This is a genomic window from Vibrio sp. 10N.247.310.24 (assembly GCF_041467175.1).
Taxonomy (GTDB): Bacteria; Pseudomonadota; Gammaproteobacteria; order Enterobacterales; family Vibrionaceae; genus Vibrio; species Vibrio tasmaniensis_A.
The window spans coordinates 1-57,671 of sequence record NZ_JBFSUD010000020.1 but is presented as its reverse complement, the minus strand read 5'-3'; the positions used below and the strand labels follow the sequence as shown (position 1 = coordinate 57,671).

Here is a 57,671-nt window from a genome sequence, read left to right as displayed (position 1 = left end):
CGGGCATATGAGTACGAATGGTTGCTCAATCTCTAGCGCCCTTTCATTGGCCTCAGTAGGAAGCCTGATCGCAGGTAATCCTAGCTGTTCGACAAACCGCTTCGTATTCCCTGAAGCGCTAGAATAATAAACAATCATTAACCCAACGCGCTGATCATGTCAGGTCTAAAACCGGACCAATGGCGGTCATTGGCGACAACCACGGGAGCTTGTCGATAACCCATTGATTGAACTCTTTCCATTGCGATTTCGTCGCACGTTAAATCAACAACTGTATGCTCAATACCTTTGCTCTGTAACGCCTTAACCGTTGCTGTGCATTGCACACACTGTGGCTTGGAATAAACGATGACATCCATATTATACAACCTCAACTAAACCTTAATGATAATCATTATTAATATATATTGGCACATATAGTATTTGGGATTTATGTTTTGTCAACATATTGATCCTCGACCTAAAGATCATAGACAATACATGGTTGATATGCAAATGATAATCAATATCACCTATTATCACCAGTCAAATATGGAGCAGTAAGGTGAGTATTTCGAGTTCCGGTTCTAATGACATATCCATACATGATATGGAGTGGCAAGGCGTCACGTTAAGTGAAAGTGCCGCAAACAGAATTTCCCAGTTATCACATGGACAAAAGCACTTCCACCTCACGGTTAAGTCCTCTGGCTGTACAGGGTTTGCATATGAAGTGGCGCTGATCGATTCGCCATCCGATGACGACATCAAGTACGAATCACATGACGTCATTTTCTATATTGCACTCAAAGCCCTACCTATGATCGATGGCACAGAGATCGACTTTGTGCGTCAGGGTTTAAACAGTAATTTTGTATACAATAATCCCAAAGTGAAGAACCTTTGTGGATGTGGCGAGAGTTTTGGAGTTTAACCATGTGCGCATTAGAAACGCAGCCTGAAGTTACAGAGTTACTGCATAGCAGTCACTATCGTGAAGGTTTCTACACTGAGTTATCTTCAGATACTTTGTCGAAGGGAATCAACGAACAAGTCGTTCGAGCAATCTCCGCAAAACGTAACGAACCCGAATGGATGTTGGAGTTTCGTCTCAAAGCATTCCGTAAATGGCGAACGATGGAGGAACCGCATTGGTTAAAAGCCGATTATCCAGACCTAAATTACCAAGATTACAGTTACTACTCCGCCCCAAGTTGTTCTGGCTGCGACAAAGATAGTTGTGACAAAGATAGTGATGATGGCTCGAATGAATTTTTAACCGAAGAAGTCGAGACAGCCTTTGAAACACTGGGGATTCCAGTTAGAGAAGGTTCAGAAATTGCTGTCGATGCAATCTTCGATTCAGTTTCCGTCACCACTACCTATCAAAACGAACTGAAAGAACTCGGGATCATCTTCTGTTCATTCAGCGAAGCTATACAAGAATACCCTGAACTTGTGCAGCAATACTTAGGCACCGTTGTTCCTCCTGAAGATAACTTCTTTGCGGCTTTGAATGCCTCTGTTGCCTCTGACGGCACTTTTGTTTACATCCCGAAAGGTTTGAGATGCCCAAGAGAACTCTCTACCTACTTTCGAATAAACCAAGCAAAAACAGGCCAGTTTGAAAGAACAATTTTAGTGGCTGATGAGGACTCATACGTCAGCTACATCGAAGGTTGCTCTGCCCCGATGAGAGATACCTATCAACTTCACGCCGCCGTCGTAGAAGTCATCATTCACAAGCGTGCTGAAGTTAAATATTCCACGGTGCAAAACTGGTTCTCGGGAGCAGAGGATTCACAAGGCGGCATACTCAATTTCGTAACCAAACGTGCGGTTTGCGAAGGCGAGTACAGCAAAATGTCTTGGACTCAATCAGAAACAGGTTCTGCGATAACGTGGAAGTACCCAAGCGTAATTCTCAAAGGAGACTACTCTGTTGGTGAGTTTTTCTCCGTCGCTTTAACGAATGGCGTTCAACAAGCCGATACCGGCACTAAGATGGTTCATATAGGAAAACACTCTCGCTCTACCATCATTTCAAAAGGGATTTCAGCAGGCAAAAGCCAGAACAGTTACCGAGGGCTGGTTAAAGTCACCCCCAACGCAGAAGGTGCGAGAAACTTCACTCAGTGCGATTCAATGTTAATCGGCGCTGAATGTGGGGCTCACACTTTTCCTTATATCGAAGTCAAAAACCCGTCTGCTCACGTTGAACACGAAGCAACGACCTCTCGAATTGGCCAAGATCAACTGTTTTACTGCACCCAAAGAGGGATCAGTGAAGACAACGCCATATCCATGATCGTCAATGGTTTTTGTAAAGACGTATTTTCAGAATTACCACTCGAATTCGCTGTTGAAGCGCAAAAACTTCTATCAATCAGCCTCGAGCATAGTGTGGGATAAAATGTTAGAAATTAAAAATTTACATGTCAGCGTTGAAGAAAATACTATCCTAAAAGGTATTAACCTAACTGTTAAACCTGGTGAAGTTCACGCAATTATGGGACCGAATGGGTCGGGAAAAAGTACCCTATCCGCCACACTGGCAGGCAAGGATGATTACGAGGTCGTCAGTGGTGAGATTGTTTTCAAAGGTCAAGATCTTACAGAGCTAGATCCAGAACAAAGAGCCGGTGAAGGGGTATTTTTAGCCTTTCAGTACCCTGTCGAAATTCCAGGTGTCAGTAACAAACTCTTTCTAAATACAGCTCTCAACGAGGTTCGTGAATATCGAGGATTAGAACCGATCGATCGTTTTGACTTTGAAGATCTATTGGAAGAAAAAGCGCAATTGTTGAAGATGCCAGCAAATTTACTCCAACGCTCTGTCAATGAGGGATTCTCTGGTGGAGAGAAAAAGCGCAATGACATTCTACAAATGGCGGTGCTCTCACCTGATCTTTGTATACTAGACGAGACCGACTCAGGTCTAGATATTGATGCCCTTAAAGCCGTCTCTGAAGGTGTAAACGCGCTACAGAATGAACAACGAGCTTTCATTTTAGTCACGCACTATCAACGTATCCTCAATTACATCAAGCCAGATTTCGTGCACGTGTTGTACCAAGGAAAGATTGTAAAATCTGGTGACCACACGTTAGCTCAAGAATTAGAAGAGAAAGGCTATGGGTGGATCATTGATGAACAATAAACATTCATTGCTTGATTCATTTGAAACCCTTGTTCGACCGCATGAGTGGCAAAAAAAACAATGGTCTAAATTGCTTGGGGTTGAGCTACCGTCCCCTCAGCATGAGGACTGGAAATACACGCCTCTTGACCGATTAAACGAACTAGAGCTAAGCAGCGCACCACAGCAGTCGACAGCTAACACGCCATACAATAAATTCAGTTTAGACATTGATGCTTATCGATTAGTCTTCGTCGACGGCTTCTTTTTAGCTCGATACTCCGACTGGATTCCAAAAGTTCGAGTGACTCCCATCTGCGCGCTCTCTCCAATTGAAATCGATGAGCTATCTCGTTCAATAAAGCCAGACGCTTTTACCTATATTACTGATGCTACCGCTTCAAGTGGCATATTAATCGAAGTCGAAGCGAATACGCAGATATCGAAACCTATTTATCTTCTGCATATCAATTCCGAAAAACAAGGTGATGTATCAAGCTACAGAAGCCATATTGAAGTCGCAGATCATGCGGAAGTCACCGTCATCGAACACCATGTTTCACAAGGTAGTGGTAGAGGCGTAACATTATCTCGCTTAACACAACACGTTGGTTGTGGTGCTCACTATCATCACACTAAAATTGTCGAAGAGGCCTTAAGTCAACATCACTTCGGTCACAACGATTTGATAGTTAATGCGCATGCTAGCGCCTACTCTTGTTGCTTGCTCTACTCCGGCCAATTGATACGACACCAAGTAAGTTCAGAACTAACTGGCGAACAAGGTTTTGTCGCTATGGACAGTATTTCCCTACCTCAAGGTGAGGCAATTTTCGATACTCGCACGTATTTGAAGCACAATGCAGCTCACTGCCAAAGTGAACAAAATCATAAAACCATCGCTCGAAACCAATCTAAGTCTGTTTTCGACGGCATGATCTATGTTGACCCTACCGCGCAAAAAACAGACGGGCAAATGGACACCCACAGTCTGATTCTAGGCGATGACGCCCAAGTTAACTCTAAACCTCAATTAGAGATTTATGCCGATGATGTTAAATGCAGCCATGGTGCAACAACAGGGCAAATCGACCCAAACCAAATCAACTACTTACGCTCTAGAGGTATACCAAAAGAACGAGCCGAACACATGATTACCTCTGCGTTTGTCATTGGCGTTACCGAGAGAATTAAACACCCCGCCCTAAGACAATCTGCGATAGATAAAATCAATGCGTCACTCAATAAAGGATGTCCTAATGATTGATTCGAGCGAAAAGACAAGCCCTTGGTTTAACGACTTCCCAGCTCTAAGAACTCAAGTTTACGACAAGCCTTTGGTCTATTTAGACAGTGCTGCAACGGCCCAAACCCCTCAAATCGTTATCGACCGCATGACTCAGTTTTATCAACATGATTATGCGAGTGTTCATCGCGGTGTCCATTACCTAAGCTCTAAAGCAACCGAAGAAATGGAACAAGTAAGAGAAAAACTTGCTCAGTTCATTTCAGCTAAATCCCGAGAAAGTATTGTGTTCACCAAAGGGACGACAGAGGCCATCAATCTCGTTGCGAATAGCTATTTGCGCCCTAGGTTAAAAGCGGGTGACGAAATCATCGTGACGGAAATGGAGCATCACGCCAACCTTGTTCCTTGGCAGATGCTTTCTGAAATTTATAATGTCAACATTCGTGTTTGGCCAATGGCAAAAAATGGCTATTTGAATCTCAACGACCTTGTGTCGTTAATGAATACAAAGACAAAACTGCTGGCAATTAGCCACGTATCGAATGTTCTAGGCCGCGTAAACCCAATTAAAACGATAGTCAAAGCAACACATAAAGCAAAAGTCCCCGTGTTAGTCGACGGTGCTCAAGCTGTCATGCACGATGAAGTCAATGTGACGGACCTCGATTGTGATTTCTACGCCTTCTCTGGGCACAAATTGTATGGCCCGACAGGCATCGGCGTGCTTTATGCAAAAAAAACACACCTCGACAACATGGTGCCATGGGAAGGCGGCGGAGCCATGATCGATCAAGTGACCCTGCCTTTGGGAACCTCGTTTGGCCAAGCGCCATGGAAGTTCGAAGCAGGTACTCCGAATATTGCCGGCATTTTAGGTTTAGGCGCCGCTCTAGACTACATTGAAGCTATCGGCTTCAAAGAGATCTCTGGCTATGAAAAAAATATAATGAATTATTTGGTGGAGAGCATTAGACAGGTACCAGCAATAGAGCTCTATGGCGACGATGATAACCGCACCGGCGTTTTGGCCTTTAATATGAAAAACCAACACTCTTTTGATGTCGGTTCATTCTTAGATAGGTATGGTATTGCGATTCGTACCGGGCATCTCTGCGCAATGCCCCTTTTAAAACGACTCGGTCAAAACTCGCTGTGTCGCGCATCGATTGGCATGTATACAAGGCCCAAAGACATAGACGCCTTGTGCCAGTCACTAAAACGAATCCACCAACTATTAAGGTAATTTATGTCCCCTGAAAAGCTCCAGAGAAACTTCGAGCGATGCGTTGATTGGGAAGAACGTTATATGTATTTGATAGAATTGGGAGACCGGTTAGAGCCCTTCCCTATGGAAAAGATGAATAAAACACATCTTATCGCAGGCTGCCAAAGTAACGTATGGCTAGATCTTTACATCGGTCAACAGAATAAAATGTCGATACAAGCGACCAGCGATTCTTCATTAGTTAAAGGTTTGCTGGCGTTGGTGTTGATCGCCTATAACAACCAACAACCCGCGAGCGTTCTAGAATTCGATATTAAAGACTGGTTCCGCCAGTTAGATTTAAAATCTCAGCTTAGCGCCAGTCGGAGTCAAGGTTTAGAAGCCATAATAAAACATATTCGGTGTCACGCTCGGGCTGTTTAACCTTCAATAAACAATAGCCCAGCATGATTAGATCACGACATTTTGCTTCTTCTAAAAAGCGAACATAAAAAAGCCCCAACCTAAGTTGGGGCTTCGTTCTATCTATCTATCTATCTATCTATCTATCTATCTATCTATCTATAATTACAGCTTAAAACGGCTGATTTCATTTTCTAGTTCATTAGACAGTTCAGAAAGCTGAGCAGCTTGTTCTGCAGCTTGGTGCGCTTCACCTGCTAGCTCGTTAGATACGTCACGGATTCCTTCAGTGTTACGAGTAATCTCAGACGTTACTGACGCTTGCTCTTCTGCAGCAGAAGCGATTTGAGTCGCCATATCACTGATACGTTCAACAGCAGCATGAATTTGCGTTAAGCTAGCGGCCGCTGAGTTTGAGTCATCAACACTGGTTTCAGCAAGCGTTCGGCTATCGTTCATGATACTTACCGCTTTGCCCGTTGTACCTTGCAGTAATTCAATCGTTTGTTGAATTTCTTGAGTTGAACCGTGTGTACGTTGGCTCAAAACTCTCACTTCATCAGCAACAACCGCAAAACCGCGACCTTGTTCGCCAGCACGGGCAGCTTCAATCGCTGCGTTAAGTGCAAGTAAGTTAGTTTGTTCAGCAATGCCTTGGATATTGGACAAGATAGCGTTGATGCTATTGCCGTGCTCTTCAAGCTCAAGAATCACGTTCGTTGCAACTTGAACTTCTTGTGCAAGGTTTTGGATTGAGCTTTGAGTCTGTGTAACTTGACCCGTACCGTGCTCACACGCGCCAACAGCTTCAGATGAATTCTGTGCAGTTTGATCAGCATTACCCGCAATCTCTTGTGTTGCTGCAGCCATTTCGTTCACGGCTGTTGCTACCATATTGATTTCGTCTTGTTGCATCTGAATGCGAGCACTACGCTCTTCAGCTTGAGAAGCCGTTTGACGTGCTTGGTTACCTAGCGCAGCAGATACTTCGCTTAGCTTGATCACCATGGTGTGCATGTTGCCTACAAAACGGTTGAAGTTTTCAGCAAGCTTACCAATTTCGTCATCGCTCTTAGGCTCAAGACGTTGTGTAAGGTCGCCCTCACCTGAAGCAATTTCTTCAAGTGCCGCTGAAACACGGTTCAAATCACGGAATAGGAAGCTCACTAACCAGGACACTAATACGATTACGATTAACGTAATAATGACCGCCGTTGTGATCAACTGAGTAAGTAGTGTTGAGTGATTCGCTTCTTCTGTTGCTTTGTCCATCTGAACTGCAAAAATCCAGTTCGTATTAGGCACATTAGTGAAGTAAAGAAGCTTCTCAGCACCGCGCTCTTTGATGATCTCGATGCTACCCGTACGCACTGCGTTTTCGATGATAGGCATAGAAATGTCGTTTGAAAGCTGGCTTACAGGCTTAAGGCTCAGTGCTGAGTCTGGGTGTGCTAGGAATGTGCCGTCAGAGGCATCAATGAGCATTGCGTAAGCGTTGTCACCAACATCTAAGCTGATAACATCGTTGACTAGTTGATCAATAAGTACATCCGCACCAACAACACCAACAAGCTTACCGTTATGACGAACAGGTTCAGCAATCGTAACTAGAAGCGCTTGGGTAATCGCATCTTGATAAGCGGTTGTAATAATTTGCTTACCGGCTGCGTTTGCTTCCTGGTACCAAGGGCGTTGACGAGGATCGTAACCGGCGCGATTACGTTCAGGATGTGAACGGTACATTCCGCCTTCTGGAGTACCTAAAAAGATATCGTCAAAGCCACCCGCTACACGAGCTTGCTTAAGGAAAGGAACAACATCATCCTCTCGTGAAAAGTCATTAAATGCTGATGCGATATCGGTGCGGATATCAATCCAGTTTTTAATACCTTCAGATGCTGCTTCTGATACGCTTTCAGCTCGCAGGTATACGCCGTTACGAGTCTGTTCAAATAATTGGTTTGCTGATAACCAAGTTAACGCTGTTGCCATAACGACAACAGCAGATAGGCTAGCACCTATTAACTTCTGCTTAAGTGTTAGTTTCATGTCAAAGTTTCACGAGTAGTGGATAATCTAGCGAATACTACCCAATTTAAGCAAACGATTCGAGCTATTTCACAGTTTTACATCACATTATATTTGCAATAAAACCAAAAACTTAGCTTTCGCCAATTACTTGGCTTTTCGCCAAATTCAAGGCGCCATTTCAACGACGATTTCTACGATATATACAGTTTTACAGGCTGTAAAATGGATAAAAAAAGGCAGGAGAGTTTCCTCTTCTGCCTTTTGTTTTACTTTGTATTCGACATCAAAAAGATGAAAAATCGAATAGTAGGTAGTCTATCTTTTCTCTGTTCGCATACCCATTAGTAGGCTCACACACATCAACAATAGAATGATGGTGAATGGCAATGCTGTTGAGATTGCACCCGCTTGCAGAGCTTGAACGGCTTCAGTACCGCCAACCCACAATAGAGCTACTGCAATCGCACCTTCAAGGAACGCCCAGAATACGCGTTGAGGCACTGGCGTATCAACTTTACCACCAGCGGTAATACTGTCGATGACTAAAGAGCCCGAGTCAGACGATGTAATAAAGAATACGAGAACCAATACAACCGCAATGATTGAAAGCAGAGTACCAAACGGCAATACATCAAACATTTGGAACATTGCCAGTGATACATCAGTTAAGCCATTTTGACCTAGGGTACCAACCTTATTCACGATTTGATCAATTGCCATACCACCGAACACTGACATCCAAATGATAGTCACTGTCGTTGGAACAATCAGTACCGCTGTAATGAACTCACGAACAGTACGACCTTTAGAAACACGCGCGATAAACATACCGACAAATGGAGACCATGAGATCCACCAGGCCCAGTAGAATACAGTCCAACCATGTAACCAAGCTTCATCTTCACGACCGTGAGGGTTGCTCAACGGAATGATGTTCTCGATGTATGCCATCAATGTTGTAGGGATTGAACCTAGAGTCACTGCGTAGCCGATTAGAGCTACTAGGATAAGCAGTAGGAAAGCAACCAACATGTTGATGTTACTGATAACTTTAACGCCACCATCAATACCACGAAGTACGGATACGACCGCTAGCAAAGTTACTACGGTAATAACAATGACTTGTAACCCTAAGCCTGCCTCAATGCCGAATACATGCTGAATACCACTTGCCGCTTGTTGCGCACCAAGGCCAAGCGACGTCGCCAAACCAAACAGCGTTGCAAGAACCGCGAGAATATCAACAATGTGACCAGCCCAGCCCCACGCTCTATCACCTAAAATTGGGTAGAAGATAGAACGAATTGAAAGCGGTAATCCCTTGTTGTAAGAGAAGAAAGCCAGTGAAAGCGCCACAACACCATAAATAGCCCAAGGGTGAAGCCCCCAGTGATACATGGTTGCACCGAGTGCTAATTTTGCAGCTTCTGGTGTATTTGCCTCTACACCAAGTGGCGTTTCATACCAACCTGTGTAGTAAGCCGCTGGTTCTGCAACACTCCAGAACATCAAGCCAATACCCATACCTGCAGCAAACAGCATCGATAACCAAGACATGAATGAGTAATCTGCCGTTGCATCAACACCACCAAGGCGGATTTTACCAAACGGAGAAACAATCAAGCCTAAGCAAAAAATAACGAAAATATTACCGGACCAAATGAACAACCAATCAAATGAATTGATAATTTGCCATTTAACACCATCCAATGCTGACTTCGCTGAAGCGGTATCTGTAAGCAGCACACCGATCAAGAACAAAGTGATGAGTCCCGCACTGATACCAAACACTGGGTTATGAACGTCAAAACCCCATTTTTGGACGTTATCTTGACCAACAGTGTAATCCGTACTGTCGATACTGTATTTATCTATACCTTTAGTCATTATTCCTCTCTACGGAATACTTATAAGGTCTGTTGACCTCATATCCCTTACTTTCCTGTGACTGAATCACAAACTCGAACATACGATCCAAGTAGTACAAGCTGTTGTCACGATAATTCAAATACTTGGATGTCTGAAGTTTAGCAGGTTAACTTATTGTTTTCAGTAAACTAGAATCAGTTCGATGGATTTTCAAACAAAATATAGGTAATCACTTATATTTGCGGCGAAAAAAAGGCCGACTAAGTCGGCCTCTATTTGAAAAAATACTTTTAGCTCAAAGCACTTTGCTGCTTAACCAATTGATTCTCTGTACGTAAACCAAGAAACAAACTTAGGCACATAAGCAATAATATGAAGGCAAATGGTAGTGCCATTGAGACTGTTCCAGCTTGTAATGCCTGAATAGATTCAGTACCACCAACCCACAGTAGAACCGCCGCAATCGCACCGCCCATCAATGCCCAAAATACACGCTGTGGAACAGGTGCATCGACTTTACCGCCAGAAGTAATGCTATCAATAACCAATGAACCTGAGTCTGATGAGGTGATGAAGAACACCATAATCAAACCAATCGATACCACTGAAAGCACTGAGCTCATTGGTAACGCATCGTAAGTATGGAATAGAGAAAGTGTAATATCTTGCAGACCATTTATACCAATCTCACCCACTTTATTCGCCACCTGGTCAATCGCAATACCACCGAAAATAGCCATCCAAATGATAATGACAGACGTCGGGATAAATAAGACTGCAACGATGAATTCACGAATTGTACGACCTTTAGAGATACGAGCGATGAACATGCCTACGAATGGTGACCATGAAATCCACCAAGCCCAGTAAAATACCGTCCAACCTTGCATCCATGTTTCATCATCACGACCATGAGGGTTGCTAAGAGGAATAAAGTTCTCAATGTAGCCCATTAGCGCGGTTGGTATCGCCTTAATACCCGCCATGCCACCCGCGATAGTTACGAAGATCAGCAAGCCTAATGCAACAACCATGTTGACGTTGCTGAGAACCTTAACACCACCGTTAATACCGCGAATCACCGACATTGTTGCCAACAGTGTTACCACTGCAATAACAATAAGCTGCATACCAATACCGCCATCGGTACCAAATACATGGTTAATACCGCTTGCGGCTTGCTGTGCACCTAGGCCAAGTGATGTTGCAAGGCCAAACAATGTTGCAAGTACTGCGACAATATCAACGATATGACCAAACCACCCCCAAGTTCTGTCACCGAGCAGCGGGTAAAAGATTGAGCGAATAGAAAGCGGTAAGCCTTTATTGAAAGTAAAGAAGGCAAGAGACAAAGCAACAACGGCGTAGATTGCCCAACCGTGCAAGCCCCAGTTGTAGATGGTTGCACCTAGTGCCAACTTAGCCGCTTCAGGAGAATACGCTTCAACACCGAGCGGTGTTTCATACCAACCGGTAAAATAAGCTACTGGCTCTGCCACACCCCAGAACATCAAACCAATACCCATTCCCGCGGCGAATAACATCGACATCCAAGATAGGTTAGAGTGCTCTGCTTTAGCATCATCGCCACCTATACGTATCTTTCCATACGGGGAGATAATGAGGACAAAACAGAAAAATACGAAAAGGTTCGCAGCCCACATAAAGAAACCATCAAAGTTACCGATGACTTTCCACTTAACGCCATCAAGTGCCGCTTTTGCGGTTTCAGGTTCTGCAACCAAAAGCGCAATCAGGAAAGCAATTATCGCCCCAGCGCTGATTCCAAATACAGGGTTATGAACATCAAAACCCCATTTCTGAACATTATCTTGTCCTACGGTATAATCAGTATTATCAATACTATACCTATCCTTTACAGGCTCCATGCATCCTCTCTAATTGGTAGCGCACAATTTGCAACATTGCATTTGGCACTTAAATTTCAGAAGGAAGAGTAACAATTCGTCGCAAAAATACTAAAAAACCATCAGAAAGCGGGTGTAAACAGCACATTTGGTAATTAAATTACACATTCACTGTGATTTAGCGTAACATCACTCCACAAGCCCCGAGTTAACAGCATACTTAGCAAGCTCTGCCGTAGAGTGAATGTCGAGCTTATGCTTGATATTTTGTCTATGGGTTTCAACCGTTCGGTAACTGATATTTAATCCCTTCGCGATCTCTTTACTGCTCTCCCCTTTAGCCACTAATTTCAACACAGCTTCCTCACGCCTACTCAATGGGTTCTTCACAGATTGTGTGGGAGTAATAGGCTGAGTAAACAAGTTCTGAGTCACTTTTTCACAGAAATAGGTCGAGCCTTGATTGACCGTCTTGATTGCCTGCACCATTTTTTCAGCCGAAATTTCTTTCAACATATAGCCGACAGCACCCGATTGCATCACTTTCATGATGTATTCACGGTTGTTATGCATGGTCAGCATCAGCACCTTAGCTTGAGGATCTTCCTCTTTAATCAGGTGAGTGGCATCAATACCATTCATGATAGGCATGCTGATATCCATCAACACTACATCAGGGCGCAGGTCTTTAACCATTTCAACGGCTTCTAATCCATTGCTGGCTGTACCTATCACGCTAATATCAGGCTCGAGTTCTAATCTCGCCATAAAGCCATCCAGTACCACTTGGTGATCATCTGCAATCACAACTCGAATAACTTCACTCATTCACTAATCCCTCTAGTGTCAGTAACACTGTAATTTCCGTTCCAAAGCCAACCTCACTCATCAATTCAAAGTCACCACCGATGAACTCCACCCGTTCTCTCATGTTACGTAACCCAATACCTCGCTTTTCCATTGCTTTATAGGTATTGAAACCGACTCCATCGTCTTGGATGAGCAACTGCAACACATTGCCAATTTGCTGTGCGATAACCGTTACTTTGGTCGCTTGTGCGTGTTTCTCTATATTATTCAGTGACTCTTGCACCACTCGATATAAAGTCGTCGCAGCTTCTGATTTCAACTTTCCCGGCTGCGTATTAAACAAGGTTTCCACTTCAATGCTCGAGTGCGCCTGAAAGTCTAATAACAGCGAAGACAACGCCGCTTCTAAGCCGATATCATCCAATGAACTTGGTCGAAGTTGATGCGAAATATGCCTCACCTCTTCGATTGCCCGCATCAGTGAATGCTGAGACTTATTCAAATGCACTTTAAGGTCTTCGCTTTGTAGCTTATTACCGAGCAGTTCTAAGTGACAGCGACTCGACACTAATAACTGGTTAATACCATCATGCAACTCACGCGCTAGATGCTTCTTTTCGTCCTCTTGAAACATCACCGTCTTATGAGCTAGTTCCTTCAAGTTGTTATCCGCTATCCGATGTTCATGCATGTTAATGGCCAACGTCAGTACAATGATGACCGCGACCGTCACACTCAGAATCACCACAATCGAAAAGAACGTGGTTTCAATATTCTTGTTAATTGCGGCCTGCATCGAGGCCACTTCTTGATGCACATCCTCAATATACAAGCCGGTGCCAATCATCCAGTCCCAGCGCTCTAACCAAGCGGCGTAACTCAGCTTCGATACCACCTCACCTGTCGAAGGTTTTTGCCACAAATATTGGTGAAATCCTCCGCCTGTTTGTGCTTCTCTTAACAAGGCTTCTATCAGAAAGTCGCCATCTTCATCTTGCAGTTGAAGTAAGTTTTGCCCTATCAACTCTGGCTGGATTGGATGAACCAAATTGGTTCCGTGGCGATCATACGCAAAGAAGTAACCGTCAGAGCCATACCTTAGTTTAGACAATATGGTTCGAACTTCTCTTTTGGCTTGTGCTTCTTGGATATCGGGATCATTGTAGATATGTTCGATGGCATCAAATGCGAGATCAACAGTGTCTTTGAGGGCGTTTTCACGCGACTTAATTAAGCTGTCTCGGAAGATTTCGACCTCTTTCTCACCCAACGTCTTAGTTTGGTGTAACGAGATCCAACTAATGCTCGCCGTTACAATCAGCAACGGGAGTAGCGTCAGCAAAATCAGCTTAACTTTTAGAGGCATTCCTTTTCCTCACAAAAAACGGCTTATTGAACATCAATAAGCCGTTTTACTTTATCAATTTATGGATAGCCGTTGAAACATATCATTCACATTCTAGGCTTCACTCACATTCCATAGAAAGATGGGAAAGCGAGAAGTGATCCAAGTACGAGGATTTGAATCAAAATGAAAGGCATCACGCCTCGGTAGATATCCTTGGTAGTCACACCTTTTGGTGCCACCCCTTTTAGATAGAACAAACTGAAGCCAAACGGTGGCGTCAAGAATGAGGTTTGAAGGTTCATCGCGATAAGGATTGCGAACCAAGTCATGTTGATTCCCATCAGTTCAGCAACAGGCGCAATAATCGGCACAATGATGAAACAGATTTCTACGAAGTCGATGAAGAAACCCAGAATCAAAATCACCAACATGGTAATGATCAAGAAACCCCACTTCTCACCCGGCAACTGCAGCATCCATTCTTCAACCAGATAATCACCGCCAGTATAAGTAAACGCCATTGAGAATGCCGTTGCACCCAACAAGATAGCAAATACCATTGCCGTTACTTTGACCGTCTCTTTAGAGGCGTCATACACCATCGACCAACTAAACTGACCGTAGAGCAAAGCGAGTACCATCGCACCCGCACCACCCAGAGCAGCAGACTCTGTCGGCGTAGCAACACCCGCAAAGATAGAGCCCAATACGACAATAATCAGCGCGAGTGGCGGTATGATTGCTTTCAATGCGTTGATGACTTCTTGTTTACGGCTGATGGAATCATCACGCTCAATTGGTTGAGCGGCTTCAGGGTTAAGCTTCGCGTATATTAAGATATAAACGATATAAGCCCCCACTAACATCACGCCCGGCCAAATCGCGGCTTGGAACAAGTCGCCTACCGGAACACCCAATACGTCCCCCAATAGAATCAAGACGATGGATGGCGGAATGATTTGCCCTAACGTACCAGACGCACAGATGGTGCCGCAGGCTAAGCCTTTGTCGTAGTTGTACTTGAGCATGACGGGCAACGAGATAAGCCCCATTGCAACCACAGAAGCGCCTACCACACCGGTTGAAGCTGCAAGCAGTGAACCTACGAGAACTGTCGAGATTGCGATACCACCTCGTACACCACCAAACAGTCGTCCCATAGACTCAAGTAACTGCTCAGCAAGCTTAGTCTTTTGTAAAACAAGTCCCATGAAAACAAACAATGGAACGGCCATCAGCACCGTATTTTCCATGATTGATTGAATTCGATATGGCATGAAGGCAAACATTTCGATGCCTTCCGCCCAAACACCAAAGATTAGCGCGATACCACCAAAGGTAAACGCTACCGGGAAGCCAAGTAAAAGTGCGAACAAGGCTACGAAAAACATTACTATTCCAATCATGTTCAGCCTCTACTTATTCTTTGTATGAGTATTGTTTGCATGCGTGTTATTTGCATGGATAAGGTGCGGATTAAAAATCTTGTTCAATGAGTGCAGGATCAAACCGACTCCGCTGAGTGCCATCAAGAAAAATGACAGCGGGATCATGGCTTTAATGATCCATCGATATGGCAGGCCACCCGGGTCACCTGAGGTTTCGCCGAGGTTATAACTCTCTTTGGCAACATCAATACCAAACCAAGCAACCAGCAAACAGAAAGGCATCAGAAAGATCAGTGTGCCTAGCAGGTCAATAATGGCTTGCGCTTTAAAGCTCAATTGTTCGTAGAACACATCTACTCGAACGTGGCCACCTGCCTTTATGGCATAAGGGACACCTAATAGGAAAACGGCTGAGAAAAGGTGCCATTCCATCTCTTGGAAAGCGATTGAGACATCATTGAAGGCATATCTCATGACAACGTCATACACAACGTTAGCGATAAGTAGAATAAACAACATACTGGAAAGCCATCCCAGTGCATCACCGATACGATTAAACAGGCGTTCAATATAAATTAGACTTCGCATTCCCGACTCCATGGAATTTGAAAAGACATCGCGCAGCACAACTAACCCAAACTAAAAACGATTCAGTTTATAGCTAGCAATAGGCACGACGTAGAAAGGGTTCTTGGGCGTATTACAGGATTTATCCTGCTTAATTATTATGGTTAAAATGAACCCGCCGCTTAGTCACTCTTAGTTACCTAACAAGAATAGCTTTGGGTTCATTTAGCTTCAGTTCAAAAACTGTCGATTATTTCGCTTGGCTATTTAAATAAGCTCTATGTGAAATATCTGTCCATGAACGTACTTGCTCTAGGTAGCTTGCTTGTGAAGCTTGAATCTCTTTTGCCAATGCATCTTTCTCAGCGTGCTTAGCAAGTAGGCGATCGTTCGCTTCTTTCAGTGCAGACATAACCTCTGGTGGGAAATCTTTAACTTGTACGTCTGGGTATTCTGTTTTCATTGAAACCCAGTTCTTTCCACTTTCGTGCGTTGCTTGTGTGTACATGTCGTAAGCCGCTGTACGCATTGCAACACGCAAGATTTCTTGTAGGTCTTCAGGAAGCTTGTTCCATGTACGCTTGTTCACTAGGAATTGAAGCTCTGAACCCGGCTCATGCCAACCTGTGTAGTAGTAAGGCGCGATCTTGTGGAAGCCCATACGCAGATCAAGTGATGGGCCTACCCACTCTAGTGCATCGATTGTGCGACGCTCTAGAGACGTGTAAAGCTCACCTGGGGCAATATTGGTAGGTTTAGCGCCTAGCTCCGCTAGAATCTCACCAGCAAAGCCAGGGATACGCATTTTCAGACCTTGTAGGTCTTCCACACTGTTGATCTCTTTTTGAAACCAACCGCCCATCTGGATATCCGTATTACCACCTGGGAACGACATCAAATTATGTGGAGAGTAAACCTGCTCCATCAACTCCATACCACCACCGTGATAGAACCACGCGTATTGTTCAGCTGGCGTCATACCGAAAGGCATAGAAGTGAAGTAAAGCGTGTTTGGAACTTTACCTTTCCAGTAGTAAGAGCCTGAGTGCCCCATGTCGTATTGACCAGACTTAACCATGTCAAAAACGCCAAGCGGTGCTTTGTGTTTGTTCGCAGAATCGATTCTGATTTGCAGTCGACCGTTCGACATTTTCTCAGCCATCGCAGCCATGTTCTTCGTCGCGTCACCGAACACAGGGAAGTTTGGTCCCCATGTTTCAGCAAGCTTCAAGCGATAAACCTTATCAGCAGCAGTTGCACCAGTAGCGACCAAAGCTAAACAAGCCGCTGCAGTAACTGCAACGTTTTTAAAAACTCGTGTGAGGGAGTTAGAAATGAGACTCATATTCACGTCCTTTGTTAGGTTAACACTCTTTCTATGAGCATTTTTTATGATTCAACATAAGAGTGCACCGTGATGTAGCAACAAGATATCAGGGAGAGCACGCACGACGGACTCACATAAACTGCGTATTAGACCAAAGGATTACGTAGAACTACGTAGGAGATAATTTAGCGATGTCGATTTTAAAGGCTCTGGGAGATTCATTAGGGTAATTAGTATTGATAAATACCTAAGTAGTTATAGTGAAACTGCATTAACAATTGATTTCCATTTCGTGAGGAAGCTCTATTCTCGCCACACATCAAATACGCACTTAAATGCATTTATCCATATAAATCAAAGTTTCAGAGAATTAGACGTCCTACTTTGGTACCTACTGATTCGAAACATGGGACACGCGAAAGACAGGTGAATAACGTAAGGGGCCAGCCGATTGGAAGTAAGGCTTCTGGGGCTAGGTTCGAATGCTAGGTTTGAATATGAGTATGGGTTTAGGGGGTTGGATTTAGAGATTGAGATTAACATGATCCGTCAGATACAAAAAAGCCTCGATAATCGAGGCTTAAAAACTTTAACGAAGCGAATGTAATCCCGCGGGATTACATAGCTTTGTAGATAACCTTGTTACCTGCAAGCTGCTCTTTCGCTACTAGGTTTTCTTCAAGAAGTTTTTTCAATGCGCCTGTTGCCCATGAAGCTGCTTTCGCGTCTTCTTGACCAGCTGCTAGGCCGATACCTTTAGGGTTAATGCCTTCAGCATTGCTAACAACGATGTCTAGAACTTGTTGTTGCTTAGGAGTCAGTGCTACTGCAACTTCTTTAGTTGCTGCTACTGCTTTCTCTACCGCTGGTTTTGCTGCTACAGTTTTTTCTGCTACAACTTTCTCTGCGACAGGCTTCGCTTTTTTCGGCGTTGCCACTGCTTTAACTACAGCCGCTTTAGTGCGTTTCTGCAGTTTAGCCTGCACCTTACGCTTATGAGCAAGTCTCATTGAATATTTCTCCAGTTCACTGCTCTTTTCGCAGTGGTGAAAATTTGAAGCGCGATTTATACCAAAAAACCGGAGCTATTTGTAGAGTGAAGCGTCGAAAGTCGACGAAAAATACCGATATTGTCTACTAGCGTCTATTATTTAATCATCGACTTATCAATTCAGGGTCATATACACTGGTTATCCATCCAGACAAAAATATGAAAATTTGGTGTTGCCTATGGACACTCGTCACCTTACAAATTTCTCTTTGCCTTCATTCAAACGTTCGTATCGTATTCTCGCCATCATTTTAGGCTTCGTTTGCTTGATCGTTGCGCTCTACAGTGACAACCCAAAGTTACTGATCGTGGGTGCTTTTTGCATTATTGCCCTACTAGGAACTGGCTATTATTTAATGTTGCGCAGCAGAGTGATGTTCACGCTCACCCCCACTCACTTTCAACAGCATTTTTATAAAGGTGGATGGGTTTTAAAGTGGAGCAATATTGAAAAGATTGGCATGTGTACCTACGAACAAGAGGGTTGGCATCAACCTCTCCCTTGGGTCGGCATTAAAATGAAAGATTACTCGCCCTACCTTGACTCTATTTGCCCAAAAATAACCTGCGAATTATTGCTCAGCCAACGAGCACTTTTGTACTTGGGAGCGAAGCAAGCGGGTAAAGAATCGAACTTTGAAGATATGGTTTTAGACTCATCGCACTACCACACTCGTTGTACCGAAAACGGGTGTGTGGAATTAAGCCAATATAAAGAATCAAAGAATACCGACGAAGTGAGTTTCAGCGCTCAACAAACGCAAATGGATGCGGATTCATCCGATAAAGCAAATAATCACAACGCGGTGATTAAAGACTATTCTGGATTACAGGCGATGCTTGCCAACAGAATGAAATATCAAAGAGGCTTCCACGGGTATGACATTTTCATATCAACCCATGATCTGAATATCAGTGGGGAGGAGTTTGTTGGACTGGCTCGACGCTACTTGGCGGCAGCCGAACGTCTTTCTGATTAAAATTAACTGGTTTAAAAGTAAAACCGCACGCAATAAAAAAGCTTAGCTTCCATAACAAAAGCTAAGCTTCATTTTCAATCGTTCTTATATTAAATCAAAGATTTAATTAATAAATAGGCATCTCGTCGGCAACGAATGGATTTGATGCGCGCTCACGGCCAAATGTTGACTCAGGACCATGACCCGGTACGAATGTTACATCACTGCCTAGCGGCCAAAGCTTAGTCTTGATTGAAGCAATTAGCGTGTTGAAGTCGCCTTGCGGGAAATCCGTGCGACCAATAGCACCGTTAAATAAAACATCACCAACAAACGCCATACGCGCTTGCTCACTGAATAGCACGACGTGACCCGGAGTATGACCCGGCGTGTGAATCACATCGATAACTTGGTTACCAAAAGTCACTTTGTCGCCCTCTTCCAACCATGTGTTTGGTTCAAAGGCTTTACACAGTGGGAAACCAAACATCTGGCTTTGATTCTCTAGACCTTGAAGCCAAAAGTTATCGGCTTTATGCGGGCCAACAATGTTCACGTTCAAGATCTCAGCAAGCGGTACAGTGCCGCCCACATGGTCTAGGTGACCGTGCGTCAGTACCAAGTTCACCACTTTAACACCTAGCTCTTCAATGATCGCAGCCAACTGTTGAACGTCACCGCCCGGATCGACAACGATGCCTTCCATTGTCTCATCACACCACACAATTGAGCAGTTTTGAGAGAAAGAGGTAACAGGGACAACTTGATACTTGAGAGACATATACAAACCTTAAAGGGCAAACTGAAATTTGGGCAAACTATGACATTGGATGTCTACTTTGACAAGTCCCTACCGTTTCGCTCGCAATCTAAGCCTAGCGCTACCAGCTGCGAACTGGGCCAGTATCGATATGGATAAAGTTGCTACGTGCATAATAACCGACACCACCCGCGTTCAGGCTTTTGGCTACGTCTCTTAATTCTTTTAGGTTGACGCCATCAATACGGAAATCAATCGCTTTACCCAACATGTGGTAGCTCTTCTTAGCTACGCCACTCGACTTAGAGCGCAATGCTTCATTGGTCGCAGGAGAGCGGTAACCAGAGATGATTTGAACTTCTTTTTGAATACCTAAGACATTTTGAATCTGAGTGATCTGATCAAACAGGTTCTTATCCATTGGGTGAATTTCATTACGGCGGAAATCGCGACATAATTTGCTGAGGCGTGCCATCTCGTCACCAACATAGTTAGTGCCATCGAAATAACAGGTCTCTAATCGTTCACCAGTGTGAAGATTGTTCATGCTAATCGTTCTTGGTTGATCAGGGTATGAAGCAAAAGCGATAGAAGGAGTAATTGAGGCGACAACAGCGGTACCACCAGCGTAAGTCAGAAACTGACGGCGTGAAAATAAACTTTGAGACATACAGCAAAAAAACCAATTAGATCGAACGAAAAATGCACGATACATAATGGTAATTGCTGCGTCAACGTACAAAAACCGCCCAAAAGGTTAGTATTTGTAACCTTTGCACGGTTAGTTATTGATCCACATTATAATTTTATCAATAGAAGCTTGGTTGTCATTTTTTGGTCAAGATCACCCTTATTGGCTTCACTGATAATTAACCACCCTCTTTATCATATTGATAGATGTCACCACGATACTGTATGCCCCCTTCTTCAAACAATACGGTTTGATAAATGATATGTACGGGGATTCGCTTCTTGAGTCGCACCTTAGTATTAGGAGCAAGGTCATCACTTTGGTTAGGTACTTTCCTTACCTGGGTAGCAAACAACAACTCAGCCAACTCCTCTGCATGTTCAACACGTATGCAGCCGGAGCTATAAGCACGGAAGTCGTCATTAAACAGACCTTTACTTGGCGTATCGTGCAGATAGATCGCTCGCTTGTTAGGTGTGTTGAACTTATACAAACCTAATGCATTGCGCGAGCCTGCCTGCTGACGCATGCGATATGGGAAAGAATTGAAATTGATGGTCTGCCAATCGATCTCAGTGGTATCGACCGTCTCCATAGTGCGCCAACCATCAATCACTTGGAAGTTGTGTGTATCTAGATAGCTTTCGTCCGCTTTCACCTTAGGCAAGATGTCTTTGACCATGATTTTCCATGGCACATTCCAAGTCGGGTTTAGGATGACCGAATCGAGATTTATCTCTAAAAGTGGTGTTTTTCGCGACTTTCTGCCCACCACGACTTTGGACTCAAAGACCTCTTCGCCATCTTCCCAATACTTCATATCAAAACTAGGGACATTGACGACGATGAGAGAGTCTCTGTCTCTAGGCCACAAACGAACACGTTCGGCATTCAGAGCCAATGAAGTCAATCGATCATCAAAGCTCATGTTGATCCATTTGATCGTATCTGGCCCGACGATCCCATCGTCTGTAAGGCCGTGCATGCGCTGGAAAGATTTAATCGCCGTTTGCAGATCTCGATCGAACTCAGGAAAATCGACCGCGATCATCGAAGTATCAACACCGACCAAAGCAATACGCTCAACAAGAACCGTTTTGTCTGAAAGCTCGTCACCCAAGCGCTTCAAACCTTTCTGTCTATATCGTTCAATATTGAGTTCAGAGGCGGTTTCTAACACCGAATAGGTTGCTTTGAATTGGTCAAAATCCCCAACAGGCGGCGCGTAAGACAACACCATCTCCAATAAGTAATCATTGGCGACGCTGCTTTTTAATCTCATCAGGATATGCGGAGAAGGCGCTGGTAATTTGGAATGCAGCTTGCCCGAGAAGTACCACTCTTTACCTGCAAGCGGCGCATTTTCAACGTAGCTCAGGTAGTAGATAAAAGTATCGGTGAGTAATATGTCCAACTCTTGCCATTGAGCATGGGATTGATAGTGACGAATTTGCTTGAGTTGTCGATCGAAGAGTGGTGCCATTTGAGCTTGTTCGAGAAGCGACAATTGAAATTCAAACGCCTTAACAAGTTCAGGCGAATCCCACAAAATTGGAAGAGATGAGTCTTGATAAATACTTTGGGTAAGCTCTGGATAAATCAGCATAAAAGAGAGCTCTGAATCAGCCGGAATAAATCGGCTCTCGTCAGAACTCGTATAGCTCCATGCATGCACAGAAACTAACACCAATAATCCACAGAAGTATTTTGCTAACATGCTTAACCCCATCACCAATCATCTCATAAGTATGGCAAAGAAATAGGAGTAAGCATGTTATTTTTTAAGGAGTTTTATGAACTAGATTGCACTCCAATGGTTATCCCACTGGACGGATGATTGCTGACTGGATTTTTTATAAGGCTTGCGTTGGCTCACCACACTGCCCGCTCCAGAGCTGAGTCGAAACTCACCATCAAGTAGCACTGCGCCAGAAGCATCAGACAACGCAGAGAGTTCCACTAACTCTTTAGTCTCTTTGGACCAAATACCATAACAGTTGCCTCTTGGCGAAGTCGCAATAATCCAATCATCTGACGCCGCAATACTGGCGATATAGTGATTGAACCTTGCCCATTGCTCTGGTTCCGCGTTCAGTGATTCAAACTGTCCGCCTTTGGTATGCATCGCCAACAGCGAAGGATACTCATCTGGTTCACCACGATATTGCTGGCCACATAGTACGGTTTCAGCACCATCATGGGCTAAGTGTCGAATGCTCAGCTTCTTGTCTAGCAATTCAACCTGATCAAGCAGCGCACCTTCAGGTGAAACATAACTTAAACTCGGTTGCATTGAATTCAAGTTTTTCGGTGTTCTACCGTCAGTATGAACGCCGCCAACACCAATCGCGAGATTACCATCCGGCATGATGATCACTTCATGAGGGCCGATACCAAAGCCCGTGAACTCCTCGACCTTACGATAGCCTTGTGAGACATCGTAAACACCAATCACACCTTGGCTACTGTCGGTTTTCCCTTCCGTGGCATACAGTAACTTGCCATCTAATGAGTAAACGCCATGACCATAGAAGTGGCGATTGTTACCTTTCACAACCATCTTGATCTGCTGACCATTTTTATAGTCAAACACCATAAAATAGTCACCAGGACGACGAGCAAAAACCACCGCATGTGATGATGTTGGGCAAATTGCGACGCCATGCCCACGATCTGGGATCGGCAGTTGACTCAACGGCATACCATATTCGTCAGCCACAACCGCTGAATATTGGCCACGACCATTAAGCGCACAGCCGATCAGTTGAGGATCATTAGATGTGCTTGCGGCGCCAGAGCGACTAGCGCAGCCAAACGGAAGTACAGGTACAGCAGCACAACCCAGTGCAGCCTTGAGTAGCGTTCTTCGTGTAGTATCAGTCACCATCGGTAGCATTAAATCCTATTACCACGCCAAGCTCTATTGCCACTTCTTCATGAATCAGGTACTTCAAACGTTCTAGTTTGTTGTATTGAGTCAGCACATTTCGATAGCCCTCTTTGCTCTGCAGCAACTCGAACAAACTTGAGTCTGTAGGCCAAGTATCTAACGTTAGCGTGAACTGGTCAGCAACACGGTCAGCAAGGTCATTTAAGCCCTTCTCTCTCAACAAGCCGTCTAGGCCATTGCCATCGGCTAGGTACAAATTCTGAAGTGCTGCTACATTCGCTTTTAGTTGAGTCATCGAAGTTTGTGCACGCCATGATTCTGAGAAGTAAGGACGCGGATGACCGATTTTAGCCATCGGACGACTCAGCTTTTTCATGCTGTAATCAAGTTGGTTGGTCAATAAAGCGATGTATTCGGACTCCCAACGAGTCTCGTCTAACGCTAGCCAAGGGTTAACCTGCCATGCCTGTGCAATCGAAGATGACTTAATCGCTAAGTTTTCAGTAATCGCTTGTGATGATTGGCAGCCTAGTGCTTTGTCTTGAAGCAGTGACGATTGCTCGTCATAAAGCGACCATTCCAACGCACCCAGCCCTTGAACGGTCACGCTCTGCTGTGCGATTTCGTCTTGAGACCATGCTTTATCCTGCTGAGTCAATTGACGCATTTTAAGACCGGTGGTGTTCTTCTTATCAGGCCAAAATTGAATATTCCAGCTCTCTTCAAGTGCCGCAGTTGGGCCTCTTTCTTGTCCTTGCAGTGCCATCCAACTGTTCATGGTGAGCTGCCACTGACTTTTCAAAGCATCTAACTCAACATCATTAGTTTGGCAGTAACCCTGCATCAAGACTTCTAGCTCATTGGCTTGCTTGGCGAATAGGACGGCAGAATCAAACTCTTGTTGATAGACACTGCGACTGATGTGATCGGTCGTATCTGCTTGATAAGAAACACCATTAACCTCAGATGAAGCAGCTTGCTCACCCGATGATTGGCAGCCTGCCATGATTAATACCGACAAAGGCATTAACAAAAATTTATGCGTCATGCTGTTACCTTACTTCCTAATTTTTCTTTTAATTATATGAGTTCATTAAATACCAAACGACCGCTGAACTCGTATTCCTACACGTTCAGCGGTTGTGTTCTTTGGGTTAACTCGATCTTTGAATGTCTGAATCTCAGACCGACTATAGCGAATTCAAAAACGCCAGTAGTGCTTCACGCTCAGTGGCATTCAAAGACAGAACGTTTTGTTTCGCCATTTCTGCTTCACCACCGTGCCAAAGTACCGCTTCCATAACGTTTCTTGCGCGACCGTCATGAAGCAGGAACGTATGACCATTCACTTCTTTGGTATAGCCTAATCCCCATAATGGCGTCGTACGCCACTCTTGGCCATTGGCAAGATATTCAGGGCGATTGTCGGCTAAGCCTTCCCCCATATCGTGCAACAACATATCGGTATACGGACTGATTAATTGCTTAGACAACGCAGGTAACCCTTCACGCTCTGCTGTGCGAATTTCAGCTTGGTGGCAACTCTGACAACCAACGTCTTTGAATAATTTTTTACCTTGCACGACGGCTGGGTTGTCGACGTTGCGACGAATAGGGACCGCTAAATGCTGCGAATAGAACTCAACAAAATCTAGAATATTGTCGCTGACTTCTGGCTCGCCACCATTTGGGAAATCATCACAGGTTGATTGCGCTGATGTGCAGTTTTCATTCGGGAATAAGCGACTCGTTAAGCCCAAATCACCGTTAAACGCCGCCGCATTTTGCTGCATTAGGTTTGGCTGGCCAGCTTTCCAACCGAATCGACCCAACGCCATTTCGTTAGTTTGAACATCAAGAACGTAGTTCGCTTTGCCTGAAACACCTTGCTTGTCGGCCAACTGCTGTTTAGCAAATCCGAGAATCGTTTCTTGCGGGATGCTTTCAAGTAAACCAAGGCCAATCATTGGCGGCGCAACACGAGCTGAAAACTCAGTTTTAGGATGCATCTCGCCAAAGGCAAGATCAGTAATCTTTAAAATTGGTTTACGCAAAGTAACGACTGTACCGTCTTTGAATTCAACAGGAACATCGGTGTAGCTGATGTTCACTTTGCCCTCGGGTTTTACACCTTGAAGCGCGAAATCTTGTAACTGGCCGCCGTAAGTTGGTTCAGGAATACCACCATCACGAATGAAGGCTTGTCTCTGCTCTGGCGTTTCAGCAGGGATACTTAAGCGGACCAACAATGAAACCGCGTTCTGGTCACCTTTTTCAGGCGCATGACCACGACCATCTTTGATGTGACAGTTTTGACAACCGTTGGTATTGAACAATGGACCTAATCCATCACGCGCATCGGTTGATGACGGCGCAGGAACCCAAGGGTTTCTAAAGAAGCTGTTACCTACGCTGAAATCCAAGCGTTTGCTCATTGGAAGGTTGGCTGCAGGAAGAGAAAAAGCGTTCGCGCCCTCTTTCTTTACTGTGGTTTTTCCACCAGAGTAGGTTTCATGGGCGTGCAACGGAGATAAGAAAAACAGTGCGGTTAATAGTGAGGCTGATAGATACGACTTCATACATTGCCTTGCTGTGTTTTTGATTTTAGTTTTTATTAGAGAGTAACTTTTTTGAATAACAAACAATTAAGGGCTCAATAAGAGCCCTTACATTGATTTGGCCTCGGGTTCTTAGAACTCGTGATCCGCTGTGTCTGGGTTTAGGCTATCAATGCCAATAACACCAGCAGCACGCTCGATTGCAGCGGTTTGAGACACTAGCGCAACAATTGTTTTGTTTACTAGCGCGTTACCTGCAGCGTTGTCAGCAGCAATTAGCTGATCGAAGTGCTGGTTATTTTTCTCTGCTGACACAACAAGTTGACCAACTTGCGCACGTGCTAGGTCAAACTGCTTTTGAATCTCTTTCGCCGCTTGCTCGTCTTTTTGCTCTACTAGGTCAAACAGGCTAGGACCAGAAAGTAGAGAACCATCTTCACGCTTGTACAAGCCAGTGTATACGTTGTAGATACCTTGCTCGTTGTAGTAGTGAGAGTTATGCGTGTTATCCGAGAAACAATCATGCTCGTCTTCAGTAGAGTTTGCTTCTAGTGCAACTTTCATACGCTCACCCGCTAGTTCACCTAGAGATAGTGAGCCCATACCAAATAGCATTTTACGTAGGCCGTTCTCGCTAGATTCAGAAAGAAGCTCTTGACGGTAGTTGCCTTTCTCGCCTTCAGCCCACTGCTTTTCCATCCACTCTAGGTCTTGGATAAGTAGTTCAGCTGATGCTTTTAGGTATGCGCCACGACGGTCACAGTTACCATTAGTACACTCAGCACCAACAACGAAATCAGTGTAAGCACGCTCACCTGCACCGCTGTTAGTACCGTTTAAATCTTGGCCCCAAAGTAGGAATTCAATCGCGTGGTAGCCAGACGCTACGTTCGCTTCAGAACCACCGATCTCGTTCAGGTCTGCAATTAGCTCTGGAGTAATGTTAGTTGCGTCTACTGTTGTCTGACCAATTTGGAAAGTCTTATTTGCAACGATGTTTGCGCTAGCGCCTTCGTTACCAAGTTCATATTGGTAATCAGTCGAAACGTAATCGATAAGGCCTTCATCTAGCGGCCATGCATTTAATTGGCCTTCCCAATCATCTACAACAACGTTACCAAAGCGAAATACTTCAGACTGTTGGTAAGGTACACGAGAGTCTAGCCAAGCTTGCTTTACTTGTTCGAAATTGCCAGCAGAAGGAGAAGCTAAGAAGGTATCAATAGAAGAGTTCAACGCTTTTGCTGTAATTACTGAATCTGCAAACACTGCATGAGCAATATCGGCGTAATGTTCTACAACTTGATCTTGAGTTACTGCTGCAAAAGAAGAAGCAGAGGCAAAAATGAGTGACGAAGTTACGGCTTTTGTCACTAAAGATTTAATGGTCATGAAGCATCCTTGTTGAGCTTTGAATTATTATTCGTAGTAATAGTGCAAACCATTATCATTTACACTACAGATTTGAATAATACAAACTTACAATTTTATTGCAAGATAAATACAAAAAAACCTCACATTTGTGAGGTCTTTAAATACTTTTGTGCTATAGCAATAAAAGGAAGCTTATCAAATATCCAGATTATGCTTACCGTGTGAGACTTTCGCCTTCAGGTAACTCTCATTTCCCGACTTGATATGTGCAGAAGTATTCACCACTTCTTCAATCTCAATACCGAAAGATTTCAGCTCATTGATCTTCTTAGGGTTGTTAGTAACCAAGCGGATTTTTGTGGTTCCTAAAGCGCGAAGCATTTCTGCCGCTTCGGTAAAGTCGCGTAAATCATCACCAAAACCTAGGTGGTTATTCGCTTCATAGGTGTTCATGCCTTCGCTTTGCAGACGGTACGCATCGATTTTGTTATACAAACCAATACCACGACCTTCTTGCCGTAAGTAAAGAATCACTCCCCCCGTCTCACCCATAATTCTGATGGTTTCATCTAACTGCTCACCACAGTCACAGCGAGAAGAATGAAAAACATCACCAGTCAGGCACTCAGAGTGCATACGAACAAGAGGTATGTCTTGTGTCTTATCCGCTGATTTAAATATCACAGCAACATGCTCTTTATCTGTTTTCAATCCATGAAAAGACAGAAGTTCAGCATCAATACTGCTTGTTACCCCTACTTTGAAATCTATTCTGGCACGCACTTCCGCCATAGCTATACTCACTTGAAAATTCGATGTATTTAACAACACTACACTATATGTCTAGGCAATATTTTGTAGCTAACTATCTAATGATAGACACTATGAGGCTGTTAACAATTTTTTTCAAGGTCGACCACGTACAAATTGTTATATTATAACAATTAATTTTCTGGGTAACAAAAAACCCCACGTTGGGATGACCAACATGGGGTTATAAATCAATCAATTGCGGCTAAGACTACACTTTTTGCGGAACGATCAGCTTAGTTGAGTTTGCTTCCAGATAACAAGCTGCACCCAAGCATTCTCTAATTCACTTAACTCTTCTTGTGTCAGTGTAGAGATGCTCGACTTTGCACTGTATTTTTCTGCCCATTTATCAGAACGGACATGAGTATAGAACTCTTTTTTTAAATTTGAGATTACGTTATCCACAAACACATCCTTATATAACAGTGCTTAGCCTTTATAATCCGTTAATATTACAAAATACAGCTCAATTGGTAAACAGTAATACACAATTTTTATGAGTCATTCCTAACACTCGCTACTGATAAATATACAAACAAAAGAAATAATAGGCTCGGTAACAACCAAAGTAATATGTTTGAAACACTCATTGCTGGCTTATAAAGCACAAATTCACCAAACCTTTCTGTCATGTACTGAGTGATTTCATTGTTACTCTTCCCTGCTTTCACCATATTGAATACAACAAGGCGTAAATCTTTTGCTATGGGAGAGTTCGACTCAATCAAATTTTGATTCTGACATTGTGGACAGCGCAGCGATTTTGCCAAACTAATAGCACGCTGTTGTTGATTAGGGCTTTCAAACTCAAATAACTCTACCTGAATGCTTGTATCTTTATCACTCGCCGTAAACAAATCCTCAGCTAATACAGGGAAGTTGACGACAATAGCAGCGCTAAGTATGAGCACTATGTTGAGTAGGAACTTCATCATCCATTTGTACCTTTAAAATAGTGAGCGAGTTCTTTACGCCAAACCGATTCATTAATCACACCTAGCAACTTCTTCACTATTTGGCCTTCAGCATCGACTAAATACGTCTCAGGAGTACCGATTACGCCCAGCTCTAAAGCCAACTTCCCTTGAGGATCACTGATCACAGTTGAGTATGGGTTGCCATCGTTGGACAATACATTGAGCGCTGCCCCAGGGTTATCTCGATAATTGAGACCCACAATTGGAATGCCTTTCTTCTGCAGTTCGAGTAAAAAAGCGTGCTCGGTTTTACATATTCCGCACCATGAAGCCCATACATTGACCAGTTGGTAAGGATGTTGAGTAATATCAGAAAGCGTAAGCTTAGCCGTTTCAGAACTTAATATTTCAGAGCTTAATGCTTCAGAATCGAATGACTCATCAGTAACGAGTTTTTCTGCCGTAAATTCAGGGAAAGCCCTTTTTTGCTCTGAAACGCTGGTCGTTTGTTGCTTATTGTCGAGCGCATATGAAAATGCAACGACCAAAGCAACAGCCACTGAAAATAGAGCAATGAGTTTATTACGAACGCTGATATGCATACTGTGCAGCCTTAACGGTTTTCTTTTTACGATTGGTCAGTGAAAGCACAGCACCTAGAATTGAGAACAACCCACCAAACCATATCCAACGAGCATACGCTTTGTACTGAACTCGAAATGCATAAGCGGTAGCGTCAACTTTCTCACCCATGGTGATATACACATCGCCATGCCAGAACCATTTCATTGCGGGCTCGCTCATGTTCATCACTCGAACTTGGTAATGTCTTCTTTCCGGCGAAATAGAAAAACTTTGCTCGCCAGTATCTAGCTTAAGTATCGCCTTTTCAGCGGTAAAGTTTGAGGTGACATAAAGCTCTGTATCTTCATGAGCAAGCGTCCAGTCCATAAACTCCACCTGTTCATCTGGGCTTAATTTATAGCTGCGCTCAAACGAGTGGTAACTGTTCATTGCAGCACCTACAGCTAAGACCGCGACACCGACATGGGCAAAGGTCATCACCCAGACTTTTTGTTGGAACTTGGAACTGCGCGTTACCGCTAGGCCATAAACATGAGTGAGTAAAACCCAAAATGCGAGTGACCATGTCATCAGAGCCATCACTTGTCGTTGGACTTGTTCCACTTGCCAAGAATAACAAACGTAACCCAATGCCAACGACACCAGAGCTAACAGTGAAATAACACCTTTGGTTGCTTGAGGTTTAACACTCAACAATGGGGCTAAGCCAACCACGCCAAGTGCGAGTAAAGCCAAAGGCGCAATCAACAGATTAAAGTATGGCGCGCCCACCGATATGTTACCCAGCCCAAGCAGCTCAAAGACCATTGGATAAAATGTACCAAACACCACAACAGCGGTCGCCAGTACAAAAATGAGTACCGCAACTAGGCTTAAAAAGCTCTTACTGGCGAAGCTAGTAATCGGGTTAGATTCAAAAGACTCCCCTCTAATGATAAGAAGAGAGAAAGAGCTCACTAGCACCAACATCAATATAAGTAGTAGTGCGATACCTTTGGTCGGGTCGACCGCAAACGCATGCACCGACGTTAATACGCCAGAACGAACAATAAAGGTGCCTAAGATACTCAAACAAAATGTAATGAAAGCAAGGCTTAGAGACCACTTCAGAAGCTGTTGTTTACCCTTGGCAACACCTAAACAATGCAGCAAGGCTGTCGAAGTGAGCCACGGTAACAAACTGGCATTTTCAACAGGGTCCCAGAACCACCAGCCGCCCCAGCCTAATTCGTAATACGCCCACCAAGAGCCAAGAATGATCCCTGCGGTTAAAAAAATCCAAGCGACTAGACACCAACTGCGACAATGGGCAACCCAATCAAACTCAATAGGATCAACCAGCAAAGCGGCAACGGCAAATGCCAGCACCACAGAAAAGCCGACATAGCCAAGGTAAAGTAATGGAGGGTGAAAGATCAGACCGACATCTTGCAACATTGGATTAAGGTCACGCCCTTCTAACGGCAAAATCGAATTCATTTCAAATGGGTTTGATGCGAATAAGGTGAACCAAGCAAATATCGCGAGCAGTAGATTCATTACCCACAACACACGGCTTTGGTATTCATTCGAATAATGTTTTTGTAAGGCAATAACGCCAGACCAGACGCTGATCGTCAGTACCCAAAACAACAAGGAACCTTCATGGCCTGCCCATACGGCTGCAAGCTTAAAAAATGAGGGTAATTGAGTATTTGAATGTTCAGCGACATAGAGGATAGAGAAGTCATCACTGACAAAGGCATAGCCAAGCAATGCGACAGAAGTGACAGAAAACAATGCACTTGAAAGAGAGAAACTGCGGACTAAACCTATATTTTGCGTCCGTTTGTTTAGCATTTGATAAAACGAATGCACACCAATAATGCTACTGAGTACAGCAACCAACACTAAACTAAACAGCCCCAAAGAACCGACCATATCACCTCAATAAGGCTCCGCTTGAGCAGAGCCGATCTGAACACGCATCTTATGTTTATTTAAAGCATGTTCATTAATAAGCAGATATTTAGTATCTAACATCTGCTCACTAATAAACTTGAGCAAAATTAAGCTATCGTTAACTGCCCTGCATAAAGGACAAAAGTTCGCAGCATTAATACGCCCATTAGGCTTAGCGAAGTCACGGAGAAAATATACACCGAGCTATGGCGGATTGAGGTTGGTGTGACGGCATTCAACAACAACGGTAAAACCATGCCGACACCGATGACGCCATACCAGAACCAACTCGCCCAGAAACCACTGCCAATTGCGTTCCATACTGCTTGTTCACTTTGACCGCCAGCGAAGATCAGCCCAGTAAAGAAAGTAATAAGAACAAACAACTCAAACATCACAACCGGGCGTTCAAATCCGTGGATCCATGAAATACTCGGGCTATGAGGTGATTCTTTAAAGACCAACACACCAAATAAAATACACGCCGCCGCACCCGAAGATAAACTCGAGAACAAGAACAAAATCGGCAGTACTGGGTTATTCAATAGTGGGAAGGTATTTAAAGCTGACAGCAAGAATCCGGTATAAGCGGCAAGCATCAAAGCAAGAACAGCTAGGAATATTTCCAGAGCATTCTCAAACACTTCTAATTTGCCAATCCAGTTACCAACAAAATCGAGTCGTCCTTTTAACCATGTTTGGTCATTCAAGAACACGACAATTTGACCTCTAAATATAATGCCGATCCAAAGGAACAAGATCACCATATACACTTGGAATAAGATCACACCCATCGACATCACAGACGTTGGATTATAGAAGATCATGATCTTCCAAAATGACAGTGGTTTTGTCAGGTGGAAAACCAAGATCAGCAAGCCTGAGATGATCCCAAATGGCGCAAGAAAAGCTGTCGCCTTTAACACACCATTATGAGCAGGATCGCCTTCAATAACCTTGCGCTTAAGGTAAATGGAGATCATTACGGCACCCGCCGACATCCCCGCGAGAAATAGATAGATTGCTATAATCCAGTCCCATACCACGGTACCAGACTGAAAAGCTGCGTCCCATGCACTCATAATCAAATCTCCCCTTTTTGGTGTGGCACTTTATAGAGTTTTGGTTGAGTGCCTAGATAGGCTTTATCTCTGTAAACCACCTCGGATTGAAGTACTTGGTTTATCTCACTCTTAGGGTCATTTAAATCGCCGAATGTCAGCGCTTTGGTTGGGCAAGATTCGACACAAGCAGGCAACTTCCCTTGTGCTAGATTGGTATCACGACAGAAGTTACATTTATCGGCTGACTTGTTCTCTGGATGGAAAAAGCGCACTTGATATGGACACGCTAACAAACAGTAACCACAACCGACACACTTCTCTTTATGGACATCAACAATGCCCGTTTTTTCATCTTTGTAGGCAGCCCCTGTTGGGCAAACCATCACACACGGCGCGTTATCACAATGCTGGCAAGAGTTACGAGTAAAACGGTAATCAACATTGGGATATTCGCCTTGGGGCTCACTCTTAATAATTTCTAAGCGCGATACACCTTCAGGTACTTTGTTTACTTCACGACATGCTTCGGTACAGGCGGTACAACCAATACAAGCGGTTTCGTCATGAATCATTCCATAACGTTTAGTGCCATCTTCTTGAACATTGGCTAGCGTCTTGCGACTTGTTACTGCCGCAGTTCCCGCTACACCTGTGGTAAAAATAACGGCACCAGCGCCTGCTAAAAAGTTTCTTCTTGAGCAGCTCATAGATTACTCCTCTTCTTTCTTCTGGTTGAAGTCTGAATGGCAATCCACACACAGCTTGATGGTTTGCTTCTTATCTAAGCCCAACACCTTTGCTTCAGTCGCATGAACATCATGGCAGTTTGAACACGTTAAGTTTTGCGCGTGAACATCGTGAGTCCAACTCGCTTCACGCAGATCATCAGGCTTGTGACAATCGATACATTGGCTATTGGCATCTAAAATTAAGCTAGGGTCTAGGAAAACCTTTTCAGTTCCCGGTTGTGATTGAGCCTCGCGATACTTCACCACTTCAGGCGCACCTTCACGGTGATCGGGGCTAATAGAACTATGACAGTCGGTACAATTTACTTCGCGGCCAAGCAAAGCGTGTGCACTTTCACCATGTGAACCCAATACCGTTTCTTTTGAATCTTTATGGCATTGAACACACTTGTAGTCTTTGTCGCGGATTAATTCGACTTCATGTCTTGTTGATTCTCCTACTGGCGTAACAGCAGGCTCAGCAACAGCATGAATGGAATAACCATAGAGGCAGAATGCTAGAAGGGATTTAAGCATTATGACTATGGCCAATTTAATATTGCCCATTTTATCCTTTCCTTATACCGGCATTATTTAACTCTCAACTAAATAATATTCCGGTTAAACAAAAGTACCCTTAAACGATATTATTACCGCTTAAATGATATCAATTCTTATTTTGGATAAGCCACAACGCTTTCTATAGTTAGAATATACCTCTAATTGGGTAATACGAAATTTGGATGGGTTAATCTGTGAACGCAATCACCCTATTTATATCATGGTCAATTTAGGTAATTGATTGTTATATATGATAATAATTCTCAATTAAATTTTAATAACACTGCCAACCAATACCCCTTTAGGGGTATATAAACTTCAACGTGATTGAAGTCACTACCATTAATTGATCTAAGACAAGCTATACCCAACACGTAACAAAATGTGTTTGTTTATGAATTAATATAAACAGGAATTCTCCAGTTCTTAATTTGAATAGCAAACTCACAACGCTTGGTATAAGAATCAGTATATTGGAGATATCACTGTGAAAAAGCATTGGATACGTAATTCGGTCACAGCACTATTAATGGTTAGCGCATCACTAGCAAGCGCGACCAGTTTTGCTGCGTCTGAACAAAAAGAAATTGGCGATCCTCGTAACGACCAGTTCGAGCAAAACCACCCAGATCAATATCATTCATGGAGACAGACTTCAGAAAGCGAAACCATAGAAGATGCACTAAAAGAAGATCCCAACATGGTCATCATGTGGGCTGGCTACGGCTTCGCAAAAGATTACAACAAGGCACGTGGTCACTTTTATGCGATTGACGATGTACGACAAACACTTCGTACTGGCGGCCCAACGGACGAAAGCTCTGGTCCAATGCCAATGGCGTGTTGGAGTTGTAAGAGCCCAGATGTCGCTCGTGTTATCGAAGAGCGTGGTGAAGATGGTTATTTTGAAGGTAAATGGGCGCGTCTTGGCAACGAGATCATTAACCCTATTGGCTGTTCAGACTGTCACGACACCCAAAGCGAAGGCTTTAAGAATGGTGAGCCTGCACTGAAGGTGACTCGTCCTTACGTTGAGCGTGCATTTGAAACGATTGGTAAAAAGTTTGATGAGCAAAGCCGCTTAGACCAACAAGCTTCTGTTTGTGCTCAGTGCCACGTGGAATACTACTTCACAGGGCCAACCAAAGGTGTGAAATTCCCTTGGGACCAAGGTACAACGGTCGGCGACATGGAACGTTACTATGATGCAATCAACTTTAAAGATTGGACGCATAAAGTATCGAAAGCACCCATGCTGAAAGCACAGCACCCAGGTTTCGAAACATGGCGCGAAGGCATCCACGGTAAGAACAAAGTCGTTTGTGCTGACTGTCATATGCCGAAAGTGACCAAAGAAGATGGCACCGTTTATACCGACCATAAAGTGGGTAATCCATTCGACCGCTTCGAAGATACGTGTGCAAACTGTCACACTCAATCGAAAGAAACCATGCGTAACATCGTTTCAAGCCGTAAAGCGCAAGTACTGAACATGAAGCTGACAGCCGAGAAACAAATCGTTGCTGCTCACTTTGAAGCAGGCGCAGCATGGGAAGCGGGTGCGACAGAGCAAGAGATGGAACCTATCCTACTGGATATCCGTCACGCTCAATGGCGTTGGGACTACGCTATCGCGTCTCACGGTATTCATATGCACGCACCTGAAATCGCTCTAGAAGTGCTAGGTACTGCCGTTGACCGCGCCGCGGATGCTCGTACTAAGATTGTTCGTCTACTGGCGAAGAAAGGCATCACCGATCCAATCGAGATTCCAGATATCTCGACAAAAGAAGCGGCTCAAAAAGCGCTTGGAATGGACATGGATAAGATGAACGCTGAGAAACAACACTTCTTAGACACGGTTGTTCCTAAATGGGAAGAGCAAGCTGAAAAGCGTGAAGCCAACTACGAATACTAGTTTCTTCAATTAGACCATTAAGTAAAAACCAGTCACACTATTGTTGTGTGGCTGGTTTTTTAGGTTTTGGGGGAATACACATCAATATCGCCCCCCCGATCCACTCGCCAATTCAAGGGATAAACAATGAAAATCTTACTTTCGCTTTCGGCATTATGTATTGCACTACTCAGTTCAAGCGTTCACGCATCTGAGCGTGCTGAGACTGGGTGGGAATTAATAGAGAAAGGCGCATTAGTGGTTGATGTCAGAACACCTGCAGAGTTCGAACAAGGGCATCTAGACAACGCCATCAACTACCCTCTTTCTGAAGTGGCTACTCACTTTGCTAAGATAGATAAAGACCAACCCATCGTGTTGTACTGCCGCAGTGGCAATCGTTCAGGGCAAGCTTATCAATTCTTGCACGCTCAAGGGTTTACTCAAATCCACAATGCTGGTGGCTTAATCGAAATGCAGGAAAACCAATAGTCTTCGAAATGAGGTCTTAAGTAAGATCGCCTCTTTAGCAATTAGCCAAGCTTAACGGATCATCTGTTTGGCTTGGTTGATCGAATGGATAATAGAGACACGATCAATGCCCTTCTGATTGGAATCTAAGATTTGAGTCCACGCATCGATCGCTTGTTGATAGCGCATACTGATGAAGTGATCGGTCGCAATCAGCATCAATGCCGTACGATCATTGGGATCAAGCTGCATTGAGTGCTCCAACAACGCATTAACATCATCACTCATCGCTTGAGAGCTAAGATAATAAAGTGCAGTTGCTTTGGCAGCATAGAGGCCCGAAGGCGCTTGAGGGTCTAAGCGAATCGCATAATCGTAGCAAGTGAATGCCGCATCAAACTCCCCTTTCTGCATGTACACACCACCAAGCTTAAACCACAAGTCGGATTGATTCGGGTCTTGCTTGAGGCTTTGTTGAAGCTCATCTTCGAAATCTGTTGCCGTGTAGTTATTGCTATCATCCAAAGAAAGTTGAGGTAACTCTTGTTTCAGTTGAGACCAGACCAGCACGCTCAAAGCCACTGCAGTAAGAGAAATCACCACATTGCCTTTTAGATGGCTGCCATTGTTGCTCGCGGCAATAACGACCGCGATCAAAAACAGACTCATTAGTACCAACGCAACCAACAACCAGATATCCATTCCACATCCCTTTTATTTAGATCTCCCCCTACTCTATCGTTTTCGCCCTGCCTCGTTATTGATCAAAGTTTAGCGTTCGAGATTTAGTGATCAAACTTTCGCATAAAAGCGACGGGGTAAGGTTGGTGCTAAAACCTAAACCATAAGCCATAAGCCATAAGCCATAAGCCAAATGAGAAGAGAAGAGAAGAGAAGAGAAAAAGAGTGAAATGACAGGCAATAAAAAACCGAGCACTTAGGCTCGGTTTTTTCATTGGTAAGCTTAATTACTTAACGTAATCGAGATTACTCAGTGTCTTGCTCGCTATCACTTTCAGAGTCAGAAGCATCAGATGCTTGCTCTTCACTTGATTCAGAAACAACAGCCGTTTCAGCGTTTACTGCGTCAGCATTTGCTTCTTCAGTTTCTTCGCCTTCAACAATCTCCGCTTCTTCTACTTCGTCGATACGTTGTAGACCTACAACATTCTCGTCTTCAGCAGTACGAATCAGTGTTACACCTTGAGTGTTACGACCAACTTGGCTTACTTCCGCAACGCGAGTACGTACTAGTGTACCTGCGTCGGTGATCATCATCATTTCATCGCCTTCTTCAACCTGAACAGCACCAACTACTGGGCCATTACGATCAGAGACTTTGATAGATACTACACCTTGCGTTGCACGGCCTTTCGTTGGGTATTCAGCCAGCTCAGTACGCTTACCATAACCGTTTTGAGTCACAGTTAGGATATCGCCTTCGTTTGAAGGAACAATCAGTGAAACCACTTGATCGTCTTCTGGAAGCTTCATACCACGAACACCAGAGGCAGTACGACCCATTGGACGTACTTTGTCCTCGTTAAAGCGAACAACTTTGCCCGACTTCGAGAACAGCATGATGTCGCTATTACCGTCAGTAATATCAACGCCAATCAGTGAATCATCGTCACGTAAGTTAACTGCGATTAGGCCGTTAGCACGTACGTTTGCGAATTGATCCAGTGATGTCTTCTTAACGGTACCGTCGCCTGTTGCCATGAAGATGAATTTCTCGTTAGAGAACTCAGAAACAGGCAGGATAGCCGTAATACGCTCACCTTCTTCTAGAGGAAGAATGTTAACGATAGGCTTACCACGAGCGGTGCGACTTGCTTGAGGCAGTTGGTAAACTTTCAGGCGGTACGTTTTACCACGAGTAGAGAAACATAAGATGTTATCGTGAGTATTAGCAACAAGCAGACGCTCAATGTAATCCTCATCTTTCATCTTAGTTGCACTCTTACCTTTACCACCACGACGCTGAGCTTCGTAGTCGCTTAGGATTTGGTACTTAACGTAACCTGCGTTAGAAAGCGTTACTACAACGTCTTCTTGAGCGATTAGCTCTTCCATGTCGATGTCATGAACCGCTGCTGTGATTTCTGTACGACGTTCGTCGCCATAGATATCACGTACCGCTTCAAGTTCTTCACGGATAACTTCCATCAAACGCTCAGTGCTTGCAAGGATATGCATTAGCTCAGCGATCTCTTCTAGAAGTGCTTTGTATTCGTCTAGAATCTTCTCGTGCTCAAGGCCAGTTAGGCGGTGAAGACGAAGTTCTAGAATAGCTTGCGCTTGAGTTTCCGTTAGGAAGTATTGACCATCACGGATACCGTATTGGTCTTCAAGCCAATCTGGACGAGCTGCATCAGTACCAGCACGTTCAAGCATTGATGCAACGTTACCAAGATCCCAACCACGAGATACTAGACCAACTTTAGCTTCTGCTGGTGTTGGTGCGTTCTTGATCAGTTCAATGATTTCATCAATGTTTGCAAGCGCTAAAGATAGAGCTTCCAAGATATGTGCACGGTCGCGCGCTTTCTTCAATTCGAAGATAGTACGACGTGTCACAACTTCACGACGGTGATCAACAAAACACTTCAACATATCTTTAATGTTGAAAAGTTGTGGTTGGCCGTTGTTCAGAGCAACCATGTTGATGCCGAAAGTTGTTTGCAGTTGAGTTTGTGAGTAAAGGTTGTTTAGTACAACTTCACCGACAGCATCACGCTTACATTCTATAACAATACGCATACCATCTTTATCAGATTCGTCACGCAGTGCACTGATGCCTTCAACTTTCTTGTCTTTTACAAGTTCTGCAATCTTCTCGATCAGACGAGCTTTGTTCACTTGATACGGAATTTCAGTAACGATAATAGTTTCTTTACCGTTCTTTTCCGTTTCAATTTCAGCTCTCGAGCGCATGTAGACTTTGCCTCGGCCAGTCTTATATGCATCGACAATGCCCTTACGGCCACTGATTAATGCTGCTGTAGGGAAGTCTGGACCCGGGATGTAGTCCATTAGCTCATCAATAGTGATGTCTTCATTATTGATAAATGCTAAACAGCCATCAACAACTTCGCCAAGGTTATGCGGCGGGATGTTGGTAGCCATACCTACTGCGATACCAGAAGCACCGTTAACCAATAGGTTTGGTATTTTTGTTGGTAAAACTGCTGGTATTTGCTCGGTTCCATCATAGTTAGGAACGAAGTCAACCGTATCTTTATCAAGATCCGTTAATAGCTCACCAGCTATTTTTGACATACGAACTTCGGTATAACGCATTGCCGCAGCTGAATCGCCGTCAACCGAACCAAAGTTACCTTGGCCATCGACTAACATATAGCGTAGTGAAAACGGCTGAGCCATACGAACAATTGACTCGTATACCGCACTATCACCGTGTGGGTGATATTTACCGATTACATCGCCTACTACACGAGCAGACTTTTTATATGCTTTGTTCCAATCATTACCTAATACATTCATCGCGAACAAAACGCGGCGGTGTACTGGTTTTAGGCCATCACGCACATCTGGAAGGGCACGACCAACGATGACGGACATCGCGTAGTCTAGGTATGAACCTCTAAGCTCATCTTCAATATTTACGGGCGTGATCTCTTTCGCTAGATCGCTCATAGAGCCATTTTCCCTCTATAGTCAGATCGTATTTTTGAATACGTATAAGACCGAAAAATATAACACAAATTTACCTACGGAGGCATCACTTTCCCTCTCCTTTTACCATCTTGTGACCCTTGTAGCCAATCTATTGATGAGAAATTGCACCTCAGCGTCATATCTTGCTGAAACATGGTCACTTTACACTCAATAAACTAGCAAAATTGTAGATCTTCTGGTCAGCAGGAAAAGGCAAGTTATAATGCCTGCAATTTCATGGATGCATTATTTAACTTGGAAATGCCGATTATGACTAAATCACAAAACGTAGACCCAGCAGAAATCAAAAAATTCGAAGACATGGCGTCGCGCTGGTGGGATCTAGAAGGCGAGTTTAAGCCACTACATCAAATCAACCCACTGCGCCTAAATTACGTTCTAGAGAAAACCGAAGGCCTATTTGGCAAGAAAGTTCTCGATGTTGGCTGCGGTGGCGGTATTTTGGCTGAGAGCATGGCCGTTGAAGGTGCGCTAGTCACTGGTTTAGATATGGGTAAAGAACCGCTAGAAGTCGCTCGTCTGCATGCATTAGAAACCGGCACCAAGCTTGATTACATTCAAAGCACCATTGAAGATCATGCTGAGCAAAACCCACAAACTTACGATGTGGTTACCTGCATGGAAATGCTAGAGCACGTACCAGACCCACAGTCGGTTATCTCGGCTTGTTCAAAGTTGGTTAAACCGGGCGGCCATGTGTTCTTCTCGACATTGAACCGTAACTTTAAGTCTTACCTATTCGCTATAGTAGGTGCAGAAAAGCTACTTAAGATTGTCCCAGAAGGTACTCACGACCACGAAAAGTTCATTCGCCCAGCGGAACTTATCAAGATGATAGACAACACTCCGCTGCAAGAATTGGGGATTACAGGACTGCACTACAACCCGTTAACGGACACTTATCGTTTGGGCACAAATGTAGATGTTAACTACATAGTCCACACGCAAAATCTCACCCAATAACTATTAATATCCCCAGCTTAAAATCTTTTAGAAAAAGACGATTGAAAAGAGTTGTAATTAACATAACTTTACGACTTTTTTCAGTCTAAATTTCGTGCGCTCGCTTCCATTTTGACCACCTAGATTTAATTTTAATCATCCAAAATCCATTGCCCATTTTGCTCAAAGATCAAGGGATTTTTTTTTATGTGTGCGCAAAAATAAAGCAACCTTAAAAGGCTATTTTTATACAATCAAGTCACATCGAACCTCGTCAGTTAGTGGTCACTTACAGTTTTTTTTCAATCCACCACTTATCCACAAGCACTCCCATTTCTTTACCTTGAAAAATATAAGCTGTAGCACTATCTTGTAACCCAACAAACAAATGACCCCTATATGTTGTGTTTGAACTACAATGTATGGGTAGACCAAGATCACAAAGCCGAAACGTAATTTACAAAAATTACACAGAAATACACAAAAACACGGCTTTGTTCAGTTTTGTTAGGGAAATTAAGCAGAATGAACCAACAACTTACTGTTACCAAACGTAACGGGCGCAAAGAAACAATCGATTTAGAGAAAATCCATCGAGTGATCACTTGGGCAGCTGAAGGCTTGCACAATGTTTCTGTATCACAAGTAGAATTGAAAGCTCACATTCAGTTTTACGATGGCATCACCACCACTGACATCCATGAGACAATCATCAAGTCAGCAGCGGATTTAATCTCTGAAGAGACTCCTGATTACCAATATCTAGCAGCACGTCTGTCAGTATTCCACCTACGTAAAAAAGCGTACGGCGAGTACGAGCCACCGGCTCTATATGACCACGTTGCAAAACTGGTTGATATGGGTAAATACGATAGCCACCTAATGGAAGACTACACGAAAGCTGAGTTTGACGAGCTTGACGCGTACATCGACCACAAGCGTGACTTGGACTTCTCTTATGCAGCGGTCAAGCAGCTTGAAGGTAAATACTTCGTGCAAAACCGTGTAACAAAAGAAATCTACGAGAGTGCTCAGTTCCTTTACATCCTAGTTGCTGCTTGTTTATTCGGTAAATACCCGAAATCAACTCGTCTGGATTACATCAAACGTTTTTACGACGCCTCGTCTACGTTTAAGATTTCTCTACCTACACCAATTATGTCTGGTGTACGTACGCCTACTCGTCAATTCAGTTCTTGCGTACTGATCGAGTGTGGTGACAGCCTTGATTCTATCAACGCAACAGCAAGCTCTATTGTTCGTTACGTATCTCAACGTGCTGGTATTGGTATCAACGCAGGTCGTATCCGTGCGCTTGGTTCTGAAATCCGTGGTGGTGAAGCGTTCCACACTGGCTGTATCCCTTTCTACAAATACTTCCAAACAGCAGTAAAATGTTGTTCTCAAGGTGGTGTTCGTGGCGGTGCAGCAACCGTGTTCTACCCACTATGGCACGGTGAAGTTCAGTCTCTATTAGTACTGAAAAACAACCGTGGTGTTGAAGAGAACCGTGTTCGTCACATGGACTACGGCGTACAGCTTAATAAGCTTATGTACTCTCGTCTTGTTCAAGGTGGCAACATCAGCCTGTTCTCCCCTTCAGATGTACCTGGACTTTACGATGCGTTCTTCGAAAACCAAGAGCGTTTTGAAGAGCTGTACGTTAAGTACGAAAACGATCCTTCAGTGAAACGTGAAACTGTGAAAGCGGTTGAACTGTTCTCTCTACTAATGCAAGAGCGTGCTTCTACTGGTCGTATCTACATTCAGAACGTTGACCACTGTAATACACACAGCCCGTTTGATTCTGAAGTAGCACCTGTTCGTCAATCGAACCTATGTCTAGAAATCGCGCTACCAACTAAGCCACTTTCTAACGTGGAAGATGACGAAGGTGAGATTGCACTGTGTACGCTGTCTGCGTTCAACCTAGGCGCAATCAACGAGCTTGACGACTTAGCAGAGCTTTCTGAGTTGGTTGTTCGTGCACTTGATGCACTGCTTGATTACCAAGACTACCCGCTTCCAGCAGCATACAAATCGACAATGAATCGTCGTACTTTAGGTGTGGGTGTCATCAACTATGCATACTACCTGGCGAAGAATGGTGTTAAGTACTCTGACGGCAGCGCAAATGGCCTGACTCACCGTACTTTTGAAACAATTCAATACCACTTACTAAAAGCGTCTGTTGAACTAGCGAAAGAACAAGGCCGTTGCCCATCTTTCCACGAGACCAACTACGCGAAAGGCCTACTGCCAATCGATACTTATAAAAAAGATATCGACTTAGTATGTGAAGAGCCTCTGCACTACGATTGGGACACGCTACGTGAAGAGATCATGGAGCACGGTCTGCGTAACTCTACGCTAACAGCGCTTATGCCTTCTGAGACTTCGTCTCAAATCTCGAACGCGACTAACGGTATCGAGCCACCACGTGGTTATGTATCAGTGAAAGCGTCGAAAGACGGTATCCTGAAGCAAGTTGTTCCTGATTTCTTAAATCTTAAAAACAACTACGAGCTACTTTGGAACATTGGCAATAACGACGGTTACCTACACTTAGTGGGTATCATGCAAAAATTCGTTGACCAAGCTATCTCTGCAAACACTAACTATGATCCAAGTGTTTATGACAGCGGCAAGGTTCCAATGAAGCAGCTGCTTAAAGACCTGCTAACTGCATACAAGTATGGTGTTAAAACGCTTTACTACCATAACACGCGTGATGGTGCTAAAGACGACCAAGGCGATGCAGTTCAAGTGCCGGAAGAAGATTGTGAAGGCGGCGGTTGTAAGATCTAAACCGCAATAAACATTAAGACCCCAGAGAAGTTATCTTCTCTGGGTTTAAAGCATTAACAGGGTCCGTTTTATTGCGGGTCTTTAAAGGATTTGAGGCATTTATGGCTTACAGTACTTTTTCTCAACAAAAAAATGACCAACTAAAAGAACCAATGTTCTTGGGTCAGTCGGTAAACGTTGCACGTTACGACCAACAAAAATTTGAAATCTTCGAAAAGCTTATCGAGAAGCAGCTTTCTTTCTTCTGGCGCCCAGAAGAGGTCGACGTGTCTAGTGACCGTATCGACTACAACAAGCTTCCTGAGCATGAAAAGCACATCTTCATCTCTAACTTAAAGTACCAAACGCTTCTAGATTCTATCCAAGGCCGCAGCCCTAACGTTGCCCTACTTCCATTGGTATCACTACCAGAAGTTGAAACTTGGATTGAGACATGGTCATTCTCTGAAACGATTCACTCTCGTTCTTACACGCACATCATCCGTAACATCGTAAATGATCCAGGCGTAGTATTCGACGACATCGTTGAAAACGAAGAGATCCTGAAGCGTGCTAAAGACATCGCCTTTTACTACGATGACCTAATCAAGCTAACGGCTGACTACCACCGCTACGGTGAAGGCAACCACAACATCAATGGCGAAGACGTTAAGATTTCACTTCATGACCTGAAGAAGAAGCTTTACGTATGTCTAATGTCTGTAAACGCACTGGAAGCGATTCGTTTCTACGTGAGTTTTGCATGTTCATTCGCATTCGCTGAACGTGAGCTAATGGAAGGTAACGCGAAGATCATCAAGCTAATCGCTCGTGATGAAGCACTTCACCTTACTGGTACACAGCACATGATCAACTTGCTGCGTAATGGCCAAGATGACTTCGAATTCATGCAGATCGCTGAAGAGTGTAAGCAAGAGTGTTTCGACCTATTCAAAGAAGCGGCTGAGCAAGAGAAAGAGTGGGCAGAATACCTATTCAAAGATGGCTCTATGATTGGTCTAAACAAAGATATTCTTTGCCAATACGTTGAGTACATTACCAACATCCGTATGCAAGCGGTTGGTCTAGGTACGGCTTACCCAGAAGCAACATCGAACCCAATTCCATGGATCAACGCTTGGTTGTCTTCAGATAACGTTCAAGTTGCTCCACAAGAAGCTGAAATCAGTTCTTACCTAGTTGGCCAAATCGACAACGAAGTAAAAGCTGACGACTTTGAAGGATTTGAGCTGTAATGCCAACAATCAAAATCAACAAGCTGACTTCTATTGAATCTAACCCTTCAAATACTCTATTGGAAACAATGGAACAAGCAGGGTTAGAGCCAGAATACAACTGCCGAGATGGCCACTGTGGCGCTTGCCGCTGTACGTTGGATTCTGGTGAAGTCGAGTACGTTGGTTTTGCTATGGCTTACACGCAAGGTGATGAAATTTTGCCTTGTATCTGTAAAGCAAAAACAGAACTATCGCTGAGTAACGTTATTCACAGAAATAAGCAAAAAAGTGCTTAATACTTGTACTTAGATCTTATACTTAGCTACTTAGCTACTTAGCGCGATTAGTACAATGTTGAATCGTTAACAGAAAAGCTTAAAAATTTAAGGGCCCGATAATCTTCATTATCAGGCCCTTTTTGTTTTTCATGTTGGCTCAATCAGACAACTCGCTTATTGCACCAACTCGGCTTTGTTGATGTATATAATTTATTACATATATAGCTTTAACTTGGACTTTATAGCGTTAACTTGGTTTATAGTACCGCTTTAGGAATAAACATGTCTTTCAATCGCTTAACCGAAGAGTAAGTACCAAACATCGGTTTGTTGTCTAGATGCCTTCTCAGCATATCGGCGGCAACGGTCTTAATCACGTTGCGTTGGTCTTCGCGTGAGTACTGACGATAAAACTCAAGCACCTGTCCCCACTCTCCTGCTTCAGTCGACAATGCGACGCTAAATGTGTTGCCTTCTAATTTTCCAGTAACCAAAGCCAGTTCTGTACCGCACTTCTCTCTTGTAGCGCCAGCCAGTGCAAAGGTTGCGGCTAATGGATCACTCTTTTCAAGTTCGCTCTCTTTTGGCTCAGCCATGACCCATGAATGCCCAAAGCAGTCTTCAACCTGCTCATTCAATTGCAGCCACGCTGATAGGGCTCCTTTGGTCGACACTTCAGATACAGATAACGTCTTCTTTTTTTCCGCCATGATGTGTCCAATATGGTCAATCATTGGCTCATCAACGCTCACGACATTACTCTCTAGGAGCTTGTAAACCATTTGCAGAAGCTTAACGCGAGTTTCTAAGTCTGCCTTAGGACCAAACAGTTTGACCTCAATAAAAGGCAGATAAGAGCGGTAGCCAAGTTCATAGCCTGCTGGAAGCTTAAGCTGGTCTAACACATCCGAGATACCCGATTCAGACAAACCAAACGTAAACAATCGACTGCATTCAGAGGCAACCACTTGAGGGTAGGTACGCGACAAGTCAGGAAGAATCTCAAACGTAACCATACGTTTGAATTCACTCGGTACACCAGGAGTGAAATAGAAAGTCGCATCGTTGATTTTCAGCTTGAAGCCGCAAGCCGTACCCACAGGATTATCAACAATCTCTGAACTCGCGGGTAATAAAGCTTGCTTAAGGTTACTGTCAGGCATCGGCATACCACGTCCAGAGAACATCTCTTCCATACGAGTCAGCCACTCAGGGAACATGACAAGCTTTTGATCTGAGGCCGCAGCCGCAGCGGCCGCACTCATATCATCAGTTGTCGGCCCCAAACCACCATTGACGATAACCACATCATAGTTGAAGCTCAGCATCAGAAGTTCTTCGATCAGAGCGTTCATTTGGTCGCCCACAGTTGAACGCTTTGCCAAAGCAAAGCCGTGCTGATAAAACTCAGCAGACATCCAAGCTGCGTTTGTGTCGACAATGTCCCCATGAAGAACTTCTTCACCAGTGCTTAACATTGCGATTTTCGTCATATTTATATCCCTTGTGGCCATTAAAAGACACGGCATTATTTACAAACTAGTCTAAGGTTGAGTTTGAGTCATTCACCTTCTCACAAATATTACTAATGCTTAATCTAAGGTTTTCTTAGGAAAAGCAATAAATTATTAGTTCCCTAAACTAAGCATTTAATAGATAATTGTGACTCGGATCAATTATTAACTTCTCATGGAGACCCTTGTGGCCAAATCACCGTTACTAACGAAGGTTACTGCTGCATTTACAATGCTAATGTCAGTTAACTCGGTTGCAAGCCAATACGACTTCGACCAACCAATCAACCTTTCTTATTCGGATGAATGCGCTCAAGATTACTGTGTTAATGAAAGCTTGTACACCTATAAGCCTAGTAACAATTATGCGCTAAACGAAACAAGCGACCAATATGATTTAACGATCGAAAAACAACCACTCTACCTTACCGTTAGCGATGGCAAAGATTGGGATTACCTCATGGGACAAACTTATACCATTCTTGGTTTAAGTGTCGCAACCGTTGGCCTCATGACGCTTTTACCTGAAAGTATCACTAAGTGGGATGATGACCAGCGTGATATCAGTGCACTAGGTAAAAAATGGAAAGATAACGTTTCTGAAGGCCCTGTATGGGACCGTGATGAACACTTCCTAAACTACGTAATGCATCCGTATTTCGGTGGTGTTTACTACACCGCAGCTCGACATGCTGGTTATGACGAGTTTGAGTCTTTCTTATACTCTTGGACAATGTCGACATTTTTCTGGGAATACGGCGTAGAAGCGTTTGCTGAAGTACCTTCATGGCAAGATATCTTTATTACACCATTCTTTGGGGCTGTTGTCGGTGAAATGATGCTAGAAGCAGAGCAAGACATTGTTGCTTCAGGTGGCGAAGTGATGGGCTCTCAAACCATGGGTGATGTTTCATTATTCTTCCTCAACCCTGTTGGCCATATCCACTACTGGGTAAGTGATGCATGGGGTGGTGACGCAGAAGTTAATCTGAATACTAACCCTTGGTGGGATAACAAAGACGCAGCACGATTCGCCTACGATGCAGGGGCAACATACGACTCTCAGTTTGTTGGTATGAACTTTAAAGTAACGTTTTAAATCGACTTCCAGTCTCTGAACTCTATGTTACTGCATTTCAAATAAATGCGACAACTCTTCTAAAAGCGGCTCTCTAGCCGCTTTTTTTGTGCCCTACTCTTCATTCTCTTTTTTTGCATCACAGCTTAGTTTCAAAAATTGACACAGGTCAAACATTGTTCGATGTAACCTTCTACACTGAAATTAAAGAACTTTATCGCGTGATATCAAACATTTAATTAGCAACGAACAATTGAGACTTTGGGGGCTGATATGAACAGTACATTTATCGTAAACTTTATCGGACAAGCATCACCAGCAACAATCAAGCAACTTGCTGCGGTTACTCACGAAAACGACGGAAAATGGCTCATCAGTAAAGTTAACTTTATTGAAGATCAAGTTGCAGGTGTATTAAAGATTCAACTTCCAGCCATCAACGAATCAATTGTTAAGGATGCTTTCAGTGCCAATGCTGACTTGATCGTGCAGTTTGTTGATTCAGACCACACTCACAACGCACAAGACACAATACATCACTTACGACTCGACTCTAACGACCGAGCTGGCATCGTCAACGAAGTGACACATGTACTAGACAGACAAGGGATCAGCATTCTAGATATGGATTGCCACCGAGTATTTATCGCTGGTGGCGGTGGTGTTAGCTCAAGCTTATTTACTTCCAAGATTGCCGTTAAGCTACCAATCGAAGTTTTGATTGATGACGTAGTGAATGAATTAGAAACGCTCAGTGAAGATACTCGAGTGATGATTGAAAGCTAACAAGCTAGCCTCCTGATGATAAATTCATCATTGGGAGGCTCCCCTCCAGAAATCCCCCCTCCTCTTACATAACTTACAAAAAACCATATGGAAACATTCGAAATACATAACTTAACCATATGAATTCAGGCATTCGTATAATATTTTTGTTACCATAGATTATCTTATACAATTTAATGGTTTAGGTTCAAACATGGAAAGAAACAGGTCGAGTTGGCAGCTCAATACCATCTCAGTAATCCTTCTCATAACACTATTCAGTGGCTGTAAAAGCGGTCATGAGAATAATGGTAAAACAACGTCTACTTCGTCATCATCACAAATTAACGTTAGCATCCCGAAAAGTGTTTCATTTTCTGAACCACAATCAGGGTCGAAGACAGAGTCAATTACAGTTTCTTTTTCCAAAGCCTTAAGCCAAGAGCTCACTCTCACTATCGTCACCAGCGATATCACAACACGCTCTACTGGTATGTTTAAAAGCTACGATGCTATCTCTAGCCAAAACGTCAAGGTTTCGGCGGGTGCAACTAGTGCAGCTCTTCCTTTGAATCTTACCCATAATAATCTTTACGAAGGGAACAAGACCTTTCACTACACCATTGGTGTGGATAACAGTGCAAATTACACTCTGACCAACAAGCAAACCGAAGTAACTATTAATGATAGTGACGATCAGCCAACTGTCCGGTTTAGCAAAGACTTAAGTACCGTTGTAGAGGGTGACAGCGTTGTTCAGCAAGCGACTTTAAGCCACTACACCTCTAAAGAGGTTACGCTGACACTCGCTCAAACGGGCATCGCCACAGTTAAAGACTTTAGTGTTGATATCGCTGGTTCAAGTATCAAGATAGCCGCTGAAACCCTGTCAACAAGCATCAAGTTTTCTGCGATTGCTGACAGCTTCAATGAAGGCGGAGAATCCGTAATTTACACCATCGCTAGCGCAGGAAACGCAGCTATAGATGCTAAGAAAAACTCGCTTGCGTTCTATATACCCGGACAGAAAAGCTTCAACGATACTGGCTATGTAACCTATTTCGATGGCACAGCTTACGACAGCACCACCCCTCCAGCATCGCACCCTAATCAAGATGCCGATTTTGGTTTAGATAAAACGGATGGAAGTGAGCACTCTGATGGTGCATATGGTTTCCGCTACACCAAGATTGATGCGAATGGTAATCCAGTAAATTCATCAGCCTCTAGTTGGCGCTGTGTAAAAGATGAACGAACAGGTTTATATATTGAAAACAAACAAACCGCTAGAGCGCTGCCTACGACAAGCAACATCGAAACTTGGGTTGAAAAACATAAACTAGACGCTAACGCAAACCCTTACCCTTGGGGAACTGAATCAAGTTATTGGCGAAGTGCTTCATACACCTACACTTGGTACGATTCCGATGCAACCACCAATGGCGGTTATGCCGGAGCGCCTAACGATCTGCTGTACAGCGCCGGCCCTATATCTTCTCTATGCGCTTATCCCAATGACAATTCTGGTAGTCGCAACTGTAATACCAAAAGCTATATTGAGAGCCTAAACAGTTATGCTATCTGCGGCATCACGGATTGGCGTCTGCCCTCTCCTATTGAGGCTCGTTCATTCATTAACTTTAATGTCGGCAGCAAACCATCAAGTGGTGTGGACTTCTTCCCTAACCTAGGTACCAAGCTCTTTACCAAAACAAGCTCAGTAAAACAAAACGGTAGCGTACGATGCGTTGATACGGCTACGGGAGAGCTAGAGCTTTGTAATAAAAACATTTCAAGTTCAGCGGGTATTGTCGCTGTGAGCGGAGGCTTAGACTAATGAAACTTCATATATGCTTAGGGACACTAACCGCCCTACTATGCGGTAACGTATTAGCACAAACATGTGTAACGACACAGTCGGCATCGGTTAAAGACGGGCAGCTTATCGACCGTAAAGATGGTACATTACTGGACGTTACCACTAATTTACTTTGGTCTAAATGTAACTTAGGTGAAAGCTACAATTCCGCACAAGATAAATGTGATGGAACAGCACTTAAATACAAAAGCTGGCAAGATGCACTCAATGCAACTAAAGACACAAACCTAACCACAATTGCTAGTCAAACGGGCTTTCGCTTGCCAAATATCAAAGAGCTCAGTTCAATCGTAGAGTACCGCTGCACGAAACCTGCTATCAACCTGACACATTTCCCCACGACAACCAATGAGCCTTACTGGACGAACACACCAGACGCACACAAAATTAACAGTGCCTATGATGGTTTGATCATTGATTTCGAAGAGGCTCTGGAAACGATTATAGATCCAAGTAACCCCCCTTCTCCTCTGATTAGATTAGTTAAGCCATTTAACTAGTTTTAAAGGAAAACAAAAAGAGCAGCTCATTGGCTGCTCTTTTTATTTTTATGAACTTATATAGTTACTTAACCGACCATTGCGACAATGAGCGTTTGAAGTCTTCATAGCCGAATTCATTTAGCTTCTGAACTTCGCCATTGCTGCGATCGCAATAGATCGATGGCATTTTTAGGCCATTGAACCAGTTCAGTTTCACCATGGTGTAACCTGCACTGTCTAGCAGGTGCAGCTTTTGACCAATCTTAAGTGGCTCGTCAAAGCTCGCTTCGCAGAACTGATCGCCCGCCAAGCATGAACACGAGCCAATCACGTAGTCATGGCTACCGTTTTCAGACGCTTCTAATACCGATGCTGGTTCATTGTAGATAAGCGTATCAAGGCGGTGTGCCTCGGTTGCTGAATCGACAATCGCTGTTTTCTTCACGTTCTCAACAATATCAACCACTGTCACAACCAAGTCAGTTGTCTTAGTAATGATAGCTTCACCCGGCTCAAGGTACATCTGCACGCCGTGCTTTTCAGAAAAGGCTTTTAGCGCAAGTCCAAGCTTTTCAATGTCATAGCCCGGCCATGTGAAGAACACACCACCGCCCATGCTCACCCAGTCCAACTTATCTAGGTGCTTACCAAACTGCTCTGAGATTGAATCAAGCAAACCGATAAATGCATCGACGTCTTTGTTCTCACAGTTCATGTGGAACATCACACCATTAATCTCATCGAAGATCTCTGGCTTGATATGGTCAGCTTGTACGCCCAAACGCGAATATTGACGCGCTGGGTTAGCCAAGTCTTGTCCTGCGTAGCTCACGCCCGGATTTAAACGTAAACCCAGTGAAGCTTTACCTTCAACAATATGACGGTAAGCAGCAAGTTGACTTTGAGAGTTGAAGATCATCTTGTCGCAGATATCCGCAACTTCTCTCACGTCATCTTCGCTGTAACCCACACTGTAAGCGTGCGTTTCACCACCAAAGGTTTCGTGGCCAAGCTTGACTTCGTATGGGCCAGAGCTTGTCGTGCCATCGAGGTAAGGTTTGATGATGTCAAACACACCCCATGTCGAAAAACACTTCAGTGCCAATACCAATTTCACACCTGAAATCTCTTTCAGTTGCTTGGCTTTCTCTAGATTCGCAATCAACTTGTCTTCGTTGATCATGAAATATGGGGTTTTTAGTTCTTCTTTCTTAAACGTCATTTTTGTAAACACTCAAGCAGCATCTATAGATGGAAAGGTAAATTAACAATTTTGGTGTGATTTATTTTGATTTTGTCCTGTCCGAGCGCAGTGAGTTACAAAATCAAAATAAATGATACCAAAGCTTCAAGGCTATCATCATCGAAAAGGGAACAATCCATGTCCCCTTTAATTAGCAATTAAAACAAGAAATCAGTTCTTATTTTTTCAGCTCTTGAATCACAGGAAGACCTTGGCCTGCTTCAAGTTCTTGAACATGCCAATCTAGACCGATTTCCGGCATGGTTGCTAGGAACGGGTCTGGGTTTAGCTGTTCCATGTTGAACACGCCTTTATCAGCCCATTCGCCACGGAAGAACTGAAGTGCAGCAGTAATCGCTGGAACACCCGTAGTGTAAGAGATTGCTTGGTGCTCTACGTCTTCGTAAGCCACTTCGTGGTCTGCGTTATTGTAGATGAAGACACTGCGATCTTTGCCGTCTTTCTTACCTTGGACCCAAGTACCGATACACGTTAAACCTGTGTAACCCGGAGCCAAAGATGTTGGATCTGGTAGCAGCGCTTTAAGAACATGAAGAGGCTGAACCACAGTGCCGTCGTGCAGTGTTAGCGGATCAGGGCTAAGAAGGCCGATATCACGCATGCAGTTGAAGTAGTTCAAGTATGCATCACCAAAGCCCATCCAGAATTCGATACGCTTAGCTGGGATGAATTCCTTCATTGAACGCACTTCATCGTGTGCCATTGAGTAAACTTTGTGAGAACCACAGTTCGGGAATTCAAACTCAAGCATACGAGAGTGGCAAGGTACTTGCTTCCACTCTTCATTTTCCCAGTAGAAAGAATCACCTTGGATCTCAAGCATGTTGGTTTCTGGGTCAAAGTTCGTCGCAAACTTCTTGCCGTGGTCGCCAGCATTCACGTCCATTACATCAATTGAGTCAATCTCATCGAACAAGTGCTTAACCGCGTACGCTGCAAAGATTGATACCACACCTGGATCGAAACCCGCGCCAAGAATACCTGTGATGCCCGCTTCAGCGAACTTCTCACGGTAGCCCCACTGCCAATCATAAGCTTGTGGTACTTGTTGGCCTTCAGAACATAGATCAACCGCAACCGATGTATCTAAATAAGATACTTTCGATTGGTAACACGCTTCCATGATCGCCATGTTTACCCAAGGAGGACCAGCGTTGATCACTAGATCAGGCTTAACTTCTTTAATCAAAGCAACAAGTGCATCAACATCGTCAGCGTCTACTGAACGAGCTTCTAGTTTCTTAGTAGAATCTTTAAGGTTGTTTTTGCCTTTGATAGATTCGATGATTTTTTCACACTTCGCAATTGTGCGAGAAGCGATTGTGATATCACCCAGTACTTCGTTATTTTGTGCTGCTTTGTGTGCAACAACCCAACCAACGCCGCCTGCACCAATTTGTAGAATAGCCATAGTTTTAATTACCCTTGTTGTTCTGCTAGCTCAATGGCTAGAGTTTGAATTTTGTTAATTAGAGATTTGAAATCTGATGTCGTTAAGCACGGATTCAAGATGGTGAATTTCAACGCGCTTTTACCATCAACGACCGTTTCGCCAAGTACTGCAACGCCACGAGTCAGCGCCTCCAGTCTTAACGTCTGATTCAGTTTGTCTAAATCTAGCTCACCGTTTGCTGACGGCTTAGATCGGAACAGCACTGTTGATAGTGAAGGCTCCGCGAGTAGCTCTAAGTCCGCTTGGTTTTGAATCAGGTCTGCCACTTCTAGCGCTTGCTCAAGAAGGTGGTCGTACATATTGCCCAGTTGCTTTGGACCGACACTTTGCATCGTCATGAAGACTTTCAACGCATCGAAACGCTTGGTGGTCGCGATAGACTTATCGACTAAGTTCGGTAGCTCATCGTGTTCGCGATTCAAATAGTCTGCGTGATGCAGTAGGTACTTAAAGTTCGCTTTGTCTTTCAGAAGCACAGCACCACAGCTGATGGTTTGGAAGAACAACTTGTGGAAGTCGACACTCACTGAGTCCGCTTTTTCGATACCTTTCAGACGAGCTTTGTGGCTACTTAAAATAAGCGCGCCACCGTAAGCACTGTCGACATGGAACCAAAGGCCTTGTTGGTTGGCGATATCAGCAATCGCTTCCAGGTCATCAATAGCACCGTGATCGGTTGTGCCCGCCGTACCAACCACAGCAAAAGGAATCAGACCTTGAGCTTTAAGTGCTTTCACTTCTGCGTCTAGCAAATCTGGCTTTATGGTGCCATTTGCATTGGTATCAACGCAGCACACTGCTGTTTCGCCTAACCCTAGTAGAGAAGCTGACTTTTGAACCGTGAAGTGAGATTTCTTTGAACATAAAATACGAAGCTTGCTTGCGTATTCTGGTAAGCCAAGCTTTTGGATTGAGTGGCCATTGTGCTTATCTGCAACCCAGTCTCTCGCAAGCAATAAGCCCATTAGGTTACTTTGCGTGCCACCGCTCGTGAAAACACCGTCAGCTTGTGCGCCAAGTTGGTATTTCTCACACATCCAATCAACCACTCGTTGTTCAACATAAGTCGCTGCAGATGCTTGGTCCCATGAATCCATTGATTGATTCAACGCTGCGATAATCGATTCCGCAGCTACCGAAGCCATAAGAGGGGGAGTGTGAAGGTGCGCAATGCAGTCTGGGTGTTGCACGAAGATGGAGTTCGCAGCGACAAGGTCTGCAGTGCTATCTACAACATCAACCAAAGCGTGTTGGCTGTTATCGAGATCAACAGCATTGATGGCTGCTTCTAGCACTTTTGGATCTAAACCCGAATAAGGGGTTTCAACTTGTTCAAAAACGGCTTTCATCGCTTGAGTGGTTTGGTTCATCACGCTAGCAAATTCGTCGCTACCGCCTAAACCTGTCTGGATGAAATGCTTATTCCATTCTTGGTGAGTTTGTTCGCTTGAAGCTGGGTCTTGTTGTAAACCACCACCCGCTGCGATGATCGCTTCTTCCATGACGCGCAGTGCAAAGTCGATCTGCTCGAAAGAGATAATCATTGGCGGAAGGAAACGAATTACCGAACCATCACGACCACCCTTTTCAACCATCAAGCCGCGCTCTAGTGCTGCTCGTTGAATCGCTAGAGTTAACTCGCCGTCTGATTGTGGTTCGCCAAATTTGTTGAGTTCACCGTTTGGTTGCTTAATCTCAGCGCCAAGCATCAGGCCTTTACCACGAACTTCAGCAATACAGTTCACACGCGATTGAATCTTCTCAAGCCCATGACGTAAATATTGGCCTGCTATGTTCGCGTGCTCAACCAAACCATCACGTTCGATGATTTCCAACGCCTTAGCGCCAGATACCATTGCCAACTGATTGCCACGGAATGTGCCGGTGTGCTCACCCGCTTTCCAAGTATCGATGCTCTTATCAAACACAAGCAACGACATAGGCAGTCCGCCACCAATCGCTTTAGACAAGCACAAGATATCAGGATTAACACCTGATTCTTCAAACGCAAAGCGATGGCCGGTTTTACCCACACCACACTGAATTTCATCAAAAATCAGTAGGATGCCATGCTCATCACAGATGCGACGTAGACCTTGTAACCAAGATGCTGGAGCAGGAATCACACCGCCCTCACCTTGCACAGGCTCAACGATCATCGCCGCTGGTTTCATGATGCCAGACTCGTCATCGTTCAACATACGTTCGATGTAACGAATGCTTGCGTTGGCACCTGCTTCACCACCGATGCCAAACGGGCAGCGGAGGTTGTATGGGAAAGGCATGAAATGTACGTCAGACATCAAGCCGCTACGACGTTCTTTAGTGCCGAGGTTACCCATCATGCCCATGGTGCCGTTCGTCATGCCATGGTAAGCACCACGGAAAGCAAACATGGTATTGCGACCTGTAGTTTGTTTAGCGAGCTTGATCGCCGCTTCCACAGCGTCAGCACCAGACGGGCCACAGAATTGAAGAACCGAGTTGGTTGAAAAGTCTTGAGGGAGAAAAGCTTTAACTCGCTTGATAAACGTCTCTTTTGCTTGAGTCGTGATATCAAGTGTTTGGTACGGCAAACCAGAATCGAGTTGGTCTTTAAGTGCTTGGTTAATCTCAGGGTGGTTGTAGCCCAGAGAAAGTGTACCTGCACCTGCTAAGCAATCGAGAAAGAGTTGGCCACGAGTATCTTCAACTAAAACACCACATGCTCGTTTAATAGCAATCGGTAGGCGTCTTGGGTAAGAGCGCACATCCGATTCATGCTGTTCTTGCTCAAGCAAAATAGCGTCGGGTGTTAGGTCGTAAGTTCCCTCTACGATAGGAACCATAGTTGAAAATGAATTTGCGATAGTATTAATATCGACTTCAAAGGCGGTAGTCATAAAAGTCCCCTTGAATGTGTTCATACTCACCTCCATCAGACGCAATTGCACACCGTCCCTCTATTGATTTAGAGAGAATTCATAGTGAAGCACGCGTATTGTCTAGAAATGAGATATAGCTGTACGCTCGCATAAGTCAAATGACGAATACGAAATTAGGCCGTCTTAGGACAGCAAAAATTAGTTAGCGTGAGCTCAAGGTTCAGTAATGCTACTGTTTTGAAGAATTGGACATTTGTGCAGTATCGGACAGCTATGAAGAACTGGCCCTTTTGGAAATGCAGAGCTGATTAGCAATGTTGTTATTAGTGTGTTCAATGTTGGGTTTCCCATTAGCATGGCGAATTGCGCCATAAGTATCCCGTCTATCAGCTAAAGGCTAGCTGATACCTACCCTACGTAATGTCCCAATCAGCAAGAATGGTCATTACGCGTATCCCCCAGAAGCAATCATTGCTCTTCTTGAACATTGTTCATTCCGAGATTGCGCGGGAAAATAACATAAAGTGAAATGAACGATCAATAGTTTTTAATAATCGCTTGATAAATAGGAGCGGTGACTGACAAATTGCTGAAAATATCGACAAGTTAATCTTTAGATAAGGAGATCCCCGGTTCGCTCGTTCCTCGCGGCCGAGGATGACGACATGGATATACAGGCGATGTTAGTGAGGGCTTTGAGGCTGTTGCGCCTTTCCGTCATTCCCTAGTACGAGGAACGAGTTCATAGGGAATCTCGCTTTTAAAAGCTAAGTAATCTAAACGAACTTGATAGCAACATTTTGAGATAGAAAAGGAAGTTTGGGTGTGTTCAAACAGAAAGAGGAATAACGCATAAAAATCAGAACAGCAGAAACCAAAAAGCCCGAACATTTCTGTCCGGGCTTTTTAATTTGGAGCGATACATCGGGTTCGAACCGATGACCTCAACCTTGGCAAGGTTGC

General features: G+C 44.0%; 49 protein-coding genes (1 of these 49 running past the window's edge). 17 read left to right on the top strand and 32 right to left on the bottom strand.

Going from position 1 to position 57,671, the window contains the following annotated elements:
- Positions 1-138, bottom strand: the start of a protein-coding gene (nrdI, locus tag AB6E08_RS08875) for a class Ib ribonucleoside-diphosphate reductase assembly flavoprotein NrdI (RefSeq protein WP_012604288.1). 261 nt of this gene lie to the left of the window's left edge; 138 of the gene's 399 nt are visible here — the first part of the coding sequence; the start codon lies at positions 136-138; its stop codon lies beyond the left edge, outside the window.
- Positions 138-359: a glutaredoxin-like protein NrdH gene (gene nrdH / locus AB6E08_RS08870; protein ID WP_009847124.1), complete on the bottom strand. Its 222-nt coding sequence runs from the start codon at positions 357-359 to the stop codon at positions 138-140. The genes nrdI and nrdH overlap by 1 nt, the downstream gene beginning before the upstream one ends.
- A gap of 185 nt (positions 360-544) precedes the next feature.
- On the opposite strand from nrdH, the gene AB6E08_RS08865 reads away from it, so the two are divergent.
- From AB6E08_RS08865 to AB6E08_RS08840, 6 genes are read left to right on the top strand one after another with little or no spacing between them, the layout of a single operon-like run.
- A complete protein-coding gene (locus AB6E08_RS08865; protein ID WP_009847125.1) occupies positions 545-913 on the top strand; it encodes an iron-sulfur cluster assembly accessory protein in 369 nt (122 codons plus the stop codon).
- Positions 914-915: 2 nt separating this feature from the next.
- Positions 916-2,391: a Fe-S cluster assembly protein SufB gene (sufB, locus tag AB6E08_RS08860; RefSeq protein WP_372063393.1), complete on the top strand. Its 1,476-nt coding sequence runs from the start codon at positions 916-918 to the stop codon at positions 2,389-2,391.
- A gap of 1 nt (position 2,392) precedes the next feature.
- Positions 2,393-3,139 carry a Fe-S cluster assembly ATPase SufC gene (sufC, locus tag AB6E08_RS08855; protein ID WP_065680438.1) on the top strand — a complete coding sequence of 249 codons (747 nt, stop codon included), beginning with the start codon at positions 2,393-2,395 and terminating at the stop codon, positions 3,137-3,139.
- The gene (gene sufD, locus AB6E08_RS08850; protein ID WP_240797194.1) at positions 3,129-4,385 is read left to right on the top strand and encodes a Fe-S cluster assembly protein SufD; all 1,257 of its coding nucleotides are present in this window, start codon (positions 3,129-3,131) and stop codon (positions 4,383-4,385) included. The genes sufC and sufD overlap by 11 nt, the downstream gene beginning before the upstream one ends.
- On the top strand, positions 4,378-5,610 hold the full coding sequence (locus tag AB6E08_RS08845) for a SufS family cysteine desulfurase (protein WP_372063395.1): 1,233 nt from the start codon (positions 4,378-4,380) through the stop codon (positions 5,608-5,610). Before sufD ends, AB6E08_RS08845 begins: the two co-directional genes overlap by 8 nt.
- Positions 5,611-5,613: 3 nt before the next feature.
- Positions 5,614-6,015 (top strand): SufE family protein, encoded by a 402-nt coding sequence (locus AB6E08_RS08840; protein ID WP_102258314.1) that lies wholly within the window; start codon positions 5,614-5,616, stop codon positions 6,013-6,015.
- A 144-nt stretch (positions 6,016-6,159) separates the two neighbouring features.
- Here the strand turns inward: AB6E08_RS08840 and AB6E08_RS08835 are convergent, their stop codons facing one another.
- From AB6E08_RS08835 to AB6E08_RS08795, 9 genes are all read right to left on the bottom strand, one after another.
- Positions 6,160-8,043, bottom strand: a complete 1,884-nt coding sequence (locus AB6E08_RS08835) for a methyl-accepting chemotaxis protein (protein ID WP_017101414.1) — start codon at positions 8,041-8,043, stop codon at positions 6,160-6,162.
- 297 nt (positions 8,044-8,340) lie between these two features.
- The gene (locus AB6E08_RS08830; RefSeq protein ID WP_009847132.1) at positions 8,341-9,912 is read right to left on the bottom strand and encodes a BCCT family transporter; all 1,572 of its coding nucleotides are present in this window, start codon (positions 9,910-9,912) and stop codon (positions 8,341-8,343) included.
- Between the two features lie 272 nt (positions 9,913-10,184).
- Positions 10,185-11,783 (bottom strand): BCCT family transporter, encoded by a 1,599-nt coding sequence (locus AB6E08_RS08825; protein ID WP_012604297.1) that lies wholly within the window; start codon positions 11,781-11,783, stop codon positions 10,185-10,187.
- Positions 11,784-11,951: 168 nt separating this feature from the next.
- Positions 11,952-12,590, bottom strand: a complete 639-nt coding sequence (locus AB6E08_RS08820; protein ID WP_372063398.1) for a response regulator — start codon at positions 12,588-12,590, stop codon at positions 11,952-11,954.
- Positions 12,583-13,938, bottom strand: coding sequence for a cache domain-containing protein (locus AB6E08_RS08815; RefSeq protein WP_012604299.1), 1,356 nt, complete (start codon positions 13,936-13,938; stop codon positions 12,583-12,585). The genes AB6E08_RS08820 and AB6E08_RS08815 overlap by 8 nt, the downstream gene beginning before the upstream one ends.
- Positions 13,939-14,042: 104 nt before the next feature.
- The gene (locus AB6E08_RS08810; protein WP_009847136.1) at positions 14,043-15,326 is read right to left on the bottom strand and encodes a TRAP transporter large permease subunit; all 1,284 of its coding nucleotides are present in this window, start codon (positions 15,324-15,326) and stop codon (positions 14,043-14,045) included.
- 9 nt (positions 15,327-15,335) lie between these two features.
- The gene (locus tag AB6E08_RS08805) at positions 15,336-15,908 is read right to left on the bottom strand and encodes a TRAP transporter small permease subunit (RefSeq protein ID WP_050395127.1); all 573 of its coding nucleotides are present in this window, start codon (positions 15,906-15,908) and stop codon (positions 15,336-15,338) included.
- 217 nt (positions 15,909-16,125) lie between these two features.
- Entirely contained in the window at positions 16,126-17,220 is a 1,095-nt protein-coding gene (locus AB6E08_RS08800; RefSeq protein ID WP_009847138.1) for a TRAP transporter substrate-binding protein, read from the bottom strand.
- Between the two features lie 599 nt (positions 17,221-17,819).
- On the bottom strand, positions 17,820-18,212 hold the full coding sequence (locus AB6E08_RS08795; RefSeq protein WP_012604302.1) for a hypothetical protein: 393 nt from the start codon (positions 18,210-18,212) through the stop codon (positions 17,820-17,822).
- A gap of 220 nt (positions 18,213-18,432) precedes the next feature.
- On the opposite strand from AB6E08_RS08795, the gene AB6E08_RS08790 reads away from it, so the two are divergent.
- Positions 18,433-19,233 carry a DUF2982 domain-containing protein gene (locus AB6E08_RS08790; RefSeq protein WP_372063401.1) on the top strand — a complete coding sequence of 267 codons (801 nt, stop codon included), beginning with the start codon at positions 18,433-18,435 and terminating at the stop codon, positions 19,231-19,233.
- 106 nt (positions 19,234-19,339) lie between these two features.
- Here the strand turns inward: AB6E08_RS08790 and AB6E08_RS08785 are convergent, their stop codons facing one another.
- The 15 genes from AB6E08_RS08785 to nrfB all read right to left on the bottom strand — a co-directional run bounded on the left by AB6E08_RS08785 (position 19,340) and on the right by nrfB (position 34,100).
- Positions 19,340-19,993, bottom strand: a complete 654-nt coding sequence (locus tag AB6E08_RS08785) for an MBL fold metallo-hydrolase (RefSeq protein ID WP_029223976.1) — start codon at positions 19,991-19,993, stop codon at positions 19,340-19,342.
- Positions 19,994-20,093: 100 nt separating this feature from the next.
- On the bottom strand, positions 20,094-20,642 hold the full coding sequence (locus AB6E08_RS08780; protein ID WP_004733385.1) for a YcbK family protein: 549 nt from the start codon (positions 20,640-20,642) through the stop codon (positions 20,094-20,096).
- A gap of 199 nt (positions 20,643-20,841) precedes the next feature.
- Positions 20,842-22,380 carry a murein L,D-transpeptidase gene (locus AB6E08_RS08775; RefSeq protein ID WP_372063404.1) on the bottom strand — a complete coding sequence of 513 codons (1,539 nt, stop codon included), beginning with the start codon at positions 22,378-22,380 and terminating at the stop codon, positions 20,842-20,844.
- Between the two features lie 81 nt (positions 22,381-22,461).
- A complete protein-coding gene (locus AB6E08_RS08770) occupies positions 22,462-23,550 on the bottom strand; it encodes a DUF1513 domain-containing protein (RefSeq protein ID WP_371728327.1) in 1,089 nt (362 codons plus the stop codon).
- On the bottom strand, positions 23,540-24,601 hold the full coding sequence (locus tag AB6E08_RS08765) for an imelysin family protein (RefSeq protein WP_102258311.1): 1,062 nt from the start codon (positions 24,599-24,601) through the stop codon (positions 23,540-23,542). The genes AB6E08_RS08770 and AB6E08_RS08765 overlap by 11 nt, the downstream gene beginning before the upstream one ends.
- A gap of 142 nt (positions 24,602-24,743) precedes the next feature.
- Positions 24,744-26,132: a di-heme oxidoredictase family protein gene (locus tag AB6E08_RS08760; RefSeq protein WP_372063406.1), complete on the bottom strand. Its 1,389-nt coding sequence runs from the start codon at positions 26,130-26,132 to the stop codon at positions 24,744-24,746.
- Positions 26,133-26,243: 111 nt separating this feature from the next.
- Entirely contained in the window at positions 26,244-27,503 is a 1,260-nt protein-coding gene (locus tag AB6E08_RS08755) for an imelysin family protein (RefSeq protein WP_009848835.1), read from the bottom strand.
- Between the two features lie 177 nt (positions 27,504-27,680).
- Positions 27,681-28,277 carry a GTP cyclohydrolase II gene (gene ribA, locus AB6E08_RS08750; protein WP_009848836.1) on the bottom strand — a complete coding sequence of 199 codons (597 nt, stop codon included), beginning with the start codon at positions 28,275-28,277 and terminating at the stop codon, positions 27,681-27,683.
- A 249-nt stretch (positions 28,278-28,526) separates the two neighbouring features.
- Positions 28,527-28,703, bottom strand: coding sequence for a hypothetical protein (locus AB6E08_RS08745; RefSeq protein WP_009848837.1), 177 nt, complete (start codon positions 28,701-28,703; stop codon positions 28,527-28,529).
- Between the two features lie 89 nt (positions 28,704-28,792).
- On the bottom strand, positions 28,793-29,233 hold the full coding sequence (locus AB6E08_RS08740; protein ID WP_102258308.1) for a cytochrome c-type biogenesis protein: 441 nt from the start codon (positions 29,231-29,233) through the stop codon (positions 28,793-28,795).
- On the bottom strand, positions 29,230-29,817 hold the full coding sequence (locus tag AB6E08_RS08735; RefSeq protein WP_372063409.1) for a DsbE family thiol:disulfide interchange protein: 588 nt from the start codon (positions 29,815-29,817) through the stop codon (positions 29,230-29,232). Before AB6E08_RS08735 ends, AB6E08_RS08740 begins: the two co-directional genes overlap by 4 nt.
- Positions 29,798-31,720 (bottom strand): heme lyase CcmF/NrfE family subunit, encoded by a 1,923-nt coding sequence (locus AB6E08_RS08730; RefSeq protein WP_372063411.1) that lies wholly within the window; start codon positions 31,718-31,720, stop codon positions 29,798-29,800. The genes AB6E08_RS08735 and AB6E08_RS08730 overlap by 20 nt, the downstream gene beginning before the upstream one ends.
- Positions 31,721-31,848: 128 nt before the next feature.
- Positions 31,849-32,823, bottom strand: a complete 975-nt coding sequence (gene nrfD, locus AB6E08_RS08725; RefSeq protein ID WP_372063413.1) for a cytochrome c nitrite reductase subunit NrfD — start codon at positions 32,821-32,823, stop codon at positions 31,849-31,851.
- 2 nt (positions 32,824-32,825) lie between these two features.
- Positions 32,826-33,512, bottom strand: a complete 687-nt coding sequence (nrfC, locus tag AB6E08_RS08720; RefSeq protein WP_372063415.1) for a cytochrome c nitrite reductase Fe-S protein — start codon at positions 33,510-33,512, stop codon at positions 32,826-32,828.
- 3 nt (positions 33,513-33,515) lie between these two features.
- The gene (gene nrfB / locus AB6E08_RS08715; RefSeq protein ID WP_004733372.1) at positions 33,516-34,100 is read right to left on the bottom strand and encodes a cytochrome c nitrite reductase pentaheme subunit; all 585 of its coding nucleotides are present in this window, start codon (positions 34,098-34,100) and stop codon (positions 33,516-33,518) included.
- A gap of 481 nt (positions 34,101-34,581) precedes the next feature.
- On the opposite strand from nrfB, the gene nrfA reads away from it, so the two are divergent.
- Entirely contained in the window at positions 34,582-36,012 is a 1,431-nt protein-coding gene (gene nrfA / locus AB6E08_RS08710; RefSeq protein ID WP_372063417.1) for an ammonia-forming nitrite reductase cytochrome c552 subunit, read from the top strand.
- A 126-nt stretch (positions 36,013-36,138) separates the two neighbouring features.
- The gene (locus AB6E08_RS08705; RefSeq protein WP_017106651.1) at positions 36,139-36,483 is read left to right on the top strand and encodes a rhodanese-like domain-containing protein; all 345 of its coding nucleotides are present in this window, start codon (positions 36,139-36,141) and stop codon (positions 36,481-36,483) included.
- A gap of 51 nt (positions 36,484-36,534) precedes the next feature.
- Here AB6E08_RS08705 and AB6E08_RS08700 read toward each other — a convergent pair whose 3' ends face one another.
- Together AB6E08_RS08700 and gyrA are read right to left on the bottom strand one after the other, a co-directional pair.
- On the bottom strand, positions 36,535-37,164 hold the full coding sequence (locus tag AB6E08_RS08700; RefSeq protein ID WP_017106650.1) for a tetratricopeptide repeat protein: 630 nt from the start codon (positions 37,162-37,164) through the stop codon (positions 36,535-36,537).
- A 285-nt stretch (positions 37,165-37,449) separates the two neighbouring features.
- Positions 37,450-40,122, bottom strand: a complete 2,673-nt coding sequence (gene gyrA, locus AB6E08_RS08695; RefSeq protein ID WP_017103442.1) for a DNA topoisomerase (ATP-hydrolyzing) subunit A — start codon at positions 40,120-40,122, stop codon at positions 37,450-37,452.
- Between the two features lie 258 nt (positions 40,123-40,380).
- On the opposite strand from gyrA, the gene ubiG reads away from it, so the two are divergent.
- The 4 genes from ubiG to yfaE all read left to right on the top strand — a co-directional run bounded on the left by ubiG (position 40,381) and on the right by yfaE (position 45,427).
- Complete coding sequence (ubiG, locus tag AB6E08_RS08690) at positions 40,381-41,127, top strand: bifunctional 2-polyprenyl-6-hydroxyphenol methylase/3-demethylubiquinol 3-O-methyltransferase UbiG (RefSeq protein ID WP_065680458.1); 747 nt, start codon at positions 40,381-40,383, stop codon at positions 41,125-41,127.
- 504 nt (positions 41,128-41,631) lie between these two features.
- Entirely contained in the window at positions 41,632-43,914 is a 2,283-nt protein-coding gene (gene nrdA / locus AB6E08_RS08685) for a class 1a ribonucleoside-diphosphate reductase subunit alpha (protein ID WP_372063420.1), read from the top strand.
- Between the two features lie 101 nt (positions 43,915-44,015).
- On the top strand, positions 44,016-45,149 hold the full coding sequence (gene nrdB / locus AB6E08_RS08680; protein WP_004733365.1) for a class Ia ribonucleoside-diphosphate reductase subunit beta: 1,134 nt from the start codon (positions 44,016-44,018) through the stop codon (positions 45,147-45,149).
- Positions 45,149-45,427: a class I ribonucleotide reductase maintenance protein YfaE gene (gene yfaE, locus AB6E08_RS08675; RefSeq protein WP_012604325.1), complete on the top strand. Its 279-nt coding sequence runs from the start codon at positions 45,149-45,151 to the stop codon at positions 45,425-45,427. The genes nrdB and yfaE overlap by 1 nt, the downstream gene beginning before the upstream one ends.
- A gap of 239 nt (positions 45,428-45,666) precedes the next feature.
- On the opposite strand, the gene AB6E08_RS08670 is transcribed toward yfaE, so the two are convergent.
- Positions 45,667-46,902 (bottom strand): CinA family nicotinamide mononucleotide deamidase-related protein, encoded by a 1,236-nt coding sequence (locus AB6E08_RS08670; RefSeq protein ID WP_102250188.1) that lies wholly within the window; start codon positions 46,900-46,902, stop codon positions 45,667-45,669.
- A 208-nt stretch (positions 46,903-47,110) separates the two neighbouring features.
- Here AB6E08_RS08670 and AB6E08_RS08665 point away from each other — a divergent pair, with 208 nt between their 5' ends.
- The 4 genes from AB6E08_RS08665 to AB6E08_RS08650 all read left to right on the top strand — a co-directional run bounded on the left by AB6E08_RS08665 (position 47,111) and on the right by AB6E08_RS08650 (position 51,145).
- Positions 47,111-48,022 (top strand): DUF3943 domain-containing protein, encoded by a 912-nt coding sequence (locus AB6E08_RS08665; protein ID WP_372063423.1) that lies wholly within the window; start codon positions 47,111-47,113, stop codon positions 48,020-48,022.
- 252 nt (positions 48,023-48,274) lie between these two features.
- Positions 48,275-48,787, top strand: a complete 513-nt coding sequence (locus AB6E08_RS08660; RefSeq protein ID WP_009848853.1) for a glycine cleavage system protein R — start codon at positions 48,275-48,277, stop codon at positions 48,785-48,787.
- Between the two features lie 193 nt (positions 48,788-48,980).
- Positions 48,981-50,603: a DUF1566 domain-containing protein gene (locus AB6E08_RS08655; protein ID WP_372063425.1), complete on the top strand. Its 1,623-nt coding sequence runs from the start codon at positions 48,981-48,983 to the stop codon at positions 50,601-50,603.
- On the top strand, positions 50,603-51,145 hold the full coding sequence (locus AB6E08_RS08650; RefSeq protein ID WP_017100618.1) for a DUF1566 domain-containing protein: 543 nt from the start codon (positions 50,603-50,605) through the stop codon (positions 51,143-51,145). Before AB6E08_RS08655 ends, AB6E08_RS08650 begins: the two co-directional genes overlap by 1 nt.
- A gap of 64 nt (positions 51,146-51,209) precedes the next feature.
- Here the strand turns inward: AB6E08_RS08650 and nspC are convergent, their stop codons facing one another.
- The 3 genes from nspC to AB6E08_RS08635 all read right to left on the bottom strand — a co-directional run bounded on the left by nspC (position 51,210) and on the right by AB6E08_RS08635 (position 56,750).
- Positions 51,210-52,349, bottom strand: coding sequence for a carboxynorspermidine decarboxylase (nspC, locus tag AB6E08_RS08645; RefSeq protein ID WP_372063427.1), 1,140 nt, complete (start codon positions 52,347-52,349; stop codon positions 51,210-51,212).
- A gap of 199 nt (positions 52,350-52,548) precedes the next feature.
- The gene (locus AB6E08_RS08640; RefSeq protein WP_372063429.1) at positions 52,549-53,802 is read right to left on the bottom strand and encodes a carboxynorspermidine synthase; all 1,254 of its coding nucleotides are present in this window, start codon (positions 53,800-53,802) and stop codon (positions 52,549-52,551) included.
- An 8-nt stretch (positions 53,803-53,810) separates the two neighbouring features.
- A complete protein-coding gene (locus tag AB6E08_RS08635) occupies positions 53,811-56,750 on the bottom strand; it encodes a pyridoxal phosphate-dependent class III aminotransferase (protein WP_372031353.1) in 2,940 nt (979 codons plus the stop codon).
- Between the last annotated feature and the right edge of the window lie 921 nt (positions 56,751-57,671).

Excerpts from the sequence above, each read along its gene's own strand:
- nrdH (WP_009847124.1), bottom strand. The coding sequence starts at position 359 with ATGGATGTCATCGTTTATTCCAAGCCACAGTGTGTGCAATGCACAGCA.
- sufB (WP_372063393.1), top strand. The coding sequence starts at position 916 with ATGTGCGCATTAGAAACGCAGCCTGAAGTTACAGAGTTACTGCATAGC.
- sufC (WP_065680438.1), top strand. The coding sequence starts at position 2,393 with ATGTTAGAAATTAAAAATTTACATGTCAGCGTTGAAGAAAATACTATC.
- sufD (WP_240797194.1), top strand. The coding sequence starts at position 3,129 with ATGAACAATAAACATTCATTGCTTGATTCATTTGAAACCCTTGTTCGA.
- AB6E08_RS08845 (WP_372063395.1), top strand. The coding sequence starts at position 4,378 with ATGATTGATTCGAGCGAAAAGACAAGCCCTTGGTTTAACGACTTCCCA.
- AB6E08_RS08840 (WP_102258314.1), top strand. The coding sequence starts at position 5,614 with ATGTCCCCTGAAAAGCTCCAGAGAAACTTCGAGCGATGCGTTGATTGG.
- AB6E08_RS08835 (WP_017101414.1), bottom strand. The coding sequence starts at position 8,043 with ATGAAACTAACACTTAAGCAGAAGTTAATAGGTGCTAGCCTATCTGCT.
- AB6E08_RS08830 (WP_009847132.1), bottom strand. The coding sequence starts at position 9,912 with ATGACTAAAGGTATAGATAAATACAGTATCGACAGTACGGATTACACT.
- AB6E08_RS08825 (WP_012604297.1), bottom strand. The coding sequence starts at position 11,783 with ATGGAGCCTGTAAAGGATAGGTATAGTATTGATAATACTGATTATACC.
- AB6E08_RS08820 (WP_372063398.1), bottom strand. The coding sequence starts at position 12,590 with ATGAGTGAAGTTATTCGAGTTGTGATTGCAGATGATCACCAAGTGGTA.
- AB6E08_RS08815 (WP_012604299.1), bottom strand. The coding sequence starts at position 13,938 with ATGCCTCTAAAAGTTAAGCTGATTTTGCTGACGCTACTCCCGTTGCTG.
- AB6E08_RS08810 (WP_009847136.1), bottom strand. The coding sequence starts at position 15,326 with ATGATTGGAATAGTAATGTTTTTCGTAGCCTTGTTCGCACTTTTACTT.
- AB6E08_RS08805 (WP_050395127.1), bottom strand. The coding sequence starts at position 15,908 with ATGGAGTCGGGAATGCGAAGTCTAATTTATATTGAACGCCTGTTTAAT.
- AB6E08_RS08800 (WP_009847138.1), bottom strand. The coding sequence starts at position 17,220 with ATGAGTCTCATTTCTAACTCCCTCACACGAGTTTTTAAAAACGTTGCA.
- AB6E08_RS08795 (WP_012604302.1), bottom strand. The coding sequence starts at position 18,212 with ATGAGACTTGCTCATAAGCGTAAGGTGCAGGCTAAACTGCAGAAACGC.
- AB6E08_RS08790 (WP_372063401.1), top strand. The coding sequence starts at position 18,433 with ATGGACACTCGTCACCTTACAAATTTCTCTTTGCCTTCATTCAAACGT.
- AB6E08_RS08785 (WP_029223976.1), bottom strand. The coding sequence starts at position 19,993 with ATGTCTCTCAAGTATCAAGTTGTCCCTGTTACCTCTTTCTCTCAAAAC.
- AB6E08_RS08780 (WP_004733385.1), bottom strand. The coding sequence starts at position 20,642 with ATGTCTCAAAGTTTATTTTCACGCCGTCAGTTTCTGACTTACGCTGGT.
- AB6E08_RS08775 (WP_372063404.1), bottom strand. The coding sequence starts at position 22,380 with ATGTTAGCAAAATACTTCTGTGGATTATTGGTGTTAGTTTCTGTGCAT.
- AB6E08_RS08770 (WP_371728327.1), bottom strand. The coding sequence starts at position 23,550 with ATGGTGACTGATACTACACGAAGAACGCTACTCAAGGCTGCACTGGGT.
- AB6E08_RS08765 (WP_102258311.1), bottom strand. The coding sequence starts at position 24,601 with ATGACGCATAAATTTTTGTTAATGCCTTTGTCGGTATTAATCATGGCA.
- AB6E08_RS08760 (WP_372063406.1), bottom strand. The coding sequence starts at position 26,132 with ATGAAGTCGTATCTATCAGCCTCACTATTAACCGCACTGTTTTTCTTA.
- AB6E08_RS08755 (WP_009848835.1), bottom strand. The coding sequence starts at position 27,503 with ATGACCATTAAATCTTTAGTGACAAAAGCCGTAACTTCGTCACTCATT.
- ribA (WP_009848836.1), bottom strand. The coding sequence starts at position 28,277 with ATGGCGGAAGTGCGTGCCAGAATAGATTTCAAAGTAGGGGTAACAAGC.
- AB6E08_RS08740 (WP_102258308.1), bottom strand. The coding sequence starts at position 29,233 with ATGATGAAGTTCCTACTCAACATAGTGCTCATACTTAGCGCTGCTATT.
- AB6E08_RS08735 (WP_372063409.1), bottom strand. The coding sequence starts at position 29,817 with ATGCATATCAGCGTTCGTAATAAACTCATTGCTCTATTTTCAGTGGCT.
- AB6E08_RS08730 (WP_372063411.1), bottom strand. The coding sequence starts at position 31,720 with ATGGTCGGTTCTTTGGGGCTGTTTAGTTTAGTGTTGGTTGCTGTACTC.
- nrfD (WP_372063413.1), bottom strand. The coding sequence starts at position 32,823 with ATGAGTGCATGGGACGCAGCTTTTCAGTCTGGTACCGTGGTATGGGAC.
- nrfC (WP_372063415.1), bottom strand. The coding sequence starts at position 33,512 with ATGAGCTGCTCAAGAAGAAACTTTTTAGCAGGCGCTGGTGCCGTTATT.
- nrfB (WP_004733372.1), bottom strand. The coding sequence starts at position 34,100 with ATGGGCAATATTAAATTGGCCATAGTCATAATGCTTAAATCCCTTCTA.
- AB6E08_RS08705 (WP_017106651.1), top strand. The coding sequence starts at position 36,139 with ATGAAAATCTTACTTTCGCTTTCGGCATTATGTATTGCACTACTCAGT.
- AB6E08_RS08700 (WP_017106650.1), bottom strand. The coding sequence starts at position 37,164 with ATGGATATCTGGTTGTTGGTTGCGTTGGTACTAATGAGTCTGTTTTTG.
- gyrA (WP_017103442.1), bottom strand. The coding sequence starts at position 40,122 with ATGAGCGATCTAGCGAAAGAGATCACGCCCGTAAATATTGAAGATGAG.
- ubiG (WP_065680458.1), top strand. The coding sequence starts at position 40,381 with ATGGATGCATTATTTAACTTGGAAATGCCGATTATGACTAAATCACAA.
- nrdA (WP_372063420.1), top strand. The coding sequence starts at position 41,632 with ATGAACCAACAACTTACTGTTACCAAACGTAACGGGCGCAAAGAAACA.
- nrdB (WP_004733365.1), top strand. The coding sequence starts at position 44,016 with ATGGCTTACAGTACTTTTTCTCAACAAAAAAATGACCAACTAAAAGAA.
- yfaE (WP_012604325.1), top strand. The coding sequence starts at position 45,149 with ATGCCAACAATCAAAATCAACAAGCTGACTTCTATTGAATCTAACCCT.
- AB6E08_RS08670 (WP_102250188.1), bottom strand. The coding sequence starts at position 46,902 with ATGACGAAAATCGCAATGTTAAGCACTGGTGAAGAAGTTCTTCATGGG.
- AB6E08_RS08660 (WP_009848853.1), top strand. The coding sequence starts at position 48,275 with ATGAACAGTACATTTATCGTAAACTTTATCGGACAAGCATCACCAGCA.
- AB6E08_RS08655 (WP_372063425.1), top strand. The coding sequence starts at position 48,981 with ATGGAAAGAAACAGGTCGAGTTGGCAGCTCAATACCATCTCAGTAATC.
- AB6E08_RS08650 (WP_017100618.1), top strand. The coding sequence starts at position 50,603 with ATGAAACTTCATATATGCTTAGGGACACTAACCGCCCTACTATGCGGT.
- nspC (WP_372063427.1), bottom strand. The coding sequence starts at position 52,349 with ATGACGTTTAAGAAAGAAGAACTAAAAACCCCATATTTCATGATCAAC.
- AB6E08_RS08640 (WP_372063429.1), bottom strand. The coding sequence starts at position 53,802 with ATGGCTATTCTACAAATTGGTGCAGGCGGCGTTGGTTGGGTTGTTGCA.
- AB6E08_RS08635 (WP_372031353.1), bottom strand. The coding sequence starts at position 56,750 with ATGAACACATTCAAGGGGACTTTTATGACTACCGCCTTTGAAGTCGAT.